At 61.7% G+C, this 57298-nt stretch carries 49 protein-coding genes (1 of these 49 cut by a window edge); 27 read left to right on the top strand and 22 right to left on the bottom strand.

Going from position 1 to position 57298, the window contains the following annotated elements; genetic code table 11:
• Positions 1-52, top strand: partial view of a DUF1476 domain-containing protein gene (locus PQU94_RS16765; RefSeq protein WP_013480523.1) — the 3' portion only. It extends 272 nt beyond the left edge of the window; only the last 52 of its 324 coding nucleotides appear in the window; its start codon lies off the left edge, out of view; the stop codon is at positions 50-52.
• 61 nt (positions 53-113) lie between these two features.
• On the top strand, positions 114-617 hold the full coding sequence (locus PQU94_RS16760; protein ID WP_272742582.1) for a hypothetical protein: 504 nt from the start codon (positions 114-116) through the stop codon (positions 615-617).
• Here the strand turns inward: PQU94_RS16760 and PQU94_RS16755 are convergent.
• Together PQU94_RS16755 and purB are read right to left on the bottom strand one after the other, a co-directional pair.
• Positions 614-1318: a 2OG-Fe(II) oxygenase family protein gene (locus PQU94_RS16755; protein WP_272742581.1), complete on the bottom strand. Its 705-nt coding sequence runs from the start codon at positions 1316-1318 to the stop codon at positions 614-616. The genes PQU94_RS16760 and PQU94_RS16755 overlap by 4 nt on opposite strands.
• 103 nt (positions 1319-1421) lie before the next feature.
• Positions 1422-2726 (bottom strand): adenylosuccinate lyase, encoded by a 1305-nt coding sequence (gene purB / locus PQU94_RS16750; RefSeq protein ID WP_272742580.1) that lies wholly within the window; start codon positions 2724-2726, stop codon positions 1422-1424.
• Positions 2727-2936: 210 nt separating this feature from the next.
• Between purB and PQU94_RS16745 the strand changes: the two genes are divergently transcribed.
• The 4 genes from PQU94_RS16745 to msrQ all read left to right on the top strand — a co-directional run bounded on the left by PQU94_RS16745 (position 2937) and on the right by msrQ (position 7784).
• Positions 2937-4709, top strand: coding sequence for a glycoside hydrolase family 9 protein (locus PQU94_RS16745; RefSeq protein WP_272742579.1), 1773 nt, complete (start codon positions 2937-2939; stop codon positions 4707-4709).
• Positions 4710-4817: 108 nt separating this feature from the next.
• A complete protein-coding gene (locus tag PQU94_RS16740; RefSeq protein ID WP_272742578.1) occupies positions 4818-6077 on the top strand; it encodes a peptidoglycan-binding domain-containing protein in 1260 nt (419 codons plus the stop codon).
• A gap of 181 nt (positions 6078-6258) precedes the next feature.
• Entirely contained in the window at positions 6259-7188 is a 930-nt protein-coding gene (msrP, locus tag PQU94_RS16735) for a protein-methionine-sulfoxide reductase catalytic subunit MsrP (RefSeq protein ID WP_272742577.1), read from the top strand.
• Entirely contained in the window at positions 7188-7784 is a 597-nt protein-coding gene (gene msrQ / locus PQU94_RS16730) for a protein-methionine-sulfoxide reductase heme-binding subunit MsrQ (protein WP_272742576.1), read from the top strand. Before msrP ends, msrQ begins: the two co-directional genes overlap by 1 nt.
• 170 nt (positions 7785-7954) lie before the next feature.
• On the opposite strand, the gene radC is transcribed toward msrQ, so the two are convergent.
• Entirely contained in the window at positions 7955-8704 is a 750-nt protein-coding gene (gene radC / locus PQU94_RS16725) for a RadC family protein (RefSeq protein WP_272742575.1), read from the bottom strand.
• A 10-nt stretch (positions 8705-8714) separates the two neighbouring features.
• Entirely contained in the window at positions 8715-9527 is an 813-nt protein-coding gene (gene map, locus PQU94_RS16720) for a type I methionyl aminopeptidase (protein WP_272742574.1), read from the bottom strand.
• Between the two features lie 151 nt (positions 9528-9678).
• On the opposite strand from map, the gene PQU94_RS16715 reads away from it, so the two are divergent.
• Positions 9679-10560: a division plane positioning ATPase MipZ gene (locus PQU94_RS16715; protein ID WP_272742573.1), complete on the top strand. Its 882-nt coding sequence runs from the start codon at positions 9679-9681 to the stop codon at positions 10558-10560.
• Between the two features lie 27 nt (positions 10561-10587).
• Entirely contained in the window at positions 10588-11028 is a 441-nt protein-coding gene (locus PQU94_RS16710) for a J domain-containing protein (protein WP_272742572.1), read from the top strand.
• A gap of 20 nt (positions 11029-11048) precedes the next feature.
• Here the strand turns inward: PQU94_RS16710 and PQU94_RS16705 are convergent, their stop codons facing one another.
• Entirely contained in the window at positions 11049-12431 is a 1383-nt protein-coding gene (locus PQU94_RS16705) for a D-alanyl-D-alanine carboxypeptidase (protein ID WP_272742571.1), read from the bottom strand.
• Between the two features lie 391 nt (positions 12432-12822).
• On the opposite strand from PQU94_RS16705, the gene PQU94_RS16700 reads away from it, so the two are divergent.
• Positions 12823-13257 (top strand): phasin family protein, encoded by a 435-nt coding sequence (locus tag PQU94_RS16700; protein ID WP_126423973.1) that lies wholly within the window; start codon positions 12823-12825, stop codon positions 13255-13257.
• 59 nt (positions 13258-13316) lie between these two features.
• On the opposite strand, the gene PQU94_RS16695 is transcribed toward PQU94_RS16700, so the two are convergent.
• Both PQU94_RS16695 and PQU94_RS16690 read right to left on the bottom strand, forming a co-directional pair.
• Positions 13317-13862: a GNAT family N-acetyltransferase gene (locus PQU94_RS16695; RefSeq protein ID WP_272742570.1), complete on the bottom strand. Its 546-nt coding sequence runs from the start codon at positions 13860-13862 to the stop codon at positions 13317-13319.
• A 240-nt stretch (positions 13863-14102) separates the two neighbouring features.
• Positions 14103-16361, bottom strand: a complete 2259-nt coding sequence (locus tag PQU94_RS16690; RefSeq protein WP_438263749.1) for a S9 family peptidase — start codon at positions 16359-16361, stop codon at positions 14103-14105.
• Between the two features lie 151 nt (positions 16362-16512).
• Between PQU94_RS16690 and PQU94_RS16685 the strand changes: the two genes are divergently transcribed.
• Positions 16513-17385: a trypsin-like serine peptidase gene (locus tag PQU94_RS16685; RefSeq protein ID WP_272742568.1), complete on the top strand. Its 873-nt coding sequence runs from the start codon at positions 16513-16515 to the stop codon at positions 17383-17385.
• A 7-nt stretch (positions 17386-17392) separates the two neighbouring features.
• Here PQU94_RS16685 and PQU94_RS16680 read toward each other — a convergent pair whose 3' ends face one another.
• Positions 17393-19147 (bottom strand): acyl-CoA dehydrogenase family protein, encoded by a 1755-nt coding sequence (locus PQU94_RS16680; protein ID WP_272742567.1) that lies wholly within the window; start codon positions 19145-19147, stop codon positions 17393-17395.
• A 217-nt stretch (positions 19148-19364) separates the two neighbouring features.
• Here PQU94_RS16680 and PQU94_RS16675 point away from each other — a divergent pair, with 217 nt between their 5' ends.
• Positions 19365-20633, top strand: coding sequence for a YceI family protein (locus PQU94_RS16675; protein WP_272742566.1), 1269 nt, complete (start codon positions 19365-19367; stop codon positions 20631-20633).
• A gap of 228 nt (positions 20634-20861) precedes the next feature.
• A complete protein-coding gene (locus PQU94_RS16670; protein WP_272742565.1) occupies positions 20862-21794 on the top strand; it encodes an L-threonylcarbamoyladenylate synthase in 933 nt (310 codons plus the stop codon).
• On the opposite strand, the gene yaaA is transcribed toward PQU94_RS16670, so the two are convergent.
• Positions 21791-22558, bottom strand: coding sequence for a peroxide stress protein YaaA (gene yaaA, locus PQU94_RS16665; protein WP_272742564.1), 768 nt, complete (start codon positions 22556-22558; stop codon positions 21791-21793). The genes PQU94_RS16670 and yaaA overlap by 4 nt on opposite strands.
• A 296-nt stretch (positions 22559-22854) precedes the next feature.
• Here yaaA and PQU94_RS16660 point away from each other — a divergent pair, with 296 nt between their 5' ends.
• Positions 22855-23604: a hypothetical protein gene (locus PQU94_RS16660; protein ID WP_272742563.1), complete on the top strand. Its 750-nt coding sequence runs from the start codon at positions 22855-22857 to the stop codon at positions 23602-23604.
• Between the two features lie 2 nt (positions 23605-23606).
• Here the strand turns inward: PQU94_RS16660 and PQU94_RS16655 are convergent, their stop codons facing one another.
• A complete protein-coding gene (locus PQU94_RS16655; RefSeq protein WP_272742562.1) occupies positions 23607-25040 on the bottom strand; it encodes an FAD-binding oxidoreductase in 1434 nt (477 codons plus the stop codon).
• Between the two features lie 63 nt (positions 25041-25103).
• Here PQU94_RS16655 and PQU94_RS16650 point away from each other — a divergent pair, with 63 nt between their 5' ends.
• The 5 genes from PQU94_RS16650 (at position 25104) to PQU94_RS16630 (ending at position 28844) form a co-directional block, all read left to right on the top strand.
• Complete coding sequence (locus PQU94_RS16650; RefSeq protein WP_272742561.1) at positions 25104-25532, top strand: NUDIX hydrolase; 429 nt, start codon at positions 25104-25106, stop codon at positions 25530-25532.
• A 106-nt stretch (positions 25533-25638) separates the two neighbouring features.
• A complete protein-coding gene (locus PQU94_RS16645) occupies positions 25639-26568 on the top strand; it encodes an SPFH domain-containing protein (protein WP_272742560.1) in 930 nt (309 codons plus the stop codon).
• Positions 26569-26580: 12 nt separating this feature from the next.
• Positions 26581-27063, top strand: coding sequence for an NfeD family protein (locus PQU94_RS16640; protein WP_272742559.1), 483 nt, complete (start codon positions 26581-26583; stop codon positions 27061-27063).
• A 163-nt stretch (positions 27064-27226) separates the two neighbouring features.
• A complete protein-coding gene (locus tag PQU94_RS16635; RefSeq protein WP_272742558.1) occupies positions 27227-28030 on the top strand; it encodes a class II aldolase/adducin family protein in 804 nt (267 codons plus the stop codon).
• A 70-nt stretch (positions 28031-28100) separates the two neighbouring features.
• Positions 28101-28844, top strand: coding sequence for a hypothetical protein (locus PQU94_RS16630; RefSeq protein WP_272742557.1), 744 nt, complete (start codon positions 28101-28103; stop codon positions 28842-28844).
• Between the two features lie 96 nt (positions 28845-28940).
• On the opposite strand, the gene rsmA is transcribed toward PQU94_RS16630, so the two are convergent.
• From rsmA to lptF, 6 genes are all read right to left on the bottom strand, one after another.
• Positions 28941-29774, bottom strand: coding sequence for a 16S rRNA (adenine(1518)-N(6)/adenine(1519)-N(6))-dimethyltransferase RsmA (gene rsmA / locus PQU94_RS16625; protein ID WP_272742556.1), 834 nt, complete (start codon positions 29772-29774; stop codon positions 28941-28943).
• Positions 29771-30799: a 4-hydroxythreonine-4-phosphate dehydrogenase PdxA gene (gene pdxA / locus PQU94_RS16620; RefSeq protein WP_272742555.1), complete on the bottom strand. Its 1029-nt coding sequence runs from the start codon at positions 30797-30799 to the stop codon at positions 29771-29773. Before pdxA ends, rsmA begins: the two co-directional genes overlap by 4 nt.
• Before the next feature lie 6 nt (positions 30800-30805).
• Positions 30806-32083, bottom strand: a complete 1278-nt coding sequence (locus tag PQU94_RS16615) for a peptidylprolyl isomerase (RefSeq protein WP_272742554.1) — start codon at positions 32081-32083, stop codon at positions 30806-30808.
• Positions 32084-32153: 70 nt separating this feature from the next.
• Entirely contained in the window at positions 32154-35057 is a 2904-nt protein-coding gene (locus tag PQU94_RS16610) for an LPS-assembly protein LptD (RefSeq protein ID WP_272742553.1), read from the bottom strand.
• 58 nt (positions 35058-35115) lie between these two features.
• Positions 35116-36255 carry an LptF/LptG family permease gene (locus PQU94_RS16605; protein ID WP_272742552.1) on the bottom strand — a complete coding sequence of 380 codons (1140 nt, stop codon included), beginning with the start codon at positions 36253-36255 and terminating at the stop codon, positions 35116-35118.
• Complete coding sequence (gene lptF / locus PQU94_RS16600; protein ID WP_272742551.1) at positions 36252-37406, bottom strand: LPS export ABC transporter permease LptF; 1155 nt, start codon at positions 37404-37406, stop codon at positions 36252-36254. Before lptF ends, PQU94_RS16605 begins: the two co-directional genes overlap by 4 nt.
• A 286-nt stretch (positions 37407-37692) precedes the next feature.
• Here lptF and PQU94_RS16595 point away from each other — a divergent pair, with 286 nt between their 5' ends.
• The 3 genes from PQU94_RS16595 to PQU94_RS16585 are packed head-to-tail and all read left to right on the top strand — an operon-like array spanning position 37693 to position 39974.
• Positions 37693-39162 carry a leucyl aminopeptidase gene (locus PQU94_RS16595; protein WP_272742550.1) on the top strand — a complete coding sequence of 490 codons (1470 nt, stop codon included), beginning with the start codon at positions 37693-37695 and terminating at the stop codon, positions 39160-39162.
• Positions 39163-39192: 30 nt separating this feature from the next.
• Positions 39193-39642, top strand: a complete 450-nt coding sequence (locus tag PQU94_RS16590) for a DNA polymerase III subunit chi (RefSeq protein ID WP_272742549.1) — start codon at positions 39193-39195, stop codon at positions 39640-39642.
• On the top strand, positions 39639-39974 hold the full coding sequence (locus PQU94_RS16585) for a proteinase inhibitor i78 (protein WP_272742548.1): 336 nt from the start codon (positions 39639-39641) through the stop codon (positions 39972-39974). Before PQU94_RS16590 ends, PQU94_RS16585 begins: the two co-directional genes overlap by 4 nt.
• A 347-nt stretch (positions 39975-40321) precedes the next feature.
• Here PQU94_RS16585 and PQU94_RS16580 read toward each other — a convergent pair whose 3' ends face one another.
• Positions 40322-42223, bottom strand: coding sequence for an ABC-F family ATP-binding cassette domain-containing protein (locus PQU94_RS16580; RefSeq protein ID WP_272742547.1), 1902 nt, complete (start codon positions 42221-42223; stop codon positions 40322-40324).
• A gap of 96 nt (positions 42224-42319) precedes the next feature.
• Here PQU94_RS16580 and ndk point away from each other — a divergent pair, with 96 nt between their 5' ends.
• Positions 42320-42736, top strand: a complete 417-nt coding sequence (gene ndk / locus PQU94_RS16575) for a nucleoside-diphosphate kinase (RefSeq protein ID WP_013480483.1) — start codon at positions 42320-42322, stop codon at positions 42734-42736.
• Between the two features lie 264 nt (positions 42737-43000).
• Here ndk and rnd read toward each other — a convergent pair whose 3' ends face one another.
• The gene (gene rnd, locus PQU94_RS16570; RefSeq protein ID WP_272742546.1) at positions 43001-44149 is read right to left on the bottom strand and encodes a ribonuclease D; all 1149 of its coding nucleotides are present in this window, start codon (positions 44147-44149) and stop codon (positions 43001-43003) included.
• A gap of 215 nt (positions 44150-44364) precedes the next feature.
• On the opposite strand from rnd, the gene purM reads away from it, so the two are divergent.
• From purM to PQU94_RS16555, 3 genes are all read left to right on the top strand, one after another.
• Positions 44365-45393 (top strand): phosphoribosylformylglycinamidine cyclo-ligase, encoded by a 1029-nt coding sequence (gene purM / locus PQU94_RS16565; RefSeq protein WP_272742545.1) that lies wholly within the window; start codon positions 44365-44367, stop codon positions 45391-45393.
• A gap of 221 nt (positions 45394-45614) precedes the next feature.
• Positions 45615-46196 (top strand): phosphoribosylglycinamide formyltransferase, encoded by a 582-nt coding sequence (purN, locus tag PQU94_RS16560; RefSeq protein WP_272742544.1) that lies wholly within the window; start codon positions 45615-45617, stop codon positions 46194-46196.
• Between the two features lie 86 nt (positions 46197-46282).
• On the top strand, positions 46283-48358 hold the full coding sequence (locus PQU94_RS16555) for a S46 family peptidase (RefSeq protein ID WP_272742543.1): 2076 nt from the start codon (positions 46283-46285) through the stop codon (positions 48356-48358).
• Between the two features lie 217 nt (positions 48359-48575).
• On the opposite strand, the gene PQU94_RS16550 is transcribed toward PQU94_RS16555, so the two are convergent.
• Genes PQU94_RS16550 through PQU94_RS16540 form a run of 3 tightly spaced genes read right to left on the bottom strand, consistent with a single transcriptional unit; the run spans position 48576 to position 53016 of the window.
• Positions 48576-50102, bottom strand: coding sequence for a Ppx/GppA family phosphatase (locus PQU94_RS16550; RefSeq protein WP_272742542.1), 1527 nt, complete (start codon positions 50100-50102; stop codon positions 48576-48578).
• On the bottom strand, positions 50083-52311 hold the full coding sequence (locus tag PQU94_RS16545; protein WP_272742541.1) for an RNA degradosome polyphosphate kinase: 2229 nt from the start codon (positions 52309-52311) through the stop codon (positions 50083-50085). The genes PQU94_RS16550 and PQU94_RS16545 overlap by 20 nt, the downstream gene beginning before the upstream one ends.
• A gap of 39 nt (positions 52312-52350) precedes the next feature.
• Positions 52351-53016 (bottom strand): P-loop NTPase family protein, encoded by a 666-nt coding sequence (locus tag PQU94_RS16540; RefSeq protein ID WP_272742540.1) that lies wholly within the window; start codon positions 53014-53016, stop codon positions 52351-52353.
• Positions 53017-53350: 334 nt separating this feature from the next.
• On the opposite strand from PQU94_RS16540, the gene aspS reads away from it, so the two are divergent.
• Positions 53351-55132 carry an aspartate--tRNA ligase gene (gene aspS / locus PQU94_RS16535; RefSeq protein WP_272742539.1) on the top strand — a complete coding sequence of 594 codons (1782 nt, stop codon included), beginning with the start codon at positions 53351-53353 and terminating at the stop codon, positions 55130-55132.
• Positions 55133-55262: 130 nt separating this feature from the next.
• Here the strand turns inward: aspS and PQU94_RS16530 are convergent, their stop codons facing one another.
• On the bottom strand, positions 55263-55748 hold the full coding sequence (locus tag PQU94_RS16530) for a pentapeptide repeat-containing protein (protein WP_272742538.1): 486 nt from the start codon (positions 55746-55748) through the stop codon (positions 55263-55265).
• A 312-nt stretch (positions 55749-56060) separates the two neighbouring features.
• Between PQU94_RS16530 and PQU94_RS16525 the strand changes: the two genes are divergently transcribed.
• Positions 56061-57116, top strand: a complete 1056-nt coding sequence (locus PQU94_RS16525) for an aspartate-semialdehyde dehydrogenase (protein WP_272742537.1) — start codon at positions 56061-56063, stop codon at positions 57114-57116.
• The last annotated feature ends 182 nt before the right edge of the window (positions 57117-57298 follow it).

The following is a 57298-nucleotide window of genomic DNA, read 5'->3' as shown; positions in this document are numbered from 1 at the left end:
GGTGGTCGAGTTTCTGGCTCAGGCGCGCGAAGCTCTCAAAAACGAACAGTAAAAAACGACCAGTAAGATACGAACCCGGCTCACAAGGCCGGGTTTTTTAGTGCGGGGGAAAGATGAGACGGCTTATCGGATTTATCCTTTTGTCAGGCTTGGTGGTTTCGCCTGCCTTTGCGCTTCAGGTAGAAGGGCCTTTGTCTCCGGTTACAGCCGCCGATGTCAAACAGCATTCCGACTTCGCGCTTCGCAAGAAACATCCGAACGCCTACCTCTCGGACACAGGCGATTTTGATGGCGATGGTCGGGCTGATGAGGTTGGTTTCTACAAGAATGCCAAAGGCCAAGTCGTTGTCCTTATAAAACTTGGAAATGGCCTTATAGCTGGATTGCCCTCACAGTTATTGTCCTTGAGAAACGATATGCCTCGTGCGGGTGTCAAGACGGTCAAACCGGGCACCTATAAGACTGTATGCGGTAAAACATCAGGTCCAGATAATCAGTCCTGTCAGCCAGAAGTAACGACCAAGACCGATGCCTTCGAGGTGTTTACCTTCGAAGCCGGATCGGCCCTCTATATCTGGACAGGCGAAGAGTTTCGACCTTATGTGCTTAGCGATTAAACAAATCGCCCGGTGACCGCAAACCGTGGCGCGCCGGCATAGGCCGCCAGAGAGGCGACCGAGCGCGGCTGATCCCCGGCATAGAGGGCCAGATCGTTGAGGCGTGGCATGATACCGCCTTCAATATCGCCCGACGGCGAATGGAACAGGATCTGCCCGCCCCAGTCCGAGCGCCAGTCGTGCGTGAAGTTCCATTCAAAGGTCAGGGCGGCTTGTGCGTCCGTATGCATGGTGAAAAAGTCGCCGGGGCGGTAGCCAGTGGCGATCAGGCTTTGCAGTTTCAGCCCCGACAGGCCGGTCAGGTTTTCGCAGAAGGCCGCAAAGTCTGCTGACCACACAAGTTGCGCCAGCGCGAACAGTGGATGGTCTTCGCCCAGATTCATCAGCGCCTCTTTTGAGGTCAGGTCATAGCCGAGGTGCAGGAAACTTAAGCCCGTCTGGGCGCGTTCGGCGGCGGCGGCGAGGCGGTCCTGAATCTCCGACGGATTGAGCGTCTCAAGTTCGGTGCGCGAGATGATGTCCGGCTGGCCTTCGCTATCGACCAGATGCAGTTCCCACAGGGTCTGCTGCTCCAGCGCGTGATGAACGGCGTGGGCGTCCTCGTGCGACAGGGCCCCTTCGAGCCGGATGCGGCCCTTGCGCGTAAAACGGTCGCGGTAGCCGGCAAAGTCGAAAGCGTCGGTCAGAAGGGAAAGGGACATGGGGAACCTTTGGAAGGCCAGTCACAGGTAAGGACCCACCACCGCATCTCACTTGCGGTTCGTGCGGTCCCCCTCCTCAGCAAGCTGGGGAGGTATGATTTAACTACACCCCGAACACGCGGGCGAAGATCGTATCGACATGCTTGGTGTGGTAGCCGAGGTCGAAGAAGGGCTCAAGCTCTTCGCGGGTAAAGAATTTCGACACGTCCTCGTCGGCGCTGAGGAAGTCGAGGAAATTGCCTTCGCCGCGCCAGACGCGCATGGCGTTGCGCTGAACCGCCGAATAGCTGTCTTCGCGTGACATGCCCTTTTGCGTCAGGGCCAGCAGCACGCGCTGCGAGTGGACGAGGCCGCCCAGACGGTCGAGGTTCTTCTGCATGTTTTCCGGATAAACCATCAGGTTTTCCATAACGCCCGCCAGACGGCGCAGGGCAAAGTCCAGATGCACACAGGCGTCCGGTGCGATGCCGCGTTCGACCGAGGAGTGCGAAATATCGCGCTCGTGCCACAGGGCGACGTTTTCCATAGCCGGGACGACGGCCGAGCGCACCAGACGGGCCAGGCCGGTCAGGTTTTCGGTCAGGACGGGGTTGCGCTTGTGCGGCATGGCCGACGAACCCTTCTGCCCCTTGGAGAAAAATTCTTCGGCTTCCAGCACTTCGGTGCGTTGCAGGTGACGGATTTCCACGGCCAGACGCTCGATGGAGGAGGCCACGACGCCCAGCGCCGCGAAGAAGGCGGCGTGACGGTCGCGCGGGATGACCTGGGTCGAGACTGGCTCGACGCTCAGACCCATTTTTTCGGCTACATAGGCTTCGACTTCGGGAGAGACATTGGCGAAGGTCCCGACGGCACCGGAAATGGCGCAGGTCGAGATTTCCTCACGCGCGACCTCAAGACGCTTACGGGCGCGCACGAATTCGGCGTAGTAACCGGCCAGCTTCAGGCCAAACGTCACCGGTTCGGCATGGATGCCGTGCGAACGGCCGACCGTCGGGGTGAACTTGTGCTCAAGGGCGCGTTTTTTCAGCGCCGCCAGCACCAGATCGACGCCTTCGATCAGCAGATCAGCCGAGCGCTGAAGCTGAACCGCGAAACAGGTGTCGAGCACGTCCGAAGAGGTCATCCCCTGATGCAGGAAGCGCGCTTCCGGCCCGACGATTTCCGAGACGTGGGTCAGGAAGGCGATGACGTCGTGCTTCACCGTGCGCTCGATCTCGTCAATACGGTCCGCGTCGAATGACGCGTCCTTGCCTTTGGCCCACAGGGTTTCGGCGGCCTCGTTCGGGATGACCCCCAATTCCGCCATCTTGGTGGCGGCGTGGGCCTCGATTTCGAACCAGATCTTGTACTTGGTCGAAGGGTCCCAGATGGCGGCGGCGTCCTGACGGGAATAACGGGGGATCATGGCAAGGCCTTCGGTTGAGCAGACTCAGAAAATGCCCCCGCGTGATACGGGGCAGGCTTTCAATGTCAAGCTAAAACGGGCTGGACAGAGGTTGTGCCTGTGTTACCTCTTGGGAAAAGACAGCGCTGTCGTAAAATATTGAGAGGGAAAACTATGCGTATGGATGGCTTGAAGGCGGGTATATGGACCAGTTGTCTGCTCGCAGGTCTAATGACTAAGGCCATCGCGCAAACCTCTCCGATTTTGGTCGATGTCCGAGCTATTTCGGTTAATCAGACTGGCTTCCAGACAAATGGCGCGAAGACGGCTATCCTCGTGACGCCGGAAACGGACTGGATGAAATGGGAGCTACGTGATGCCACAGGTAAGGTGGTGGCGACGGGGCCAACCATTGAATTCGGGTCGGACCTTAGTTCGGGCCAGTCCGTTCACCGCATCGAATTTACGGGCTTCACTCAGCCGGGAAAAGGGTATGTACTCAACGTCGCAGGTCTAAAAAGCACGCCTTTCGACATTCGCGCCGATGTTTATCAATCATTGAAATACGACGCTCTGGCCTTCTTCTATCATCAGCGCGCCAGTGTGCCGATCGAGGCGAAATATGTCGGTGAGCGCTTCGCCCGGCCCGTAGCCCACGAAAAGGAGATCGTTACCTGCTGGGGCCCGAAGGATTATCGCGGCAATGACTGGGGCGGCTGTCCCTATACGCTCGATGTCTCGAAGGGCTGGTACGATGCGGGTGATCAGGGCAAGTATGTGGTCAATGGCGGTATCGCCGTCTGGACGCTGATGAACGCCTATGAGGTAGCGCAGGCGCGGGGCGACCGCAGCTTTGACGATGGCCGCGTCAAGATCCCCGAAGCGGGCAACGGCAGGAATGACCTGCTCGACGAAGTGCGCTTTGAGATGGACTTCCTGCTGGCCATGCAGGTGCCGGACGGCCAGACCCTGACCCTGCCCTTAGGAGATCAGCGCAAGTCTCTGGATAAACTCAAATTTACCCGCGTCGATGCATCGGGCATGGCCCATCACAAGATGCACGACGAACACTGGACCGCGGTGCCGACCCCGCCGCATCTCGATAAGGAAAAGCGTGGCCTCAGCTATCCTTCCACGGCGGCGACGCTCAATCTGGCGGCGACGGCGGCGCAGTGTGCGCGGGTCTTCAAGGGCGTGGACGATGCCTATGCCGACCGCTGTCTGAACGCGGCCAGAAAGGCCTATGCGGCGGCGAAGCGCGTGCCCGACGCCTACGCCATCGACGTCCTGCCGGGCGGCGGCGGGGGCTATGGTGACGGGCAACTGAGCGACGAATTCTATTGGGCGGCGGCGGAGCTTTATGCCACCACGGGCGAAGCGGCCTATGCCGACGCGGTGAAGGCCTCGCCACACTATCTGACCGCCACGGATTTCAGTTGGGGCAAGGTCGATACGCTGGGCACGCTCACATTGGCGACGGTGGATACGCCCCTGCGCCCGGCGGCGCGTCAGGCGGTGGTGGGCCGCGCAGCGGCAATGCGTGGTGAAACCGCCGGGCAGGGCTATCACATCGCTTTCCACAAGCCCTATGTCTGGGGCTCTACGGCGGATTTCATGAACCGCGCCCTGCTCTTCGCCCGCGCCGCCGACTTTAGCGGCGAGTTGGCCTATCGCACCGAAGCGGTCAATCTGATGGATTATGTTCTGGGTCGTAACCCGCTGAATTTCAGCTATGTTTCGGGATATGGCGAGCGCGCTATGCAGCACCCGCATCATCGTTTCTGGGCCAATGACGGCCAGTTGCCGCCGCCGCCGCCGGGCGTCATCGCCGGCGGGCCGAATCAAAACCCTTCCGACGCGGAGGCGGTGGCGCATCTCAAGGGCTGCGCACCACAGACCTGCTATGTGGACCGTATCGGCAGCTATTCGACCAATGAGGTGGCGGTCAACTGGAACGCGCCGCTCTTCTGGGTGGCGGCGTGGCTGGACGGCACGCGCAAGTAACAGGCTGTGATTGCGTTTAATTTTACCCGAAAGGCGCGAGTTGGGTTGGCGTGAGGGTTAATAAGGCGTTAAGGTTCCGGCGACTGATTTGTCTGTGAGGTGGCTGAGATGAGGAACTGGACGCTGAACACCGGTGCGTCGTTGCTGGCGCTGGCGGTTGTGGCGTGCGCCGCAGGGGCCGTGGCGGGCGAAGCCGCGACCCGGCCCGTGGTGAAACCGGTTTCGGGTTCGGTCCTGAAGGACACCCCGTCCGCTTATGGGGCTTCGGGGGCGCAGGGCGTCTATATGGGGGAAGCCAAGGCGCCGGTCGTCAGTCCGTCAGCCCGCCCGGGCGATTGCCCGGCCGGGGCGGTGGCGGGCGATCATCCGGACCTGCCGGCTTCGGTGGTTAAAGAGGCGCGGCCCAATCAGTGCTACACGCGCCTGATGAAGGCTCCGGTTCTGGAAGCCTATACCGAGCGGGAGATCGTCAAGCCCGAACGCTTTGAAACCTATACGGTGGAAGAAAAGTGGCGCTGGGCCGAACGTCAGGTGGTGGATAAGCCTGCATACGTCCGGCGTGAGGTGATCAAACCGGTCACGCGCACCGTGGTCGAAGACCGTGTGGTTCAGGAAGGGTACTGGTCCGAGGAGCCGGTGCCGCCCGTTTATGAAAAGCGCGTCGAAAGCGTCATGGTGCGCCCGGCGCGTCAGGAATGGGTGCGCTCGGAAGGCATTGCCACGGGGGCGGCTCTGGTGACGCCCGGCGATCATCAGCCGGTGCGTTATCGCGCCGACGGTATGCTGACCTGGCCCGGCAAGGACCCGGTGGTGATTCAGGGCGGGCCGGAGACGACGGAATATCTGCAAAAAGGCTCGGCCCAGACCGTGTGGTGCCTGAAAGAGGTGCCGGCGGAATACAGGCGCGTAGAGCGCCTTGTCGAGGTGGCACCTGCGACGGTGCGACGGGTCTGGGTCAAGCCGAAGATCGAAAAGGTCGAACGCGTCATCATCGAGCGCGAAGGAAAGGTGATCGAGGAGCCGGTCGCGGCCACGTATCGCACCGAAAAATATAAAGAAATTCTGTCTCCTGCCCGTACCGAGACGCGCCGGATCGAACCCGAATACCGCAATGTCGAAAAGACGCGCGTCGTCAAGGCGCCCGAACCCGTGTGGCGCGAGGTTCTGTGCGAACGCAACACCACGCCGGACAAGGTCAAGGCCATACAGATGGCGCTGAAACAGCGCGGCTATGATCCCGGTCCGGTCGATGGCACGCTGGGGACGAAGACCGTGGCGGCCATGCAGAAGTTTCAGGCCGATCAGGGCCTGCCGCAAGGCCAGATTTCGGTCGAGGCGGCTGAGGCCCTCGGTGTGAAGATACATTAGGTTGGGGAGGGCCGGTGCAGGGGGCACCGGCCTTTTTTGCATTTAGCGTGTCACCAAATGGCCGGTTTCTGCGTATAGTCCTGAGTAATGCCAGCAGCCCAAGATGCGGATCGCATCCGGCCGCGAACAGCATACCGAGTGCTATTTTCAATGACCTTGGTAGAACTCACGGAGACTGCCCATGTTGATCCGCCACACCCCCGACCTGACCGACAACGACGTCACCCCCAAGGAGGTCTATATACGGCGGCGCGAGATCATGGCGGCGGGGATCGGCTTCGGCCTGGGGCTGGCCGGGGCGGGGGCGCAAGCCGCGCAGGTGACGGGCAAGCTGAATGCCAAACGTACCTTCTGGACCAATGAGACGCCGACCGACCTCGAAGCCGTGACGGGCTACAACAACTTCTATGAGTTCGGCACCGATAAGCTGGAGCCGGTTAAATACGCCTCGGCCCTGACCACGCGGCCGTGGACGGTCAAGCTCGATGGCGACTGCGCCAAACCCCAGACGGTCGATATCGAAACCCTGCTGAAGGGCGCGCTGGAGGAGCGCATATATCGTCTGCGTTGCGTCGAAGGCTGGTCGATGGTCATTCCGTGGATCGGCATTCCGCTGGCCGAGGTTATCAAGCGGGCCGAGCCCTTGTCGAAGGCTAAATATGTGGCCTTTGAGACGGCGCTGCGGCCCAAGGAAATGCGCGGTGTGTCCGATCGAATCCTGCAATGGCCCTATGTCGAGGGGCTGCGCATGGATGAGGCGATGAATCCGCTGGCCCTGCTGGCCGTCGGTCTTTATGGCGACCTCCTTCCCAATCAGAACGGCGCGCCGATCCGGCTGGTTGTGCCGTGGAAGTACGGGTTTAAATCCATCAAATCCATCGTGCGGATTTCCTTCACCACGCGCGAGCCGCCGACCTCGTGGAACCGGTATGCGCCGAACGAGTACGGCTTTTATTCCAATGTGAACCCGCAGGTGGATCATCCGCGCTGGTCGCAGGCCACGGAGCGCCGCATTGGGGAATTCAAGCGCCGCCCGACCCTGATGTTCAACGGCTATGCCGAAAATGTCGCGCACCTCTATGCCGGCATGGACCTGAAAAAGTACTACTGATGAAAGCGAAGCGCGGGTTTACGCTGGATATCGCCCTGATCTGCGCCCTGTGCCTGTTGCCGGTGCTGTGGCTGCTGTGGCGGTTTTTCCATAATGATCTGGGGGTTAATCCGGTTGAAACGGTGGTGCGGCAACTGGGGGTATGGGGGTTGCGGCTTCTGGTGTTGGGTCTGGCCCTGACGCCATTAGCGCGCCTGTTTCGGCAGGGACGGCTGATCCGCTGGCGGCGGCCCATCGGCCTGTTTGCCTTTGGCTATGTGACGCTGCACCTGCTGAGCTATGTGGTGATTGATCAGTATTTCGACTGGGCGCAGATCTGGTCAGATATCCTCAAGCGACCCTATATCACCTTTGGCATGGCGGCCTTTGTGCTGCTGATCCCGCTGGCGCTGACCTCGTTCAATGCGGCCATCCGGCGGCTGGGCGGGGTGGTGTGGCGGAATCTCCACCGGCTGATCTATGTGACCGTGCCGCTGGGGGCCTTGCACTATTTCCTGCTGGTCAAGGCCGACAAGTCGATGCCGCTGGTCTATGCGGCGATCATCGCGGTCCTGCTGGGCTGGCGCGTCTGGGAGTGGGCGAGGAAGAAGGTTTAGCCACCAAAAACAGGAAAAGCACGAACGGAGCGCTGAAAATAGCCGTGCTCGAAAAGCCTTCTCAAGGCTTGTTGCAGGTATTGCAACAAGCGCTTCGCGCAAGGCTCAAGCCATCAATGGGGTGCTTTGTCTGCGCCGAACTTCGTTTCGTGTTTTTCGTGGCTAAAAGATCAAATGGCGCCGACCTGTTTCATGCTCAGTACGCCTTCGCGGCCGACGATCAGGTGGTCGTGGATGGCGATTTTCAGCGGTTTCCCGGCGGCGATAATGGCCTTGGTCATGTCGATATCGCCCTGCGACGGCATGGGGTCACCGGAAGGGTGGTTGTGGACCAAAATCACCGATGAGGCCGACAGCTCCAGCGCTCGGCGCATGATTTCGCGCGGATAGGCCGGAGCGTGATCGACCGTGCCGTAGTTCATGATCTCATCGGCAATGAGTTGGTTCTTCTTGTCTAGGAACAGCAGGCGGAACTGCTCGCGCGGCTCGTGGGCGAGCGTCACGCGCAGATAGGACAGCAGCGCCTGCCAGCTTGAAATAACCGTTGAGCGTTTCAGCGGCTCGGCCATCAGGCGGCGTGTCGCTTCGAACATCAGTTGCAGATCGAGCGCGATGTCCGGCGTCATCTTCAACGCCCGGCCCTTGTTGTCGAGCGCCGACACCTGAAGCATGTCCTCAAGCGGGGCCGACAGCACGGCGGACAGGCTGCCGAAGCGACTCAACAGCGCCTTGGCCAGCGGTTTAACGTCACGCTGGGGAATGGAGCGAAACAAAAACAGCTCCAGCACCTCGTAATCGGGCAGGACCGACGTCCCGCCGCGCCGCGCCCGATCGCGCAGCCGCTGTCTGTGGCCGCCATGCTCAGGCAAGGCGGGGTCGGGCAGGATGGTTTCGCTTGTCGGTGGCTCCCCCTCAGCCATGTCCGCTATCTCAGGTCACCGGCTGCGGGCGGAACTTGTCCGAGGCAGTGAAGATTTCCAGCCCGTCCTTGGTCACGCCGATGCTGTGCTCGCACTGCGCCGTCAGCGACTTGTCGCGCGTCACGGCGGTCCAGCCGTCATTGAGCACCTTCACTTCCGGGCGGCCGAGATTGATCATCGGCTCGACCGTGAAGAACATACCTTCTTCCAGCACCGGGCCGGTACCCGCGCGGCCAAAGTGCAGGACATTGGGGTTGTCGTGGAAGACCTGCCCCAGACCGTGGCCGCAGAAATCGCGCACCACGCTGCACCGCTGGGCTTCGGCGTATGTCTGAATGGCGTGGGCGATGTCGCCGAAGGTGTTGCCGGGCTTGATCTGCGCCAGACCCAGATGCAGGGACTCATAGGTCACATCGACCAGACGCCGGGCCTTGGCATTGACGTTGCCGACCTCATACATGCGCGAGGTATCGCCATGCCAACCGTCGATAATGGCGGTCACGTCAATATTGACGATATCGCCGTCCTTCAGCGTCTTGGCTTCGGACGGGATGCCGTGACAGACGACGTGGTTGGGCGAAATACACACGGTGTGCATGTAGCCGCGATAGAAGACGCAGGCCGGCAGCGCGCCGTGATCGAAGATAAATTCCCGTGCCAGATCATCCAGATAGGAGGTCTTCACGCCCGGCACCACGTAAGGGATCAGCATGTCGAGGCAGTCGGCGGCCACCTTGCCGGCGCGGCGCATACCTTCGAAGCCTTCGAGCCCGTGGATTTTGATACGGTCGGTGCGGGTGATGTAATCGCTATCTGTGGTCATGACGGCAATATAGTCCCTGTGTCCGCAAATGGCTAGGCTCTGCGGACGGTTCTGTCCCCGTTAAATCGTTAACCGATTATTGACGTCTGATGCGAGTGGCCCAAGATAAGGAGTCCGGATCGGGTGCTGATTCGGGCTGTGGAGTAGGGTCATGTCGAACGCGCGTATTCTGGTTTTTGGCAACGAAAAGGGCGGGGCGGGGAAGTCCACCGTCGCCATGCACGTCGCGGCGGCCTTGCTGCATCAGGGCAAGCGCGTCGCCATCATCGACCTTGACCTGCGGCAGCGCTCGCTGGCGCACTTTTTCGAGAACCGTAAAAAGTGGGCGGCGGCCAATGAAAAAATCCTGCCACACGCCGTCGAGCCCTTCCTGCACAAAAACCCGGCCGAGCTGGTCAAGGTGCCGGATTCCGAGGCCAAGGCCGCCTTTGACCGCGCGCTCGGCGAAGCGATCGACGTGGCCGACTATGTGATCATCGACACGCCGGGCGGCGACAGCTTTTTGTCCCGCCGTGCCCACGCGGTGGCGCACGTCATCATCACGCCGATGAACGACAGCTTTATCGACTTTGATCTGCTGGGGCAGGTCGATCCGGTGACGCTCGACGTCAAACGCCCGTCCATTTATGCCGAAACCGTGTGGAATTCGCGCAAGGTGCGCGCCACCTGGGACGGCAAGACCATCGACTGGATCGTGCTGCGTAACCGTCTGGCCACCAATCAGGCGCGTAATGCCAAGCGTATCGACGACCGGCTTCAGGCGCTGGGCAAGCGGATCGGCTTTCGCGTCGCGGCGGGCCTGCGCGACCGCGTGCTGTACCGTGAACTGTTCCCATTTGGGTTAACGGTGCTCGACCTCAGCGAGGAGATCAAGCCGGTGGCCGTGTCCATGGCCCACGTGTCGGCGCGCGCCGAAATCCGTGCCGTCATGCTGGCGCTCGATCTCGAAAACGAGGCGGCGGTGTCGGAACAGTTGACGGAACTGGGGCCTCAGCTAGAAACGGACGAGGACGATTTCGAAGCGGCGGAGTAATTTCGCCTCCGTCCGGAAAGCGCGCCCGTGTATCTGATTATTGCCGCTGCTGCTGCCTTTGCCCTGCTCGTTTGGGTCGGCCGCCAGTCGCGCCTGGGGAAGCTCAAACCCGGCCCGTGGATTCGCCAAAGACGCGCCCTGACCGCCGTATCGGCCGTGGCCGTGGCCATGGCGGGCGTCATCTGCGTGGCGCGAGGACAATACATTCTGGCCAGTGTGCTGGTGTCTGTCGCTCTGGCCATGGCCGGTGGTGCGCGCTATCGGCCTGAGCCCAAACCGGCGAGTGCCTGGACCAGCGCCGAGATCGAGGCCTATCGCACGCTGGGGCTGGAGGTCGGGGCGGATCGCCGCGCCATCGTCAAGGCGTGGAAACAGCGCATGAAGGCGGCACACCCGGATCAGGGCGGCTCAGATGCGCTGGCGGCGAAGCTCAACGCCGCGCGGGATACGTTATTGAAGCGAAAATAGCTTCAGCACAGCGGTCAACCTTACGACTTCACCACCATGCAATCGAGACGCTTGGCCTCGATGGCCTTGCAGGCCTTTTGCGCCTCGGCCTTGGTCATGTCGATAAAGCGCGTGCGATAGCGACCGGCGTCGTTTTCCGACACGTCGGTTTCAAACCCTTTGAGCGTCGGGAAGCGCTTCTTGATTTCCTTGGCCCAGTCGGCGGCCAGCGACTTCTGCTTGAAGGCCCCGACCTGCACCGCCCAGATGGCGTCCGGGTCTTTTTTCTTTTTCTTCGCGGCGGCGGTGCTCGATGTCTTTTTGGCCGCAGCCTTGTCCTCGGCGGCCTTTTCGGCCTTACTGAGCGCGGCGACCACGGCAGGGGCCTTGGCGGTGCCAGACAGGCGCTGCACCGTGGTGCCGTCCTCGTCATCCTGCGCATCCAGGGCGGCCATCAAGGCGGTGGAATCACCCACCACCTGATATTTCGGGGCGATGGCGCTGCGGAATTCGTTCTGGGCCACGACGATCTGTTCGCCCTTGTCGCGGCGGGCAAAGACATCGAAGCCGGTATTCATCAGCGTGGTGACGTGTTCGCGGCGCTGCGCCTTGTCCGAGCCGCCCAGCATGACGGCGATCAGGCGATGATTGCCCTTGCGTTGCGAGGCGACGAGGTTGTAGCCGGCGGCATTGATAAAGCCGGTCTTCATGCCATCGACGCCCGGATAGGCCAGAAGCGGATTGTGGTTCGAATAGGTGCGGCCGTTAAACTGCACCGACCGCACGTGGAAATACTCGTAATATTGCGGGAAGTCGCGCATGACGGCGCGCGCCAGAACCGCAAAGTCACGCGCCGAGGAGACCTGACGCGAATCGGGCAGGCCCGAGGCGTTGACGAAGTTGGAACGCGTCATGCCCAGTTCCTGCGCCTTGACGGTCATCAGGGCGGCGAAGCGCTGCTCCGAGCCGCCGATATGCTCACCCAGAGCGGCGGCCAGATCGTTGGCGGAATAGGCGGCGATCAGGCGCATGGCCATATCGACCGTGATGGTGTCACCGGCTTTCAGGCCCGACTTGGTGGGCGGCATGGACGCGGCGTGAGCGGAGAGGGTGATGACGTCATCGGGCTTGAGACGACCCTGCGCCATTTCCTCGAACGCCATGTACAGCGTCATGATCTTGGTCAGGGAGGCAGGGTAGCGCGGCGAATCGGCGCGCATGGCGTAAAAGACTTCGCCCGATTGCGCATCAACGACGATAGCGGCATAGCGGTCGCTGGCGGCCGGGTCCTGCGCGCGGGCGGGCGTTACGCTCAGTACGCCGATCAGCGCCAGAGCGGCGGCGGTCGTCGCCAGCATGGCCCTGAGTTTGATCTCTTTCGCCGCGACCCTGGCCGTGTGTCGTGTCTGGGTCGTGTGAGACATCTGTTGACGCATTCGTATGATCCCGCTTTTACGCTGCTACTGACTGAACGGCGACAAAACGCCGCAAGAGGCCGCCTGACCGGAAAGAGGTATAAGACCATGAAAGGGCAGGTCTGTCAGCCTCAATTCATTCATCCTTAATCAGAGCGCCCGATTTCCTTACCAGCTTCTTACACAAGCGGTCATTTTTGGCCAAAATGCGCCCGGATTCGTCTGAGGGGTGAGGAAAGCCTATCACAATCGCGTTAGGTTTTGTGCGCTGCACAATAATTATTGACGCCATGCTGCGCTTGCGTTATACACAGGCTTATCACGGGCGACGCTTTCACACCAGCGGACGTGTTCAGCCCGGTTTGCGGACACCCCGCCTAACCTGAGTGGAGATAATGCCATGGTGGATACCGAAACCTACAAGGCGACCGTCGAAAAAGTGACCGCCGCTTCCAACCAAGCGTTCAAGGACGGCGTCGAAAAGACGCTCGGTGCCCTGAACGAAGTCAACACCCTGTCGAAGGCCAATGTTGAGGCCGTCGTCGAAAGCCTGACCGCCGCCACCAAGGGCGCGGAAACGGTCGGCGCGCAAGCCGCGGCCTACACCAAGAAGAGCTGGGAAGAGGCCGTTACGGCTGCCAAGACCCTGTCTTCGGCCAAGTCGGTGCAGGAAGTGATCGAGCTTCAGTCGTCTTACGCCAAGTCGGCGCTCGAAGCCTATGTGTCGGAAATGAACGCCCTGACCGAGACCCTGTCGGCCTCGTTCAAGGACACCTTCAAGCCGCTGAACGCGCGCATGACGGCGACCGTCGAAAAGTTCCAGTCCTACCGTTAATCGACGGTACGGTCTGAAAAAGATCAATCCCCGCAGGCAACTGCGGGGATTTTTTGTTGCTAAACCTCGTTGGCCGCCCAGCCCATGCCCTGCGCCGGGCCATCGGTCGGGCGCAGAGGCTTGCTCATGAAAATCACATCCAGCCAGCGGTCGAACTTATAGCCAGCCTTCGGCAATTTGCCCGTGTGTTCGAAGCCTGCCTGTTCATGCAGGCGGATCGAGCCCGTGTTTTCGGCGTCACCGATTACGGCGTACATGGCGTAGAAACCGGCCTCGGTGGAGGCCGCCATCAGGGCGCTGAGCAGGGCCTTGCCCACGCCCTTGCCCTTGTGCGCCGGGTGGACATAGATGCTGTCCTCCACACCGTAGCGATAGGCGATGCGTGCCCGAAACGGCGAGGCATAGGCATAGCCGATGACGCGGTCGTCTTCGGTGGCCACCAGATAGGGTAGGTTCATGTCCCGCAATTCCTGCCAGCGCGCCCGCATGGCGTCTTCGCCCGGCGGTACGATGTCGAAGGTGCCGGTGCCGTTCAGCACCCCGTCCTTATAGATTTCGGCTATGGCGGCGAAGTCGGTGACCTGAACCTTACGGATTTCGGGCATGGGAAGCTCTAACAGAACAGTCGGTTTCTCCTCCCTGTGCCGAAGGCATGGGGAGGTGTCAGGACGCGAAGCGGATTGACGGAGGGCGATGACTCAGGCCTTTCCTCAAACGCGATATCTGACGAGATATCTGGTTCAGGGACTGAGTCTGCAACGCCTTCGGAGGTATCCCCCTCCGTCATTTTCGCTATCGCTCAAATGCCACCTCCCCACAGCAAAGCCGCAGGGAGGAGAGCAAATTTACGCAGGTTTGGTCCAGCCCTTGTCCAGCGCCCAGATGGCGAAGGCGTAGTTGAGCGCGGTTTCCTTCAGGCGATCAAAACGCCCCGACGCCCCGCCGTGCCCGGCCTCCATATTGATCTTGAGCAGGATCGGCGACCCCGATGTGGTGTATTCGCGCAGCTTGGAGGCCCACTTCATCGGCTCCCAGTAGGTGACGCGCGGATCGGACAGGCCGCCTGTGGCCAGAACCGGCGGATAGGCCTTGGCCGTCACATTGTCATAGGGGGAATAGGAGGCGATATATTCATAAGCCGCCTTGTCTTCCAGCGGGTTACCCCATTCCGGCCATTCGGGCGGCGTGAGCGGCAGGGAGGTGTCGCTCATGGTGTTGAGCACATCGACGAACGGCACCTGACCGATCACGCCGCCCCACAGGTCCGGACGCAGATTGGTAATGGCCCCCATCAGCATACCGCCGGCCGAGCCGCCCTGCGCCACGATGCGGCCCTTGGTGCCATAGCCCTTGGCGATCAGATGCTCCGCCGCGGCAATAAAATCGGTAAAGGTGTTCTTTTTCTTGAACTTTCGGCCATCGAGGAACCAGTTGTAGCCCTTTTCCGTGCCACCGCGAATGTGCGCAATGGCGTAGATAAAGCCGCGATTGACGAGGCTGAGGGTTGAAACCGAGAAGGTCGGTTCCATCGAAATGCCGTAGGAGCCGTAGCCGTAGAGCAGCAGGGGCGCTGAGCCGTCCAGCTTGGTATCCTTTTTCATCAGCACCGTCACCGGCACCTCTGCCCCGTCCGACGCCTTGGCGTATAGACGCTTGGCAACATAGTCGGCGGGGTTGTGGCCCGACGGCACGACTTGCGTCTTGCGCAGCACCCGTTCCTTGGTCGTCATATCGTAGTCGTAGGTCTGTGCCGGCGTGGTGGGGGAGGTATAGGTGTAGCGCATCACCGTCGTGTCGTATTCCAGCGATCCGCCCAGCCCCAGCGCATAGGCCTCTTCCTTCACCGCGATCTCATGCTCGCTGAGGTCGGCCTTTCTGGTGATGACGATGCGCGAATTGGCGTTTTCGCGCTCGGTACGCACCATGTGACCTTTGAACAGGCCAAAACCGGTGACGTAGATGCCCGGACGGTGCGCGATCCACGGCTTCCATGTTGAGCGCGCCGGGACCGCCGCGCTTGAAGTCATAATCTGGAAATCGACCGCACCGTCGGCATTGGTCAGGATAACGAAGCGATCGTCCCAGTGATCGACGCTGTATTGCACGCCGGTGTGACGCGCCTCGACCACCACAGGGGCGGCGGTCGGCGTTTTGGCCGGGATCAGGCGTGCCTCCGAGGTTTCGTGATCATTGATGCTGATCAGGATGAATTGCTCATCCGAGGTCAGGCCAACGCCCATGAAGAAGCCGGGATCGGTTTCCTCATAGACCAGCACGTCCTCACCGCCCCTGGCCGGGCGGCGGTAGAGTTTGGACGGGCGACCATTGTCGTCGCGGAAGGTCCAGAAGATATGTTGCGAGTCCGGCGTGAAGACGAAATCACCCGTGGCGCTTTCGACCGGTTTGCCCAGCACTTGCCCCGTGGCAAGGTCTTTGACGTAGATCTTATAGACCTCAGAGCCCTGCGTGTCCTCGGCCCAGGCGTAGAGCGTGTGATCGGGGCTGTGGGTCGTGGTGGCCGTTGCATAATATTCGTGGCCCTTGGCGGCGGCGTCTTCGTCCAGCAGGATCTGCTCATCGGCCGGGATATTGGCGAAGGGCACGGTTTCGCGGCTGATCTTGTCCTGGCTGCGCGGTTTGCGGGCATTGATCGGATGCTGACCGCCGATATTGTAGCGGACGTAATATTCCCACACGCCGTCCGGGGCGGGTACCGACGAATCGTCTTCCTTGATGCGGCCCTTGATCTCTTCGAAAATGGTCGTCTGAAGCGCCTCGGTCGGCTTGAGGAGGGCTTTGGTATAGGCGTTTTCCTCGATCAGTTGGGCCTTGACATCGGCCTTGATGGCGGAGGGATCGCGCAGCACCGCCTGCCAGTTGTCATCCTTCATCCAGAAATAGTCGTCGGTGCGCCTGAAGCCCAGTTGCTCGATCGTATGCGGCTGCTTCAGGGGCTTGGGGGCGGGGGTTTTGGACATCAGACTCTCTGCGGCAAGGACGGAGGAAGGGGCAGCCACCAGACCGGCGTGGAGCGCCACGGTGGCCCCCGCGCTATAATTCAGGAAATTTCGGCGATTAAGGCCACGAACCGGGTGGTTTTTCATGGAGGCACCTTTGACAAATTGCGTCCGGGACGCAAGGATGAACAGGTAAGAGCTTGATACGATCCACCAACGGACGTCAACTTACGGCTTGTTTATTCGTGACTGTGTTTTGGGCATGGTTTTGGCCCATTTGGGGGGTAAGACATAGGATATGGATGCTGACCTGACCCTCAACCTGATCGAAGCCACCGTTCAGATCGACCAGCCGGTCAATGATCAGAAGCGTATGGTCGGCACGGGCTTTCTCGTCTCTGTGCCGCGCGAAGGGGCCGCCCCCGAAGTGGTGCTTGTGACCGCCGCCCACGTCTTCGAGCGGATGCCGCAGAACGAAGTGCGTATCGGCTGGCGCGTCAAGGCCGCCAATGGCACCTGGCAATATAGCCCGACCCGCATCCCCATCCGCAACGATTCCGGGCCGATGTGGACGCAAAATCCCAAGCAGGACATCGCCGTCATCCCCGTTCAGGTGCCGCCGTCCTACAAGGACAAGGCCATCCCGATGAGCTGGCTGGCCGACGAGCGCTCCTTCGATCAGTTGCACGTCTCACCGGGCGACGAGATGATGACGCTCGGCTATCCGCATGGCTATTCGGCCAATACGATCGGCTTTCCCATCCTGCGGGCCGGGCGGCTGGCCTCTTATCCGGTCGGGCCGGTATCCAGCTTCCCGACCTTCCTGATCGACCTGACGGCCATTCCGGGTAATTCCGGCGGGCCGGTCTTCATGACCGAACATACCGAGCGCGCACCGGGTACCGAGATGCCGAAGGTGACGCTGGTGTCCGGTATCCTGACCAAGCAGGTCGAGGTCAATGCCCAGCGCCTTGAGCTGGGCCTTGTCACCCACGCGGTGTTTGTGCGCCAGACCATCGAGCAGTTGTTTGCGGCCCGCGGTCAGGCCCCGGGCGTCAAGGCCGGCGTCACCTCATCGGCATCGCCGCCGCCCGTGGTCATCCTGCCGAAAAAAGGCGCACCGAAAGTGTCCGGTGCCTCGGCCGCCGGACAGGGCAAGAGCAAGCCTTGATTCGGGCTTAGAGGCCCTCCGATAAAGCCTCCAGCGGTCCGGCTCCGGCCGTGATGGCGGTTTGCAGCGCCTGCGCATGTGACAGGATATGCGCCGCATAGAGCTCCCACAGCTCGACCTTGGCCCTCAGCCATGCCGGATCGCCCTCATTCGCCTCAAGGCGCGCTGTGGCTGCGACCGCGCCGCGCAGCAGGACGTAGCCGCCCACCACATCCCCCGTCAGTTTCAGATAGGCCGTCGCCCCGGCCTGTACGTCCGCTGGTCGGGCCTTTTTCTGCGCCACCAGCCACAGACTGGCGGCTTCAAAGGCCGTCAGGGCCGCCTCCAGCGCTTCAACCGATTTCTTAAAATTATCGTTTAAACTATTATTTTGGATGTAGGATTGTATGTCCTCTTTAAGCTCTATAGCAGAAGCGGCGTCGTCCCCCAGTTTGCGACCCACAAGGTCGCCAGCCTGAATGCCATTGGTCCCTTCGTAGATCGGGGCGATGCGCGCGTCGCGGTAATGCTGGGCCGCGCCGGTCTCTTCGATAAAGCCCATGCCGCCATGCACCTGCACCCCGGTCGAGGCCACTTCAACACCGATATCGGTGGCCCAGGCCTTGGCGACCGGGACCAGAAAATCCTCACGGCGTTTCACGCGAGCGTCCGCATTCAGGCGGTAGTCGTCAGCGGCCATGGCTGTCAGCAGGCAGAGGCCGCGCGCCGCTTCGATCTTCGCTCTGGACAGGGCCAGCATCAGGCGCACATCGGGGTGGTCGAAGATCGGGGCCTTCTTTTCGCCGGTGAGGATTGAATTGCCCTGACGACGGTCGCGCGCATAGGCCAGCGCCTGCTGATAGGCGCGTTCGGCAATGCCCACGCCCTGCACCCCGACGGCGAGGCGCGCCGCGTTCATCATGGTGAACATGGCCATCAACCCTTGATGCGGCTGCCCGACCAGTTCGGCCTTCGCCCCCTCAAAGGCCATGACACAGGTGGGCGAGGCATGGATGCCGAGTTTATGCTCCAACCCGACGGCGCGCAGGGCATTGCGTTCGCCTAGAGAGCCGTCGTCGTTGACGAGGTATTTCGGGCATAAAAACAGCGATATACCCCGTGTCCCTTCAGGTGCGCCGGGAAGTCGCGCCAGCACCAGATGCAGGATATTATCGCGCGTTTCGTGATCGCCCCAGGTGATATAGATTTTCTGCCCGGTCAGGCGGTAGGCGTCGCCGTCCGGCACGGCCTGACTGGTCAGAAGCGCCAGATCGGAGCCGGCCTGCGGCTCGGTCAGGTTCATGGTGCCCGACCATTCCCCGCCGGTCAGATGCGGCAGATAGAGTGCCTTCTGACGCTCGGTGCCGTGGTGGTGCAGGGCCTCGATGGCCGCCTGCGACAGGGTGGGATAAAGCGCAAAGGCCATATTGGCGGCGTGGAACATCTCATAGGCGGCCATTTCCAGCGCCTTGGGCATGGCCTGACCGCCGTGTTCCACCGGGGCCCCCAAGCCGGCCCAACCGCCTTCGGCAAAGGCCGACACCGCCTCGGCAAAGCCGGGGGCCACGATGACCTTATCGTTTTCGAGCTTCGCGCCGTGCGTATCGCCGACGCGGTTGAGCGGGGCCAGCACCTCTTCGGACAATTGCCCGGCGGCGTCGAGAATCGCGTCAAGCAGATCGCCGTCGAAATCGGGATAGGCGGAACTCTGGTACAGGCGCTCAATGCCCGTTACCGCCGTCAGGCTGAACTTGAGATCCGCGAGCGGGGCACGGTAGGTCATGGGATTTCCTCAGCTTTTATTCTACTGATGTTCTGATGACGCATGACGTGGCGGCAGGGAAATTCACAGTTCCGTGAACTTCCCTTACGGCATAAGAGAAAAAGTGCAGGAAAACAGAGCCGGGCTTGATATGTAATTTTACTAGTTACATATAGCCGTTGATTTTGGACACCGCATCGGCATAGTGTTCACCAACGCACATTTGAGGAGTCGCCCCATGACGCCCGCCACCTATCACCGCGCCTCGCGCTACCTGCACTGGGCCATGGCCGCCCTGATCTTCTACATGGTCTTTCTGGGCTGGACGCTGGAGGACAAGGACGGTGGCCTGTTCTCGCGCTATCAGATGCACAAGTCGGTGGGTTTTCTGATCCTCTTGCTGACCTTTGTGCGCATCGGCCTGCGTGTGGCCTATAAGGCCCCGCCGGAGATCGAGGGCCCCAAGTGGCAGATGGCGGCGGCGCGCGCCGTGCATATCGGCTTCTATGTGCTGATGATCGGCCTGCCGCTGACCGGCTGGGCACTGGTGTCAACGGCGAAGGTGCCGGTGCCGACCCTGTGGTTCGGTGTCGTGCCGATCCCCCACCTGCCGCTGGGCCACGACACGCATGAGGTTTTTGAGGCGTTGCATGGCCTGTTTGCTAAGCTGATCTTCTACGTCCTGATCCCGCTGCACGTCGGCGCGGCGCTTATGCACCATTTTGTCCACAAGGACGATACGGTGACGCGCATCCTGCCGGGGCTGGAACCCAAACCGACGATCCTGCAAAGCGCGCTGAACGTCCGCTGGTTGGTGCCGGCGGTGGCGGTGGCGGGGGCGTTTGTGCTGGCCACCTTTATGATGCGCGGGGCCAAGGCGCCGGAGCCAGCCCCCGTCGCCGCGCCCGAACGGGTGGAAACGGTGGCCTCGGCTGAGCCCGAAACCGTGACCAGCGAAGCGGCCTCATCCACAGGGTCGGCGTCGTCTTCCACAGCCTCATCCACAGCCGTGCCCGTCTGGACGGTCAGCAAGGCGGCCTCCTATATCCACTTTGCCACCACCTTTAACGGTGAGGCCATCAAGGGCGGTTTCGGCAGCTACACGGCGGACATCACCTTCGACCCGCAACGCCTCGATCAGTCGAAGGCGACGGTGGTGATTGATCTGGCCTCGGTCAACAGCGGCGACCAGACCCGCGACGACACGCTGAAAAGCGACAGCTTCTTCAACACGGCCGCCACCCCGAAAGCCACTTTCAAGGCGACGACCTTCACCCAGACGGGGCCGGATAAGTATCTCGCTAGGGGCCGCCTGACCCTGCACGGCCAGACCAAACCGTTCGACCTGCCGTTTACGCTGAAAATCAACGGTAAACAGGCGGTGATGACCGCCACCGCCAGGCTCAATCGACTGGACTACGGGGTGGGTTCGGGCGAGTGGACGGCCACGGATGCCGTGCCGAATGCTGTGTCGCTCGATCTCAAGGTCACGGCCACGACGAAATAGGGCTTACGCGCGCGCCGTGGTGTGATATGGCGCGCCATCCTTTTCTCCTCCCTGTCGCGTAGCGATGGAGAGGGGGACCCTCAAGCGCAGCGTAGAGGGTGGAGGAGGATAGCCCTTCTGTTTCAAGGGCTTCGGACCCTGTTCGGGATCGAGTCACCCCCCTCCGTCGGCCGCGCTTCGCTCGCCGCCACCTCCCCATGCCTGCGCACAGGGAGGAGAGATTTTGTGATGACCGCCACCGTAAACGATGCCATTGCCGCGCTGGGACGCGGCGAACTGATCCACCTGCCGACCGAGACGGTCTATGGGCTGGGGGCGCGTGCCGATGATACGGCAGCGGTGGCGAAGGTGTTCGAAGCCAAGGGCCGGCCGCGCTTCAATCCGCTGATCGTGCACGTGGCGTCGCTGGAGGCCGCCGAAGCCATCGGCGTGTTTGACGATCGTGCGCGAGCCCTGGCTCAGGCCTTCTGGCCCGGCCCGCTGACGCTGGTGGTGCCGGTGCGCGATACGCAAAAGGTCTGTGATCTGGCGCGCGCCGGGCTCGACAGCGTGGCGATCCGCGTGCCGTCGCATCCACTGGCGCGCGCTATTCTCGAAGGTTTTGCGGGCGGTGTGGTGGCCCCTTCGGCCAACCGATCAGGTCGCCCCAGCCCGACGCGCTTTGCCGATGCCCTCAGCGAAACCGGGGCCTTTGTCGGGGCGTCGGTCGATGGTGGTGAGTGTCAGGTGGGGCTGGAATCCTCGGTCGTCAGCCTGCTGGGGGAGGTGCGTTACCTGCGCCCCGGGGCCGTGACGCGGTCAGAGGTCGAGGCGGTGGTCGGACCGCTGGCCGATGACGCCGCCGAAGGGCACCGCTCACCGGGCCGCCTCAGCCTGCATTACGCGCCCGATGCGCCTGTGCATATTCATGTGGAAAACCCGCCCGCCGACTGTGTGTACCTGGCTTTCGGACCGGTGGATACGGCTGTGGATTTTGCGGGGACACTCCTCAATCTCAGCCCGACGGGCAAGCTGTCGGAGGCGGCGGCCAACCTGTTCGCCTATCTGCGCGAAGCCGATGCCTACAAGCCCGCCCGTATCTGCGTCGCGCCTATCCCGTCGGACGGTCTGGGGGAGGCGATCAATGACCGCCTCAAACGCGCGGCAGGGTTCGTGGGTTAAACGTCGGCGTGCTTACGCGAAAAGGTCCACACCGTCTCTGACGATTGTTCCGGCACAAAGCGATAGCCTTCGGAGTCGAACCCCTTGGCCGCTTGCGGATCGGTGATGCGGTGGTCGATGACGTAGCGCGCCATCAGGCCGCGCGCCTTCTTGGCGAAGAAGGAAATCATCGAGGTCTTGTCGCCCTTGATCTCCAGGAATTTCACCTCAATGACTTTCAGCTTCAACGCCTTGGTCAGGGCGGCGCGGGCATATTCCTGACTGGCCAGATTGAGCACCGTGTCGCTGCCGGTGGCTTTCGCATCCGCCACGATCTCTTTGGCGATGCGGTCGCCCCAGAAGGCGTAGAGGGTATTGCCCTTGCTGGTTTCCAGACCGGTGCCCATTTCCAGCCGATAGGGCCGGATCAGGTCGAGCGGGCGCAGCAGTCCATAAAGCCCCGACAGGATGCGCACATGGTCCTGCGCGAAGGCCAGCCCCTCAGCATCGAGGTCGCGCGCCTTCAGACCCGTATAGACATCGCCATCGAACATCAGGGCAGCGGGTAGGGCCGGCTGATCGGTAAAGGCTTTGTAGCGCTGATGGTTCAGTTCCCCCAGCTTGGCCGAAATATCCATCAGCCGCTGAAGGTCTGCCGGTTTTTTGCCCTTCATCACCCTGAGCAGGCTTTGTGTCTCACGCGTAAAGCGCGGTTCGGTGGCGGGAACGGGCGGCGAAACCGGCGTTTCGTCGAGCGATTTGGCAGGGGAAAGCAGCAGGATCATGAGGTGTGTTTAACGGCGAATCCCTGCACTGCAAAGGGGTTTGAGACCAATGGTGTGTTCAATCCTGCGGCATCGTATCTGTAGAGCCCGCGCAAGATCGGCGCCATGCACGTGCTGGCGTTGGCCGAGGTGACGAAGCCACCGCCCGGCGAGGGATAAAGCAAAAATCTAGATCATTATGTTTCTAACAAAAAGCATAATGATTTAGTCATAAAGTCTTCTCAGGAGCTGTCGCTTGCCTTTGATAAGGTAAGGGGGCATGTTCCGGGCGAAAACGCTCAACGTGGGGGCGCTGAATGAAAGATCATGCGGCCACGGTCGCTGCCTTGGGCGTGCTGGCCATGTGTCTGGTTACGGTCAGCCATGAAGTTGTGGGGCATGGCGTTGCCTGTGCACTGGCAGGCGGGCAGATTACCCACGTCTCGACGACCTTGTTCGCCTGCTCGGTGCCCATGTTCTGGGTGGCAGTGGGAGGACCGATCGGCAATCTGGTCGCCGCTCTGGTGGCCGGGACCCTTGCGGCAAGGCTCCCGGCATCACACGCGACCCTGCGGCTGTTCCTGATTACGGTCGTGGCGCTCAGCCTGTTCTGGGAGGCGGGCTATCTGATCAAGGCCATGCTGTTCAGAGACGGTGACCTATACTTTTTTGCCTATGGCCTGCTCGGCCCCTACGGCGTGTGGCCGTTTGTGGGCGCAACCCTCGGGGCGGTTCTCTATTTGTGGGTTATAGCGATGATTTCGCGTTTGTTTGCGTCTGTCCTGGGCGACCCGCGCAGGGCCAGGCGGGCCGCCTTGATCCTGTGGTTGGCGGCGACGGCGGGCGCTGTAATCGCCGCCCTTCCTTTTAAGGGGGACAGGCTTCCCACAATACGTGATGCGCTGCTTGGGATTGGGCTCGCCTCCATTCCCCTGCTGTTGTTTCGTTGGCGTGGCCAACCCTGCGACGTGCCGATCATTGCGCGACAGAGGGGACTTATCATCACGGCAGGCTTCGCCCTGATCCTTATGACGGCCACCCTCGGCCGTGGTATCGGCGCCTTCTAACCTCAGAACAGGACGTGCGGGTTCATAATCCGTTTCGGATCCAGAGCAAGTCGAATGGCGCGCATGGCTTCGACGGCGGCCGGGTCTTTGTATTGCAGGGCCTCCTGCGTTTTCATGCGCCCCAGGCCGTGTTCGGCCGAGATCGAGCCTTCGTACTGATGCACCAGATCGTGCACCACCTTGGCGCCCTGATCGCGCAGGGCGTTGAATTCGGCGGCGTCCATACCTTCCGGGACGATGACATTGAAGTGCACATTGCCGTCGCCGACATGGCCAAAGGTGACCAGACGGGCGCCGGGCAGGAAGGCTTCGACCGCCGCCGCGCCCTTTTCGATATAGTCGGCCATCTGCGACAGGGGCACGGAGATGTCGTGCTTCCACGCCGCGCCCTCGACCTTTTCGGCGGCGGAGTGCTCTTCGCGCAGACGCCAGAAGGCCGCGGCCTGCGTTTCGTTCTGGGCGATGGCCGCATCGACAACCAGCTCTTCTTCAAACGCCGCCGTCAGCAGGCGCTCCATTGAGCCTTCGGCACCGTCCGGATCGCCGGACGCCACCTCGATCAGGGCGTACCAGGGATACTCCCCTTCCAGAGGCTCGCGCGTGTCGGGGATGTTTTTCAGGACCAGCGACAGGCCATAGCGCCCCATCAGCTCAAAGGCTTCGACCTGACCGCCAGTTTCCTGCTTGGCGCGACCCAAAAGGTCGATGGCCTTCTGCGCTGTCTCAAAACCCACAATGGCTACGCAACGCGAATTCATCACCGGGAACAGCTTGAGCGAAGCGGCGGTGATGATGCCCAGCGTGCCTTCGGCCCCAATGAACATCTGCTTAAGGTCGTAGCCCGTATTGTCCTTGCGCAGGCGCTTGAGGCCATTGAAAATCTCCCCATTGGGCAGGACGACCTCAAGGCCGGAGACCAGATCGCGCGTCACGCCGTACCGGAGCACCGCCGTACCGCCGGCATTGGTGCTGATCACGCCGCCGACCGTCGCTGTGCCCTCAGCCGCCAGCGACAGGGGGAAGAAGCGGTTGGCCTTTTCGGCAATCTCCTGCGCCTCAAGGAGGGTGATTCCGGCCTCCAGCACCATGGTGTCATCGGTCGGGGCAACGTCGCGGATAGCGCGCATACGCTCCAGCGACACGAGGATTTCGCCAAACGGAATCTGACCGCCGACCAGTCCCGTATTGCCGCCCTGAGGGGTGATGGCCACGCCGTGCGCGTTGCAGATTTTGACGACCTGCGACAGTTCTTCGGTGGTCTTGGGCAGGACCAGCAGCGGCGTGTGGCCTTTCCACTTGCCGCGCCATTCGGTCAGCTTGGCCGTCACGCGCAGTTCGTCATCGGACCAGCCGGCGTCACCGACCACGGCCTTGATCTGCGCAATCACTTCGGGCGCGACGGGCGGGCATTGGGCGAAATCGGCGGTGGCGGTCATGCGGCGTATCCCTGCAAACAGGTGTGCGATATATGAAACGGGGTTTAAACGGAGAATCGTCAAGTGCAAGCCAAAATCGAGCGTCCGGTCCCGGCGGTGGGCGTTGTTTGCTGGCGCGACGATGAAGTTCTGCTAATTCGTCGCGGACGCGAGCCGCGCAAAGGCCAGTGGTCGATCCCCGGCGGCAAGGTTGAGCGCTTTGAGTCCCTCAAAGACACGGCCTTGCGTGAACTGCGCGAAGAGACGGGCGTTGAGGCGCGACTGGGGCCGCTGATCGCAGTCTATGAGATCATCGAACCGGGCAGCGAGGCCCATCCGGACGGCTTTCATCTAGTGCTGATCGACTATGTGGCCGAATGGACGGTGGGCGAGCCGGTCGCGGCGGACGATGCCGATGAAGCGCGGTTCGTCAAATATGACGAAGCGCTGAATTTGCTGATCGAGGACGATCTGAAGGACGTGGTGACGCGCTCGCGGGGTTTGCGCGGGTAAAATCCGGGCACCGCCTTATAACAATTCAGTGACCTAACCTCCGGTTTTCGTAGCTATTCCTCCCGGTTGCGCTACACTGTGCGCATAACCACGGAGGGGCGTTTCCATGTTCAGTATCTTTGCCGGCGTTCTGATCGTCGTGACCTTTTTCATCCTGTTTTCGGTCATCAAGATCGTACCGCAGGGCCGCGAATTTACGGTCGAACGCTTTGGCCGTTACACGCGCATCCTTAAACCCGGCATCTCCTTCCTGACGCCCTTCATCGAAACGGTGGGCAAGCGCGTCAATATGATGGAGCAGGTGTTCGACGTGCCGCAGCAGGACGTGATCACCAAGGACAATGCCATCGTCAAGGTGGACGGTATCGTCTTCATTCAGGTGATGGACGCTGCGGCCGCCGCCTATCGCGTCGATAATCTCAACAATGCCATCACGCAACTGGCTATGACCAATCTGCGGACGGTGGTGGGGTCCATGGAACTGGATGAGGTGCTGTCGCAGCGCGACGCCATTAATACGCGCCTCCTGACCGTTATCGACCACGCCACCTCGCCCTGGGGCATCAAGGTGACGCGCATCGAAATCAAGGACCTGCGCCCGCCGCACGACATCACCGATGCCATGGCGCGTCAGATGAAGGCCGAGCGCGAGCGCCGCGCCCTGATCATCGAAGCCGACGGTGAGCGTCAGGCCGCCATTGCCCGCGCCGAAGGGGCCAAGCAGGCCGCCGTTCTGGAGGCTGAAGGGCGCAAGGAAGCCGCCTTCCGAGACGCCGAAGCGCGCGAGCGCTCTGCCGAGGCCGAAGCCAAGGCCACCCAGGTGGTGTCGGACGCCATCGCCTCGGGCGATACCAAGGCCATCAACTATTTCGTGGCGCAGAAATATGTCGAAGCCTTTGGCGGCTTTGCCAATTCACCGAATACCAAGACCCTGATTCTGCCGGCCGATCTGGCCTCGCTGTCGGGGTCCGTCGCCGGGGTAGCGGAATTGCTGAAGGCCGTCACGGATCAGGCCCCGGGCACACGGAGCAAGTAGGGGGAGGGCATTATGCTGGAATATTTGCTGGCGCAACCGCAGGGGCAGCAGCTCTTCTGGGCGTGGATGATCATCGGCGGGTCGCTTCTGGCGCTGGAAATGGTCATCGGCACCCAGTGGCTGCTGTGGCCCGCGGCCGCCGCTGTGATCGTGGCCGTCATCACCCTGACCGGGGCCCCGGCCAATCTGCTGGTGCAGATCGTCATCTTCTGCGTTCTGACGCTGATCATGACGCTTCTGTCGCGACGTTTTCTCAAACCGCCGGTAAGCGAAGGGGCCGACATCAATGACCCCCATCACCGCCTGATCGGGCAAGAAGCTACGGTGATTGGTGCCTTTGATGATCTCGACGGTCAGTGTATCAACGGCCGCGTCATCTTCGATGGGGTGGAGTGGCCGGCCCAGAGCGAACGGACCGATACGCCAATCGGCTTAAGCGAAAAGGTGCGTATATTAGCTGTCACAGAAGGCAAGCTGATTGTCGCAAGAGTTTGACAGGGAATTGGAAAATCTGAGTAGCTTTCGGATTTAAATTACCGGCTTTCCGGAAATATTCTGCTCTCTTGGGTGGGGAGGGCGGCCCGGCCCAGCTAAGGTGGTTGACTTACGGTACGTCAATCCCGTGTCATCAACGCCAAAGACACAGGGAGACGACCTTATGACCACTGACACCCCGGCGGCCCATCCGCTGATCAGCCCCGCCGAATGGGCCATCCGCAAGGATCTGGCAGCGCTCTATCGCCTTGTTGCCCTGTTCGGCTGGGACGACACCATCTTCACCCATATTTCGGCGCGCGTCCCGGCAAAGGACTCGCGTGTCGCCGGGCCGGACGGGCCGGTGGTGTCCGACGTCGATCATTTTCTGATCAATCCTTACGGCACCTTCTTTGAGGAGATGACGGCCTCCGCGCTGGTCAAGGTCGATCTGGACGGGCAGGTCGTCGGCGCGGCAGACGCCTTCATCAATCCGGCGGGCTTTACGATCCATAGCGCCCTGCACGCCGCGTGCCCCGATGCGCATGTGGTTATTCATCTGCATACGGACGCCATGACCGGCGTATCGGCGCAAGCCGAGGGTCTTCTGCCCCTGACCCAAAATGCCCTGCTTCTGAGGCCACATATGGCCTACCATGCTTATGAGGGCGTGGCTCTGGACCACGATGAGCGGCAGCGCATCGTCGCCGATCTGGGGCAAAAGAAGATCATGCTGTTGCGTAATCATGGGGCTCTGGCCTATGGTGCCTCCGCTGCCGAGGCCTTTACCCTGATTTATTTTCTGGAACAGGCCTGTCGCCAGCAGATCGCCGCCTTGTCGGCCGGACGAAACGGGGTGCTGGAAGCGCCTCAGGACGTTCAGGACAAGGTCGCTCCGCTCGGTGCGGGGGTTGGCTTTGTCTCTGGACTGTTGTGGCCGGGACTGATGCGGCGGCTTGAGCGTCATTATCCCGGTTGGGAAAGCTAGAAAGGCTTATGAAGTGGCTATGTGCGGGCGGTGGTTATTCGGGGGCGTACTGACGTGCGTAGCCGTTGCAGTGCTGCCGGTATCGGCCTGGGCGTCGGCCTGGGGACCGGACCCCAAGGCCAGCGAGGTGATCGTCAAGACCGAGGTGGTTACGGCCAGCAAGGGTTTTGACGCCTCCGGCAGTCAGGCGGTTGATCTCCCGGAGTGGAAAGAGAAGCGTATCACCGTCTTCACCGAACGTGGCCTCAACGAGATGCTGAGTGTGTTTGCCAAGGCAAATATTCAGGATATTCAGATCTCTTCGGAGACTTTCTCAGGTGTTGGTTCCGTTGAAATCGGCCTTAAGACGCCGCTCTACCGCTCCGAACGCAGCGCCGTGAGCGCCAGCGTCTCGGTCGAGGGGTTCGGCAAGGGACGGCGCGACGAATTTTCCGCCCCGCGCAAGACCGACCCGGACGTCGAGGTGCGCCTTTATGCCGGGCACAGCGCCGAAGTCGGCAAGCTGCCGGTCTTTGTGGATGCGCAGGTCGCCCGCCGCGCCCGCAGCGGGCCCAATGCGAACCAATGGCGCATCGATCTGACCGTCGGGGCGCGCCCGTCGCCCAAGTGGATCGTGATGGCACAGGTCTTTGCAGGCAAGACGGATCGCCTGAACGGGTTTGAAGCCAGGTGGACACACGTGGAAACGAGCGCCGTGCGCTTTTTTGACGCCAAACAGACCCTGGGCGTGCAGTTCGGCATGCGTCAGACCGTCAGTGGCGAGAATGTACCGAAATCGAGCGCGGTGACGCTGGGGCTCTGGAAAAGGTTTTGAAGGACCACAGGCCCTTCACCCGTCACCGGGAGCAAAAGGCACTGTCGGAGTGGGCGCGGACCGTTATGGGGCTTGGGGCCAACTGGCCCCAAAACCTTAAAGCGCTTCTGCCAAGCGCAAAAACTCCGCCGGGGTGATGTTTTCGGCGCGCAGAGTAGGCTCGATGCCGACCTTGGCCAGAAGGGCCTCACCGCCCAGACCCTTGAGTGAGGCGCGCAACATTTTACGCCGCTGACCGAAGGCCGCGGCCGTAATCATTTCCAGATTTCTGATAATATTCGGTGCCGGACGCTGCGTTTTGGGGATCAGGCGGACCACGGCGCTATCGACCTTGGGCGGCGGGGTGAAGGCGCGTGCCGGCAGGTCCATCAGCTTCTCACAATCGCACAGAACCTGAGAAATGACCCCCAGACGCCCGTAATCGTCATCACCCACCGGGGCCACGACGCGCAGGGCGACCTCAAGCTGAAACATCAGGGTCAGGGATTTGGGCTGCCACGGCCCGGTCAGCCACTTGATCAGCAGCGGTGTGCCGACATTGTAGGGCAGGTTGGACACCAGATGCGCCTGCGGCGGCAAGCCGCGTTCCGCCAGCAGGGCAGGCTCATCGACCTTCAGCGCATCGGCCTCGACGACGCCGAAACGGTCCGGATAGGCGGTATCCAGCTCGCTCAATAATTCTATAAATCGTGAATCTTTTTCGACCGCCAGCACATAAGCGGCTTCGCTTTCCAGCGCCGCGCGCGTCAGACCGCCGGGGCCGGGGCCAACCTCGATAACCACCTGACCGTCAAAGCTGTTGCCGTCGTCCTGCCCCAGACGCACGATCTTGCGCGTCACATTGAGGTCGAGCAGGAAGTGCTGACCGAAGCTCTTTTTGGCCATCAGGCCGTGGGCTTCGAGGCTTTCGCGGAGGGAGGGCAGGGTCATTCAGGTGTGGCGTGTGTTCGGTTCAGGCTGAGGTCGTGGGCGGCGCGGATGGCGTTGATCAGGCTGTCGGGACGGGCCACGCCCTTGCCGGCTATGCCAAACCCGGTGCCGTGATCCGGAGACGTCCGCACAATGGGCAGGCCGAGGGTTATATTGACGCCGCCCCAGAAGTCCAGCGTCTTGAGCGGGATCAGCCCCTGATCGTGATAGAGGCAGAGCACGGCATCATAGGTGCGTCGGGCCTCCGCATGAAACAGGGTGTCGGCCGGCAGGGGGCCGGAAATGTTCAGCCCTTCATCGCGCAGAGCTTCCACCAGCGGCCTCAGTAGATCGACCTCTTCGCGCCCGATGGTGCCGTCTTCCCCCGCATGGGGGTTCAGTCCCGCCAGCATCAGACGGGGTGCCGTGACGCCAAAATCGCGGATCAGGGCTTCGTGGGTGGCGTGGGCGAGGGCGCGGAGGCTGTCGGCCGACAGGTGCGCCTTCACCTCTGACAGCGGGACGTGAATGGTCGCCAGCACGACGCGCAGGGCGCTGTCATTGGCGGCATCAGGCGCGGTCAGCATCATGACCGGACCGCGCGTACCGGCATAGGGCGTGCCGGCGGTCAGATCCCCCAGATATTCGGTATGACCGGGAAAGGCGAAGCCGGTGGCATAGAGGACCGACTTGGCTATGGGGGCCGTCACAAGGCCGCGCGCCGCACCGGACAGGCAAAGCTCTGCGCCTTCGCGTATCCAGCCGATAATGTGCGGGGCGTGAACGGGATCGGGGTGACCTGGCCGGGCGGGGGCGCTCAGCGGGCGGTCGAGGACGGGCAGGGCCCTGGCGAAGGTGCCGACGGCCTCGGAAGGGGCGTTGATCCGCTGGATGGCACCCAGCGACGCCAGCAGATCGGCATCGCCCACAACCGCAAACGCCAGTTCGGGATCGCCATGCAGGGTGGCCCACGCCTTATGCACCAGTTCAGGCCCGGTGCCGCACGGATCGCCCAGACTGAGGACCAGAGGGGCCAAAGGGCGCAACGGCCCTTACCGGCTTTCGATGGTGGCGCCGTCGCGGATATCACGCAGGTAGCGGCGGCCCAGCATGGCGACCTTTTGTTGCGTCAGGCGCTGCTCGATCTGCTCGCGCGAGGGCACGTCGTCACCGGCGGCGGTCTTGTCGCAGACATAGACCACGTTGATATTCATGGCGTTTTGCATCGGCTCGGTGCTCTGACCGACTTTAAGCGGTTGCAGGGCCGCCGCATATTCCGGCTTCAGGTCGCTCAGGGTCGTGAAGCCGAGATCGGCGACGCTGACCTGACCATTGCCCTTTTCATTATTGAGCGAATCGCAGGTCGGATATTTGGCGCGGAAGCTGGCGAGGGCACGCATGGCCGAATCGCCGCCGGTCAAGGGCACGGCCGCCTGTTTCAGGCGGACCTTGGCGTCGGTCTTGCCTTCCTTCTTTTCGCGCAGGTAATAGATATAGACGCCTTCGTCGGTGACGATGGGGCGCGTCATCTGACCCGGCTTCATGCCCTGAAGCACGTTTTCGACCTTGGGGTCGATGGTACCGGACACCAGCCACCCGGCATCGCCGCCATTGGCCGCCGAAGGGGCGTTGGAGAACTGACGCGCGACAGACTGGAACGGGGCCACGCCCTGCACGATCTGGTCGAACAATTGCTGCGCCCCGGCTTCGGCTTCTTTCTGACCCCCGGCGATTTCCGGGTCGATCAGGATTTCAGCGACCAGATATTGCGGCTTCTGGCTGTCTTCGGTCAGCTTGGTCATATAGGCATCGACCTGATCCTTGCCGACGCGTGCCTTGGGGCGGAAACGACCATTGACCAGCTGCCCCCAGGCGATTTCCGCCTTGATCTGATCGCGCAGGGTCTGCGCTTCGATACCGGCGCGCTTCAATTCGGCCAGAAGCTGGTCCTTCGACAGGCCCGACTGCTGCGCCATATTGGCGACTTCCTCGTCGATTTCGTCGTCGGAAATGGTCAGCTTGAAATGGTCGGCCTCGGCCAGTTGCAGATGCTCGTCGATCAGGGCGCGCAGGGCCTGCTGCTGGAAGGCGGCATAGTTTTGCTGCGTGACCTGCACCCCGGACGTGATGATCAGCAACAGCATCCGCTGCTTGAGATCGTAGGAGGAGATCAGCTTGTCATTGACCAGCGCCACCACCCCTTCACCCAGCGGGCGCGCCTGAGGGGCGGTGGGCTGAGTCGCAGGGGACTGGGCTGCGGCGGGCAGGCCGGCCAGGGTGAGACAGGTGCAAAGCAGCAGCGCGGAACGGCGGAAGGCAACGGAGGTCATGTCGTTCGTTTTAATCTTTTCAGCAAGGCGGCGCTGCGGCCGGGTCGGACATCTATAAACCATACGGCTCTTAGCGTACATTGACAAAATCATCGTCCGATGGCGCCAATGTGGCAAGACTTATCCGAACGGAAATAGACTCGCTGGCCTTACCCGGAATGGTTTGCAACAGGGCGGTTTCGTCGCGTTGATAGACCAGTTCGAAGCGGGCGCAATCGTCCTTGTAGATGATGGACGCTTCCGAGCGCAGCCAGCGCTCGCGCAGCATGTCGCGGCTGATCTGACCCGAAACGCCCCAGTTGGACGTGAAGAAGTGCTGCCCGAACAGTTGCAGATCGTGATAGCCCTCGGTCGGCACCAGTTCACCATTGATAACGGTGAAGTTATAGTCGTTTTTCATGCCGCGCAGCGCCGTCTTGTCGTACTGATGGCGAATAGTCAGTTGTGTCGAGGCGCTGAAATAGCTGGCCCCGCTTTCGCCGCGTCGGATAGAGCCGTCATCGTCGATGCGCTGACGCGTATAGAGGCGCAGGCCCTTGCCCGTATCGACCTCGGCCTGCACCACCCAGTCGGATTTGGTATTGGCCAGGCTGGAGGCATCGTACCTGTAGGTCGTATTACCGATCTTATATGTCCGGAAGAAGTTTTCTTCCGGGTTTTCCCGAAAAGCCCGCCCGATCAGCGACGAGAAGCGGAAACCCGAGTCGTTGCTCAGTTGCGTCTTGAGGCCGATATTCAGGCGCTTGCCCCCTTCATAGAGGTCGAAACCGGGGGAGCGGTTGGCCTTGAACAGGGTCGTGTCGTCAAATTCGAAGGCATTGGAGTCTTCGTTGGTCAGGAAGGGCTCGATCTGCGAATCGGGCGACAGCGCCAGTTGCGCGATCGGCTCGACCACCATGGTCAGGCCGCTGAACTTGCGCAAAAGCGGGTAAGAGACGTCCAGACCCACTGTCCCGAGGCTGCGCGACACGCGACGGCTGTTCTTCTGGCCGGTCGGGATGGGGTAGTTGGCGGCGTAGTAGTCGCGTAGTAAATACTCGTCTTGTCGCGCTTCGAGGAAGGGCGCGATCTTGACCCCGCCGGGGGTGATCATGTCGCGCCGCCACGAGAGGCCGATATTGGCGCGCGCCGTATCGACGGGGCCGCGATTGTCAGGATTGGCGATATCGGGGGCGGGGAAGATATCTTCTGATGGCGTGGCCTTGCGAATGATCGACACGGCATTGGCCGACAGGGTCAGACGTCCGCCTAAGATCTCCTGATCCGGCGACCAGTAGGCGTCGATCATCGGAGCGACGGCGGGCTGGAAGCGATCACGCTGTGCCAGATAGAGCACCGGGCTTGTCGCCAGATCGGGGCTGAGACGATACTGCTCGGCGATACTCAGGCTCTGGAAGCTGATGAGTGAGGCGCTGAAGAAGGCCGTATCGGTCTGGCGTACCAGATTGATCTGGCTGATCAGGCGACGGGAATTGCTCGAAAAATCCCCGGCATAGGGGAAGCCTTCGTGGATCTTGTACCGCTCATAGAAATTGGAGATCGGCTGATCGACGGCGATGGCCTGCGAGGTCGGTGCCGCATCCGGTCCTGACCACGACAAAAGGCCGGGGCCGGTCTTGTCCCACACGCGCTGTGCGGTGAAGTTCCAGCGCCAGTCCTCATTGATGTCGAACTTGCCGTCCAGCAGCATATAGCCACGGTTGTCGCTTTCGCCCCATTTGCGCCCCTTATTGTCGAAAAAGCGCTCATTGGTGACGCCGAACCGCGTATGCAGGTCGCCGGAATAGAATCTGCGATGGACCTCAAGGTTCAGCAGCGGATTGAGATTGCTCGAAAATTCCGGGCTGATGATGATGTCCGTATAGGGCGACACCGCCCACAGATACGGCACTTCCAGCGTTGCTCCACGCCGCTGCGAATAGCCGGGCTTGGGCATCAGGAAGCCCGAGCTGCGTTTAGCCGTGACGTCGGCGTGCCACAGTATGGGCATATAAAAGACGGGTATGCCCTTGGCCTTGATAATGGCGTTGCGATAGATGACGACGCGGCGCTTCTTGTCCTGTGTAATCGACCCGGCCTGAATATGCCAGGTCGGTTCCTGCGTGACATTGTTCTTCACGCAGAGTTCGCAGGGCGTGAAGATGACTTCGGACAGGCGGTTGGTCTGTTCGTCGATCCGTTCGACCTTGTTGGCAAACAGCTTGGTGTTTTCCGTGTCGATATAGGCGATACGTTCGCCCGTACCGGCGGCGTGTTCGTTATCGACCTCAAGCCGGTCGGCATACTGCACCGAGCCGTCGGGATTGATTGTCTGCACATGGCCGCTGGCGACGGTCTTGCCCGTCGATTGATCGTAGCGCACCTCATCGGCGCGGATCAGGCGGCCTTCCCAGCGCATCTCGACCTTGCCGCGCGCCAGCATGATGTTTTCTTCGGGGGAGGTGACTTCATCCGCCGTGATGAAGGCCCCGTCTTCGCCCAGCCCGTCATCGGGCAGAGGCGGTTCGGACGTCTGCGGGCTGGCCGGGTTGTCCTTGCCGTTCAGGCGGTCGCGCTCGGCCTGAAGCGCCTGCGCTTCGGTCAGGCGCGCGGTCATCACCATGGGGGCGACCTGCGCGGACCCCGGGGCCTGCGCCGGGGGTGACGCCGGCTCGACAGCGGGGTGTGCCGCACTTTCCACCGCCGGGCTTGTCGCGGCTGCGGCGGTGACGACAGGGGTGGCAGCCGTCGCCACGTCGGGAAGCGGGGCGCTGGGGGTCGCCACCGGTTTCGGGGCCACGACCGCAGCGGGGGGCGCGGCCGCCTCGGCCACAGGCGTCGTCGTGTCGCTGTCGTCGGCAAAAAAGCGCACCCCTCTCAGGCGCAGTTCGCCGTCCGCCTCGGTCTCCGGACGCGCCGAAGCCTGCCCGCTGACGACGCCGGCCGCTACGAGGGTCAGGACTCCTACGCTCAGCTTGAGCGACGCTTTTCTCATATTGGGTGAACCTGATGCAGAGGGAACGCGAAACGCGGGTGGTCGGTGTCGCCCAAATCTAGCCGTCTTCGGTATAGACGAGCAAGGTCATGGCCGTCAAAAAGGCCACAAAAGGCGTCGCCCATCCGGCCAGAAACACCGGAATGACCTCCGCCTTGCCCAGAGAGCCGCAAAGCTGGTTGAGGAAAAACACCATAAAGCCCAGCACAATACCCGACAGGGTCAGCCGCGCCAGCCCGCCGATCCGCATCAGCCGCAGGCTGAAGGCGGCCCCCAGCGCGGTCATGGCGGCAAACATCAGCGGCGTCGCCAGCAACTGATGCAGACGCAGCACATAGCCCGCTGCCGAAAAGCCCGAGGCTTCGATTTCCGCGATGGTGCCGGGAAGCTGCCAGAAATTGGTCGATTGCGGCGCGGCGAAACGGCTGAAGGCCCGGTCGGGGCTCAGGTTCGAGCCGATAGACAGGGTATTGTAGTAGAGCGTGCTTTCGCCCGGCTTGCTGACTCGCGCGTTTTTAAGCTGCCAGGTGCCGGGGCGCAGGACCGCCTCAGAGGCGTCTATGCGCGTCAGAAAGCGCGGAATTTCCTTTTCGTCGAGCGCAAAGGTCCAGAAGCTGGCGTCCATCAGGCGACCGTCGGCGCTCTGCGTGCGGGCGCGGATGACGGTTTGCTGCTTGCCGTCCCCCTGACGCAGATACACTTCGTCCGTTTTGACGCGCGTGTCCGACTGCGTTTGCTGGGCGGCGAAGCGGTCATATTCGTCGGCCAGCAGGGTGGCGACCGGATTGAGCACCGTCACCGTCAGAGCACCCAGGATCGCCGCCATACCGGTCGCCGGCAGCACGAAGCGCCACGCCGACATGCCGGCGGCGCGCATGGCGATCAGTTCGGAGCGCCGGTTCAGCCCCACAAAGGCCGACAGTGTGCCGAACAGGAATGCGAAGGGCAGCAGGACGAGGATGATATTCGGCGATTTGAGCAGCAGAAGCCCGACGATCTGAAAGCTGGTCAGGTCGCCGCGTTGCCCCAGCGATTTCGATACCTCGACATAGTCGATCAGGAAGATGATACTGGACACCACCACTAGCGCCGTGCCGATGGCCATCAGGCAGCGCAGGATGATGTAGGTAGTCAGACGTTCGCCGCGCCACGGATTGACGTAGGCCAGCAGGTTCAAAAAGGCGGTGATCGGGTTCATGCCTGACCTCCGATCGGTGTCAGCTCGGTCAGGCCATGCACGCCTTTCGCCTTGCCGCGCACGCAGGTGCGGTCATTGCGCGCAATAATTGACAGACAGCCCCAGATCAGCGCGATGGGCACCACATATTGCAGGACATTGGCCACGGGCGTATTGGCGCAGCCCGCTTCGACGGCGAAACCGACAATACGGATACCGGCGGCGATAAAGGACACGGCGGCAATGCGCCGGGTATAGCCCTGACGGCTGAAACTGCCGCCCAGAACGCCCACGACCGCCAGAAGACAGAAGCCGAGATTATAGAGGGGGCCGGAAATGCGCGCGTGCCCCTCGGCCAGCAGTTTTTTCCAGTTGCCGTTCTCCCATTCCATGCCGCGGTTGGGAAAGAAGAGTTCGTGGATGTAGCGGTCGGAATCCTTGAAATGCAGATAGTCCTCGGAGACGACATATTGCGAAATATCGAAGGAGTATTCGGCGAAGGTCAGGTGGTTCAGCACGCCTTCGGGCGACAATTGCTGGGTCGATCCGTCGCGCAGCACCAGAACCTGCCCGCCCTTGGCCGGGGTGATGACGCGCCCTTCGCGCGCCGAATAGGTGCGGTCATTGCCGTTGGCCCCCGGTGTGCGGATGAAGATCTGCCGCAACAGCCCGCTCTGGTCGATGCGTTGCACATAGATGGTCATGCCGGAGCGGGTGGTCGAAAAGTCGCCTTCGCGCACGGCGGCGGCGATGACGTCGGTCTTGATCTTGAACAGTTCCTCACGCATGGCGCGCGAAGCGGCGGGCTGGATGAACAGGGTCATCAGCAGGCCCGTCAGGGTAATATATACCCCGAAGCGCACCACCGGGGAGGCGATGCGCCATAAGGACATGCCATTGGCATAGCCCGCTATGATTTCATGATCGTTGTGCAGGCGATTGAGCGCCACCAGCGTGCCGACAAAAATCGCTACTGGAAAGATCAGGCCCGACAATTGCGGCAGGGCAAGGAAGGTCACCTTGAGGAAGGTGCTCAGGCTCTGACCGCGCTCGACGATCACGTCGAACTGCGTCAGGGATTGCGACAAAATGGCAATGGCCGTCAGCGCGGCGATCGCGCCCAGAATCGGCGTGCGCATCTGGCGCGAGATATAACATTCGATCGTACGCAATGGACGGCCTGAAAGGGGGCGAAAATAAGGTCACGGCTTTAGGCGGCCGCTTTGTCCAAATCATGACATCCGGCGGCGGCAACGGCCTGTTTTGACCGCATCCGCTGGCAATAGCAAGCTATCAGCCCCGACGCAGGTGAAAAATCGGTTGGGCGTTTCGCCTGAGACGACTGTGACCGCCTTGCCACGGCCGGAGAAATGGTGCTTAAACGGGCGCAGATTACGGGTGCCCTTTGTCGCCAAGGTTTCTGAGGGCGGCCCGCCGCTTGTATCAGATGGAGTTTCCATGCACATCGAACTGTCTTCCGTCCGTCCCGCCGATGCCGCTCTGGCTGTTGTGGTGGGTGAAGGCCTGACCCTCAGCCCCGCCGCCGAGGCGCTTGAGGCCGCCACGGGCGGTTACTTCACCGGCGCGCTGAAAAAGACCGGCTTTACCGGCGCCAAAGGCAAGGTGCAGACCGTATCGGCTACTGCGGATCAGTCCTACACGGCTCTGGTGGCGCTGGGGGCCGGGCCTTTGGGTGAGCTTAAGGGGCAGGTGCTGGAATCGGTCGCGGGCAGCCTGTGGCATGGCCTGAAGGCGTCGGGCCTGACGGCGGTCGCGCTCGACCTGTCTGGCTTCACGGCGCAAGAGGTGGCGACGGTGCGCTTCGCCCTGACGCTGGCCGCCTATCGCTTCGACAAATATTTCGGTCAGGCCAAGCTGGATAAGCTCCCGGCGCTGAAGACGATCACGCTGGTGACGGCGGACGCGACGGCGGCCGAAGCGGCTTATCAACCGTTGAAAGCCGTAGCCGAGGGCATCATTCTGGCGCGCAATCTGGTGTCGGAGCCGCCGAACGTCCTCTATCCCGAATCCTATGCCGAAATCATCAGGGGTTATGAGACTCTGGGCCTCAAGGTTGAAGTGCTGGGCGAGGCCGAAATGAAGGCCTTGGGCATGAACGCGCTTCTGGGCGTGGGGCAGGGCTCGCGCAAGGAATCGAAGCTGGTCGTCATGCAATGGAACGGCGCGGGCGATGCGCAGCCCGTGGCCTTTGTGGGCAAGGGCGTGACCTTTGACACCGGCGGTATTTCCATCAAGCCCGCTGAGGGCATGGAAGACATGAAGTGGGATATGGGCGGTTCGGCCGCCGTGGTCGGGGCCATGGTGGCGCTGGCCGGGCGTAAGGCTAAGGTCAATGCCGTGGGTATCGTCGGTCTTGTCGAAAACATGCCGGATGGCAATGCCCAGCGTCCCGGCGACGTGGTGAAGGCCATGTCGGGCACCACGATCGAGGTTATCAATACCGACGCCGAAGGCCGCCTCGTTCTGGCCGACGCCCTGTGGTACTGTCAGGAACGCTTCAAGCCGCAGTTCATGATTGATCTGGCCACCCTGACCGGGGCCATGATCATTTCTCTGGGCATGGACTATGCCGGCGTCTTCTCCAACAATGACGATCTGGCCGACAAGCTGGCGAACGCATCGAAGTCGGTGTCGGAAAACACCTGGCGTATGCCGCTGCCGCCGCAGTACGAAAAGCAGATCGACTCCAAAATCGCCGACATCCGCAATATTGGCGGGCGTCCGGCGGGTTCGATCACGGCGGCCCTGTTCCTTCAGCGTTTCGTCAATGAGGTGCCGTGGGCGCATATCGACATCGCCCCGACCGCCTGGACCAATGAGCAGCGCCTGACCACCGTGCCGGAAGGCGGCACCGGCTTTGGCGTGCGCACGCTCAATGCGCTGGTTGAGGCCTATTACGAGCAGTAAGGCACGCCCCCTCTGACAAGAAGGGATACCATGACTCAGGTCTGGTTCTATCATCTCGAACGCACGCCGCTGAAGGCCGCCTTGCCGGACCTGTTGGAAAAGACCCTGCAGAAAGGCTGGAAGGCCTATGTGCTCGGGGCGGCGGGCGAGACGCTGGAGGGGCTGGATCAGCATCTGTGGGCCTATCGTGAGGAGGCCTTCCTGCCGCATGGGCTGGAAGGCGAGCCGCAGGCCGCGCGTCAGCCGGTCCTTCTGGGGGACAGCGGGGGCAATGCTAACGGGGCTGAGGTGCTGTTCTCGGTGTCGGCCATGAATTTGCCCGAACTGTCGCCCTATCAGAGATGTCTGATCCTGTTCGAGGGGCACGACGACACGCATCTGAACTGGGCGCGCGCCCAGTGGAAGACGCTGAAGGCCCAAAATCTCGATCTGGCCTACTGGAAACAAAACGACGAAGGTCGTTGGGAGAAGGTCCAATGATGAAAAAGATCGCGGCCGGTTCGGCCCTGTTGCTGTTGGCGGCCTGTTCGACGCCGGCCCCGCCACCGCCTTCACCGCCGCCGCCGCCGGTATCGCGCCCCACACCGCAAAAGCCGCCGGAAATGAAGCCGGTCGATACGGATCGTTGCGGGGCCACCGACCTGCAATATCTGATCGGCAAGCCGCGCACCCAGATCCCGGTGCCGCTGGAGCCTTCGAAGCGCCGTGTTCTGTGCTCGACCTGCGCGGCGACGATGGACTTCCGCTCGGACCGTCAGACGATTATTTTCGATACGGAGACGGGGATCATCAAGTCGGTCACCTGCGGCTAGAGCGCAATCCGATAAAGTGGATACCACTTTTCGGAAAAATTGCGCGACCACACAAAAACTTAGAGCCATTCGGCGGCTCAACTTAGCCGACGAATGCTCTAGGCAAATCGCGGTCTTTGGGCGCCTAGTTCGTCGCAAATCACGCAATTTGCGGACTTCTCTCCTCCCTGCGCGAAGCGCGGGGAGGGGGACCACGAAGTGGTGGAGGGGGGCGACTCTGCCAGATGAGCCAGCGAAGAGGCTACGGACTACAAACGTCGTGTCCGTGGGTGAAACCGAGTGATCCCCCTCCGCCTCGACGCGCTTCGCTTGCTCGGCACCTCCCCACGCTTCGCCCAGGGAGGAGATTAAAGCCCCGCCTCGGTTTTGGCCGTCTCATAGACTTCGGCGGCGTCCATCCAGTCGCCTTCCATCTTCACCAGATCGTCTTCCAGCTTGGCCTTTTCCTTGCCGAGCCTGACAGCCTCGGCCGGGGCCTTCACATAGATGTCCGGGTCCGAAAGTTTCAGGTCGATCATCTTGATCTTGTTGCCCAAGGTCTCAATCTGACGCTCAAGATCATCGGCCTTTTTCTTCAGCGGCGCGATGGCGTTACGGGCGGCGGCGGCGGCCTTGCGCGCCTCCTTGGTATTGACGCTGGCCGGCTTGTCCTTGGCGGCGGCCTGCGCTTCCTCGCGCGTCGCCGTCTTGGCGCGTTCGACCACCAGCTTGGCATAGTCGTCCATCGTGCCGGTATAGGTCTTCACCGTCCCGTCATTGACCAGCCACAGCTTGTCCGCCACCAGTTCGACCAGCGAGCGGTCGTGGGTGATGATCAGTACCGCGCCTTCATAATCGTTCAGCGCATCGAGCAGGGCGCGGCGCGAGTCGATATCAAGGTGGTTGGTCGGCTCATCGAGGATCAGCAGGTGCGGGCCGTCCATGGCCACCATGTTGAGCAGGAGGCGCGCGCGCTCACCGCCTGACAGGTCCTTCACCTTGGTTTCGACCTTTTCGACCGTCATGCCGAAGCTGCCCAGACGCCCGCGGCGCTTGGATTCGGTCTCATCCGGACGGGCGCGGCGCATCATCTCCAGAGGCGTGTCCTCCGGGTCCATGGCCTCGATCTGATGCTGATGGAACCAGGCGACGGTCATACGGCGGTCGCGCCACTGCGTGCCGTGCATTTCGGTCAGGGCTCCGGCCAGCAGCTTGGCAAAGGTCGATTTACCGGCCCCGTTGACCCCCAGAACCCCAATCCGATCATCGGGATCGAGCCGGATGTTGATGTTCCGAAGGATGACCGTATCCCCATAACCGACGCTGGCGTCGTCCAGACGCAGGATCGGCGGGGCCAGTTCCTTTTCAGGCGAGGGCAGGCGGAAGGGCGCGACGCGGTCCTGAATATTGGCGGCAATCGGCGGCAGCTTTTCCAGCTTCTTCATGCGCGACTGGGCCTGCGAGGCCTTCGATGCCTTGGCCCTGAACCGATCGACAAAGGCTTGAAGGTGGGCGCGTTCGGCCTCCTGCTTGGCGGCATTGGCGGCGTTGAGTCGAGCCTTTTCGGCGCGCATCCGCTCGAAAGTGTCGTAATTGCCGCTGTAATAGTCGAGCCTTTGCCCGACCACGTGCACGATGGCATCGACCGACTCGTTGAGCAGGTCGCGGTCGTGCGAGATCATCAGGGCGGCATTGGGGTAGCGTTTCAGCTTGGCTTCCAGCCACAGGGCCCCTTCGAGGTCGAGATAGTTGGTCGGCTCATCGAGCAGCAGCAGATCGGGCTCGGCAAGCAACGCCCCGGCCAAAGCTGCCCGCATCCGCCAGCCACCGGAAAAATCCGAGATGGGCCGCGTCAGGTCGGCATTGGAAAAACCCAGACCACTGAGGATTTCCGCAGCGCGCGACGGCGCACGGTCCGCGCCGATGGCGTAGAGGTCGTGGTGGATTTCCGCCTGCTGCATCGGATCGGCGGTTTCCAGCGCCTTCAGAAGACTGGCGCGGCGCGTGTCGATGGCCAGAACCGCGTCGATCAGGTGCTGCGGTGAGGCGGCGATTTCCTGATCGACACTGGCCACGCGCCAGCCCTTGGGCGTGGTGATTTCGCCGCCGCCGGGCTGCGACTTACCCAATATCAGCCCGAACAGGGTGGATTTGCCGACGCCATTCAGCCCCACCAGACCGGCCTTGGTTCCCGGCGTCAGGGTCAGGCTGGCGCCATCAAAGAAGCGACGGCCATAGGCGTCGTAGGTCAGGTTGGTGATCTGAAGCATGAGACTGTAAAAAACGTCGTAAAAAAGCGGTTGGCGTAAGCCGTCGGCCTCGCTATAAGCCGCCCCAACCTAAACGCAAGACAAAACGGATTTCCCATGTCCCGTACCTTCTCCATCCTGAAGCCCGACGCTACCCGCCGCAACATCACCGGCGCCGTCAACGCCGTGATCGAGGCCGCCGGCCTGCGCATCGTCGCTCAAAAGCGCGTTCACTTCACCAAGGCTCAGGCCGAGCGCTTTTACGGCGTCCACAAGGAGCGCCCCTTCTTCGGCGAACTGGTTGAGCAAATGACGGCCGCGCCGGTCGTCGTTCAGGTTCTGGAAGGCGAAAACGCCGTCGCCAAGTACCGTGAAGTGCTGGGCGCCACCAACCCGGAACAGGCCGCCGAAGGCACCGTCCGCAAGCTGTTCGCCCTGTCGATCGGTGAAAACACCGCGCACGGTTCGGACTCCGACGAAAACGCTGCCATCGAAATCGCGCAGTTCTTCTCGGAAGCCGAAATCGTCGGTTAATCTGAGGCCTATTGCCGAAACTTAAAAACCCCGCAGGTACGCCCGGCGGGGTTTTTTATTAGAGCGATGTGCGGAAAAGTGTGAGCGGTTTTCCGTAAGAACATCGCGACAAAACAAAAATTTAGAGCGAAATGGCGTTTCCACCTAAGTCATTTCGCTCTAGCCACGAAAAACACGAAAAGCATAAAAAGGCTGCGCGCCCAAGGTTGACCGCGTTGTTCGTGATTTTCGTGTTTTTCGTGGCTAAATCCTTTGGCCGCGACCCTAATCCAGTTCAACCACCTCGACGCGGGTGCCGTTGAGCACCAGCGCCAGTTCGCCCTTTTTCAGCTTGATGGCGTCGTCGCCGAACACCTTGCGCCGCCAGCCTTCGAGCGCCGGGACATTGGCCTTGTCATCCAGTGCGATCTTTTCCAGATCGGCCACGGAGGCGATCAGTTTCGGGGCCACACCTTCGTCTTCGCAGCGCACGCGCAGCAGCACCTTCAGAAGTTCCACCACGCTGGCCGGGACCTGCACCGGCGGCGGGGCCTTATCGACCTTAGGCGCGTACTTTTCCGGCTCGGCCAGAGCCGTCTGGATCACCTCGCACAGTTCGATGCCGAATTTGGACGCCCCGAAGCCCTTGGGGGTCGAACGCAGGCGGTCAAAGGCCGCCGCATCGGTGGGCAGTTGGGTGGCGATTTCGTCCACGCCCTCGTCCTTGAGGATGCGGCCGCGCGGCTGATCGCGCTCCTGCGCCACGCGCTCGCGCCACGCCGCGACCTCCTTGAACACCGCCATGTATTTGAGCGAGGGCTTGCGCGGACGCAGGCGCTTCCAGGCGTCGTCCGGCGAGGTGTTATAAAGCTTCGGATCGGTCAGATCGGCCATTTCGGCGGCGACCCATTCGTAGCGGTTCTGGGCTTTCAGCTTTTCGACCAGCTTCGGATAGAGCTTGGCCAGATGCGTCACATCGCCCAGCGCGTACTGCAATTGCTGCTCGGACAGGGGGCGGCGCGACCAGTCGGTGAAGCGCGAGCCCTTGTCGATATCGACCTTGATCACCTGACGGACCAGCGAATCGTAGGCCACCTGATCGCCGAAGCCCGCCGCCATGGCCGCGACCTGCGTGTCGAAGACCGGGGCGGGCATGGCCCCCAGATTGTTGAAGATTTCCACGTCCTGACGGCAGGCGTGGAAAACCTTGAGGATGGCCGGATCGGTCAGCAGGTCCAGAAACGGCTGAAGATCGAGGTCAGGGGACAGGGGGTCGATAATGCCCGCGTGGTCTTCCGAAGCCGCCTGTATCAGGCACAGCTTGGGCCAGTAGGTGGTTTCGCGCATGAACTCCGTATCGACGGTGATGAACGGGGCACTGGCGATTTTGGCGCAGAAGTCGGTGAGGGCGGCGGTCGTGGTGATGGTGGGCATAAAGACGACTTTGTGCGTGAAGTGCGACGGGGATGCCCGTCTTTTTCCACGGCGATGAAGAGGGAAGACCGCACGGCGGCAATCCGGCGCACGATTTGACGATTTTGCGAATAGCTATAGCAAGTTTTTGCGGGACGAAAAGCGTCAAGCCGGTTATAGAGCGCGCAAATCACCCTCAAATCGCTTTCCGGCGCGCACACTTAAGGTTAGCTTTTATGACCGAGCCCCAATCCAACGGCCTTACCTATGCCCAGTCCGGCGTCGATATCGACGCGGGCGAAGCGCTTGTGGACGCCATCAAACCGCTGGCCAAGGCCACGCGCCGCCCCGGTGCCGAGGCCAGCCTGGGCGGGTTCGGTGCCCTGTTCGATCTGAAGGCCGCGGGCTATGACGACCCGCTGATCGTCACGACGACGGACGGCGTGGGCACCAAGCTGCGTATCGCCATCGACACCAACCGCCACGACACGGTGGGTATCGACCTGGTGGCCATGTGCGTCAACGATCTGCTGGCGCAAGGGGCGGAGCCCCTGATGTTCCTCGACTATTACGCGACGTCGAAGCTGGACGTCGATACGGCGCGCCGCGTCGTGGCCGGCATTGCCGAAGGCTGCAAGCGCGCGGGCTGCGCGCTGGTGGGCGGCGAAACCGCCGAAATGCCCGGCATGTACGAGGGCGAAGACTACGATCTGGCCGGGTTCAGCGTCGGCGCGGTCAACCGCGACAAGGTGCTGCCGAAGCTGGAGGCACAGGCGGCGGGCGATCTGATCATCGCTCTGGGCTCGTCGGGGCCGCACTCCAACGGCTATTCGCTGATCCGCAAGGTGGTGGAGCGCTCGGGCCTGAGCTGGGCCGACGATGCGCCGTTTGCCACCGAAAAATCGCTGGCTCAGGCCCTGCTGGAGCCGACGCGCATCTATATTTCGTCGGTTCTGCCGCTGATGAAGGCGGGTCTGGTTACCGGCGGGGCGCATATCACGGGCGGCGGCCTGATCGAAAACCCCGGCCGCGCCATTGCCGAGGGTCTGAAGGCCGAGTTCGATTTCGACGGCTGGACCTTCCCGCCGGTCTTCCAGTGGCTGATGCAGACGGGCAATATCGACACACACGAAATGCTACGCACCTTTAACTGTGGTGTTGGCTTCGTGCTCTATGTGAAGCCGCACAATGCCGACGCGGTGCTGGCGGCGCTGCTCAATGCGGGCGAAGACGCCTTTATTTGCGGCCAGTTGGTCGCGGAATAGGCATACACCTCCCCAGCTTGCTGGGGTATAGCGCCAGCGAAAGTATAGCTTTCGTCAGCGTTGGGACCGCACGATGCCGCATGTATGCGGCGAGATGCGGTGGTGGGGGGCAGCGCAAGCTGCGAAAGCACTGCGTTGTTGGTGCTTATCCGAGCCCCCCTCCGTCATCCGCTCCGCGGATGCCACCTCCCCCAAACAGGTTGGGGGAGTAGGAGGACTGCATGACGCACAAAACCAGAATCGCCATTTTCATCTCCGGACGGGGGTCCAATATGATGGCCCTTGTCGAAGCTGCCAAAGCCCCGGACTTTCCGGCCGAATGTGTCGTGGTGGTGTCCAACGATCCTGCCGCCGCCGGGCTTGAGTGGGCCGCGTCGCAAGGCATCGAGGCGCTGGCCGTTGATCACAAGCCCTTCGGCAAGGACCGCGAGGCGCATGAGCGCGCCATCGACGCTGAGTTGCGGGCACGTGGCGTCGAATTCATCTGTCTGGCCGGCTATATGCGTATCCTGACGCCGTGGCTGGTGACGCAGTGGGAGGGACGGATGATCAATATTCACCCGTCATTGCTGCCGAAATACAAGGGCCTGCACACCCACGAACGCGCCATAGACGCCGGGGATGCCGAGGCCGGGTGCAGCATCCACTGGGTGTCCGCCGGGGTGGACGAGGGGGCCTTGATCGCTCAGGCCCGCGTGCCGATCCTTGAGGGCGATACGCCCGATACGCTGGCGGCGCGGGTGCTGACAGAGGAACACCGGCTCTATCCCGCCGCCGTGCGCGATATTCTAACAAAAATGTAATCCGGCCGCTGTTAAGGTTTCTTGCGCAACAAAGGCGCTCATGTAAAGTCCGCAGCCTGTTATAAATTTACACAGGATGCGCTCGCATGTCGCTGAAATCCGTCCTTACCTACGGGGCCGCCTTTGCGCTGGCCGCCGTCATGGCTCCTGCCGCGCCGGGTACGGCTCTGGCCGACGAAGGCATGTGGACCTTCGACAACTTCCCCTCCGCCAAGGTCAAGGAGACATACGGTGTGACGCTCGATAAGGCGTGGATGGACAAGGTGCAGGCCGCGGCGGTGCGCCTGTCGGGCTGCTCGGCCTCAGTGGTGTCGCCGGACGGTCTGGTGCTGACCAATGCCCACTGCGTGATTGCCTGTGCGCAGGACCTGTCTACGCCGCAGACGGATTACGTCAGTGACGGCTTCGTGACCAAGGCGCGAACCGAGGAAAAGACCTGCCCCGGTCAGACGGCGGAAATCCTTTTGTCGATCACCGACGTGACCAAGGACATCAATGCCGCCACCAAGGGCCTGACCGGCGGCGATTTCGTCAAGGCGCAGAACGTCAAGTCGGCTGAGCTGGAAAAGGCCGGGTGCGGCGACGACAAGACGATCCGTTGTCAGGTGATCAGCTTCTATCAGGGCGGCGAGTACAAGCTCTATAAGTACCGTCGCTACACCGATGTGCGTCTGGTCTTCTATCCGGAATATAAGGCCGCCTTCTTTGGCGGTGACCCCGACAATTTCAACTTCCCGCGCTACAACCTCGATTCCGGCTTCCTGCGCCTGTACGAGAATGGTCAGCCGGTGAAGACGCCGCAGCACCTCAAATTCGCCACGACGGCGCCCAAGGAAAACGAGCTGGTGCTGGTGGCGGGTAACCCCGGTTCGACCAGCCGTCTGTTGACCGTCTCTCAGCTTGAAACCCTGCGCGATGTGACCATTCCGACCCAGCAACTGATGCGCTCGGAACTGCGCGGCCGCCTGATCCAGTTTGGCGCCGAATCTGAGGCCAACAAGAAGATCACCGTCGATACCCTGACCAGCCTCGAAAACGGCTTCAAGGTCTTCTATGGTCAGCAACTGGCGCTTCAGGACCCCAAGGTCATGGAGGCCAAGCGCGCCGAGGAAGTCGCCCTGAAGGCGGGTATGAGCGCGGAGGACAAGGCGCTCTATGGCGATCCGTGGGCCGATCTGTCGGCGGTTCAGGTGGCGGCCAAGGACCTCTATCTGCCCTACTATTTCCTCGACTCGTCGCTCAATTCGTCGAGCCTCTTCTCCTATGCCCGCACCCTGGTGCGTGCCGCCAGGGAGCGCGCCAAGCCGTCGGCCGAGCGCCTGCCGGAATTTGCCGATACGCGCCTGCCGCTGGTGGAAAAGCGCCTTCTGGATAAGGCGAACATCATCCCGGCGCATGAGCGCATCTTCCTCGAATTCCGCCTGCTCAAGGCGCGCGAATATCTGACCACCGATAACGCCATCACCCAGTTGATGCTGGGCAAGGAATCGCCCGAAGGCCTGTCGAAGCGCCTGATCGAAGGCACGAAGCTGGGTGATCCGGCGGTGCGCAAGGCCCTGTGGGAGGGTGGTCTGGCGGCCATTCAGGCCTCTGATGACCCGATGATTCAGTATGCGCTGAAAATCGACGATCAGGCTCTGGCGCTACGCAAGGAATACGAAGCCAGGGTTTCGGGCCCGACGCGCATCGCCGCCGAAAAGGTCGCCAAGATCCGCTTCAAGGCCTACGGCAACTCGACCTATCCGGACGCGACCTTCTCGCTGCGCCTGTCCTATGGCAAGGTGACGGGCTGGACCTATCGCGGTCAGACCGTGCCGGCCTTTACGCAGTTCGCGGGCCTTTATGACCGTGCCACGGGCAACGACCCCTATGAGCTGTCGCCGAAGTTTGCCGCCGCCAAGGGCAAGATCGACCCGAAGATCGTCTATAACTTCTCCTCGACCAACGACATCATCGGCGGCAATTCCGGCTCGCCGGTGATCAATGCCAAGGCCGAAGTCGTGGGCGCGGCCTTTGACGGCAATATCCATTCTCTGGGTGGTGCGTACTACTACGACGGTACGATCAACCGCACCGTCACCGTGGCCTCGACCGCCATCCTTGAAGCGCTGGACAAGGTCTATGACCAGAAGGCGCTGGTGAAAGAACTGACCGGTAAGTAAGTCAAAATCGCCTCCCTGTGCCGAAGGCATGGGGAGGTGGCAGGCTGCGAAGCAGACTGACGGAGGGGGATTGCGCCTTCGTCGGTTACGCGCGCGGCCCCTTGAAATCAGATAAGGCCGGGAATCGCGTCCCCGGCCTTTTTCCGTGTCATCCCCCTCCGCCTCGCAAGCTCGGCACCTCCCCATTGCTGCGCAACAGGGAGGAGAGGGGCAGACCTCAATAACTTCCCATTTTCAGGTTGAGTTTCAGCGCATTGGCCAGCGCCTTGGCGCGTTTGCGGGTCTGTTCGCCCAGGAGCAGGTCTTCCCAGCCGCTCTTGGCCTCCAGCACCAGATCGCGGCCCTGCTGCGTCAGGTGGGCGTGGCTGAGCAGGGCGCCCGACTTGGCCGAAAGGTCGCAGCCCAGCCGCAGGGCCAGACCCAGCCGTGTGGCCCGCTCAAGCCCGTCATCGCCTAGAATACGGCTGATCAGCACCGGCTCCTTGGTATAGGCGTCGCCGGAATAGCGGGTGAACAGGGTCGAGGCGAGGAAGACGCGCTCGGCGTGGTTCTGCCCCGGAATGGGGGCACGCAGCACCTGATCGCAGACGAGGTCGGCGCGGTGGTCGGGGTGCAGCAGCGCGCCCATGTCGGCCAACTTGGAGGCCGCGCGGATCAGACGCACATCCGGTATGTCGATGCCGGAGGTGGTATCGTAGAAATCGCATACCCACTGGGCCAGAGCCGGCCCCATATCGTTGCTGATGCCCTGACGCGCCCCCAGAGCAGCGCAGCCTTCGATCAGCGGGTCGCGCTTTTGTACGGCCTTCGGCAGTTGTTCAAACAGGACGCCTTCGCGCAGACCGTTGGCCGAGAAGTTGATGGTGTCGAAGCCGAAGGTTTCGATCAGGGCCTGAAGCACCAGAGCCGCATAGGCCAGATGCTCCATGCGCCGCTTGGTGACGCCGCGGATGCGTTCCAGCGAGGCGGGCGACTGGGTAGCGATCAGGCGGCAGATATTGAGGGCTTCGCGCGCGGGCAGCTCAAATTGCTGAACGATCTGAAGCGGATAGTTGGCCTTCTGCATCCAGATGATGGCGAGGTTGCGCCACGCACCGCCGACTGCATGAAAGGTTGCAAACTGAAAGCGATCCTTGTGCGGCGTCAGAACCTCACGGATGCGCGTCAGGGTCTTGTCGATATCGACCGCCGCTGGAGCCCCCAGCGCAAACGGCCCCAGGGGCAGGGTAATGCCTTTGAAGGCGTTTTCACCTTGCAGATCAATCAGTTCAAGGCTCGAGCCGCCGAGGTCGCCCACCACGCCGACCGCATCATCATGGCCGCACAGCACGCCCAGCGCCGAGTAATAGGCCTCTTCGGCCCCGCTGAGGACGCGCACCTTGAAGCCCGTTTCGGCCTCAATAGTTTGCACCATGTCCGGGCCGTCTTCGGCCTCACGGATGGCAGCGGTCGCCACGGCGTGCACCTGCGACAGGGGGTAGGAATCAACGATAAAGCGAAAGCGTTTCAGCGCGATCAGCGTGTCACGGCAGCCCGACGGGCTCAGGCGGCCGCTGCTCATCAGTTCACGCCCCAGCCCGGCCAGCACCTTCTCATTGTGCACCGGCCAGATCGAGCGACCCTCGACGCGATAGATGACCAGACGCACCGAGTTGGACCCGATGTCGATGACGGCCGTGTAGTAGGCGGCGGGCAGGGCCGTCGCGGCGGGAAGGGGGGCAAAGCTACTTTCGGGCACCGACATGATCAAACGCTTGGGGGAGATCCTTGACGCCGCGACCTCTACCGGACAGCGACGGGTTTGTCATGAAGTATTCGTGGGCGGAGAAGGGCGCATCGAGGCCGGTCGTATCAAAGCGCGTATAGGTGCCGTCTGACGACAGGTTCCACGACTGCGCCTCGTCATTGAGGTTGGCGACCATGATCTGATCTAGCACCTGACGGTGGACGGTGGGATTGTCCACCGGGATCAGGGTCTCGACACGGCGGTCCAGATTGCGGCTCATCCAGTCGGCGGAGGAGATGAAGACGCGGGCCTGATCCGACGGCAGGGCGTGGCCGTTGGCAAAGCAGACGATGCGCGTGTGCTCCAAGAAGCGCCCGACGATCGACTTGACGCGGATATTGTCCGAATAGCCCGCCACGCCCGGACGCAGGCAGCAGATGCCGCGGATGACGAGGTCGATCTGCACCCCGGCCTGCGAGGCCTGATAGAGCTTGCGGATGATCACCGGATCGACCAGCGAATTCATCTTGGCCCAGATTTGCGCGGGCTTGCCGGCGCGGGCATTGGCGATTTCCTGTTCGATCAGATAGATCAGCCCCTGCTTCAGCGTCACGGGCGAAAAGTAGAGCTTTTCCATCACGTCCGGGCGGGCATAGCCGGTGATGAAGTTGAAGACGCGCATGGCGTCGCGCCCCAGCGCCGGGTCGGCGGTAAACAGGCTCAGGTCCGTATAGACCTTGGCCGTCACCGGGTGATAGTTGCCGGTGCCGAAGTGGCAATAGGTGCGCAGGGCCTCGCCTTCGCGGCGCGCCACGACGCTCAGCTTGGCGTGGGTCTTGTACTCCACAAAGCCATAGACGACGTGCACGCCCGCGCGTTCCATGGCGCGGGCCCAGCGCAGATTGGCCTCTTCGTCAAAGCGCGCCTTGATTTCGACCAGCGCCGTGACGTTCTTGCCCTGCTCGGCGGCTTCGATGAGGGCCGCGACGATGGGCGAGTCCTTTGAGGTGCGGTAAAGCGTCTGTTTGATGGCGATGACGTTGGGGTCGCGCGCCGCCTGCCGCAGGAACTGCACCACAGCGTCGAAACTTTCAAACGGGTGGTGGACCAGAATGTCCTTTTCGCGGATGGCCGAGAAGATGTCCCCGGCATTGTCGCGGATGCGTTCCGGGAAGCGCGGCGTGTAGGGCTTGAATTTCAGGTCGTTACGGTCGGGCGGGATAAGCTGCGACAGCTCGGACATGCCCAGAATGCCATCGACAATGGTCACGTCCTGCGGCTGGGCGTGCAACTGCTCGATGATGAATTCGCGCAGGTCTTCGGGCATGGAGGCGCCGAACTTGACGCGCACCACCGAACCGAGGCGGCGCTGCTTCAGCAGGGCCTCGAACTCACGCACCAGGTCTTCGGCCTCTTCCTCGATTTCGATGTCCGAGTCGCGGATGATGCGGAAGACGCCTTTGCCCAGAATATCGAAGCCGGGGAAGATCTGCTGGGCGAACATGACCACCATGCCCTCCAGCGTGACGAATTTGCGCCGCGTGTTCTGACCGCGCGAATTGCCGCCAATCTCCCAGAAGCGACGCACGCCCGTGGGGATGGGCACCAGCGCGTAGAGCACCTTGGCATCGGCCCGGCGTTGCAGTTTCAGCGCGATACAGAAGCCAAGATTGGGTATGAAGGGGAAGGGGTGCGCCGGGTCGATGGCGAGCGGCGTCAGCACGGGGAAAAGCTGCTCATGGAAGCGCTTTTCCAGCCACGCCGTGTCGGTCTTGGTGACCTCCTTGTGATCCAGCAGGATCAGGCCATTGGCCGAAAGCTCGGCCTTCAGCTTGGACCAGATGGTCTGCTGCTTGTTCATCAGGGCCTGAGCGACCTTGTTGACGGCCTCAAGCTGTTCGGCCGGGGTGTGGCCGTCTTCGGACAGGATACGCACGCCTTCGCGCACCTGACCCTGAAGACCGGCGACGCGCACCATGTAGAATTCATCGAGATTGTTGGCCGAAATCGACAGGAAGCGCAGCCGCTCCAGCAACGGGTGGCGCGGATTTTCGGCCTCTTCGATCACCCGCTTGTTGAAAGCCAGCCACGACAGTTCGCGGTTGATATAGAGCGCATCGCCCAGCGCCTCGTCCGAGGTCAGGTCAATTTGAGACTCTGGCTGAGGCTCAGCCGCCGCCGGCGCGTTCGTGCGGATGATGTCATTGACGGTTTCGGAGGCGGGCATAGCGGTTCAGAATCCTTTTTATTATGCGCTTTGGCCCAACTAAATCTCATCCCAATCGTCGAACCAAGTCATATTTTCACTCGTCTCGATAAATTGACGGGCCAGAGACCGGGTAAAGGCGCGGCCATTGGCATATGCCTCAAGACCCGTGACAATTTTTTGGGCGTGTGCCACGGAGCGCTCCATGCGGCGGCTGAGATATTCCAGCACGTCGTCGGATGGCGTGATGACGCGCGCTTCAAACAGCTTCTTCAGCACGCTTTTCAGCAGGCTATCGTCCGGTTCCGGCATATCGACGACGCGCATGGCCTTCAGCCGCGACTCGAAATCGGGCACACGGATGGTCCATTGCGCCGGGTGCAGCCGTGACAGCAGCAACAGGCGGCCGTTCGCCGCCGTGCGGTTATAAAGGTGGAACAGGACCTCCTGATCGAAATTTTCGGCCTCATCAACCACGAACCGGGTGGCGGTGTCGGGTACGGGCACGCCGGGGCTCAGCCAGTGCGCCCCGTGCGTTTCAGCAAACACATGGCCGGCGTGGGTCTTGCCGGTGCCGGCTGGTCCGGTCAGCACCAGATGCGGGTTCAGCCATTCGGCGGGCGGCCTCAGAAGGTCGAACAGGGCGCGATTGGCGTCGGAGACGACAAAGTTCGCCGCCGCATAGGGGGCAGGCAGGGACAGGTCGAGCGGGTACTGATGCGCCATGCGCTTAACTTAGGAAGATGGGGCGCAGAAGGCAATCGGCAGGCGCATTATGGCTTTGGGTCGTTTCGGGGACTAATCTGGGGAAAAGCTACTACGGATAGACACGGAAGGCCCGAGCAGATCAAGGCGTGTGGGTCTGACTATCCGTGCAATCGCCGCAGGCGATCATCCGTGTGCATCCGAGGTTAAAATCCAAAAAAACATCTCACTTGCAAAATAAAATGAAATTCGGGGGCGGCTTTTTGCCGGGAGTCCGGACACAAGTCTTGACAATCCGCCCCTGTCATGTGCCCTAGCCCCCAACCGTTTTTTGAGCCGGATTCAGAGACTCACAATGCATAGTTACCGTACCCATACCTGCGGCGCGCTGCGCGCCACCGACGCCGGCGCCGAGGTGCGCGTGTCGGGCTGGATTCACCGCAAGCGCGACCACGGCGGCCTGTTGTTCATCGATCTGCGCGACCATTACGGCCTGACGCAACTGGTGTTCAATCCGGACAGCGCGGGCTTTGCCAAGGTTGAACGCTTGCGCGCTGAAAGCGTTATCCGCGTCGATGGCAAGGTGGTGGCGCGGGATGAGGCGACTGTCAATCCCAACCTGCCGACCGGGGCTATCGAAGTCGTGGTGTCGGATATCGAAGTGCTGTCCGAAGCCGCCGAGCTGCCGCTGCCGGTGTTCGGGGAGCCCGAATATCCCGAAGAAATCCGACTGAAAAACCGCTTCCTCGACCTGCGTCGCGAAACCCTGCACAAGAACATCGTGCTGCGCTCGCGCGTCATTCAGTCGATCCGTAACCGTATGGTGGCGCAGGGTTTTCTGGAATACCAGACCCCCATCCTGACGGCCTCGTCACCCGAAGGGGCGCGCGACTTCCTGGTGCCGTCGCGTCTGCATGCGGGCAAGTTCTACGCCCTGCCGCAAGCGCCGCAGCAGTTCAAGCAGTTGCTGATGGTGTCGGGTTTCGACCGCTATTTCCAGATCGCCCCGTGCTTCCGTGACGAAGACCTGCGCGCCGACCGTTCGCTGGAATTCTATCAGCTCGATATCGAGATGAGCTTTGTGACGCAGGAAGACGTGTTCGCGGCCATCGAGCCGGTGATGCACGGCCTGTTTACCGAGTTCGGTGAAGGCAAGCGCGTGTCCAGCTATCCGTTCCAGCGCATCCCCTACAAAGAGTCCATCGCCAAGTACGGCTCGGACAAGCCCGACCTGCGCAACCCGATCGAGATGCAGGACGTGTCGGAGCATTTCCGCGGCGGCGGCTTTGGCCTCTTCGCGCGTATCCTCGAAAACAGCGCCAATGCCGTGTGGGCCATTCCGGCCCCCAAGGGCGGCTCGCGCGCCTTCTGCGACCGCATGAATTCGTGGGCGCAGGGCGAGGGCCAGCCGGGCCTCGGCTACATCTTCTGGTCCGAGGATCAGGGCGCGTGGGGCGGCCCCATCGCCAAGAACCTCGGCAACGACGCCACCACGGCGCTGATGACGGCTCTGGGTCTGGGGCAGGGCGACGCGGCCTTCTTCGTGGCTGGCGACCCCAAGGTCTTCTACAAGTTCGCCGGTCTGGCGCGCACCAAGGTCGGCACCGATCTCAACCTGGTGGACGAGGATCAGTTCCGCTTCTGCTGGATCGTCGATTTCCCGATGTTCGAGTACAATGAGGACGAGAAGAAGGTCGATTTCTCGCACAACCCCTTCTCCATGCCGCAGGGCGAGATGGAGGCGCTCCTCACCAAGGACCCGCTCGACATTCTGGCCTATCAGTACGACATCGTCTGCAACGGCTATGAGCTGTGCTCCGGCGCGATCCGGAACCACAAGCAGGAGATCATGCTTAAGGCCTTTGAGATCGCGGGCTATGGGGCCGATGTGGTCGAAAGCCAGTTTGGCGGGATGCTCAACGCCTTCAAGTACGGCGCGCCGCCGCACGGTGGTCTGGCCCCCGGTATCGACCGCATTGTGATGTTACTGGCCGGTCAGACGGCGATCCGCGAGGTCATCGCCTTCCCGCTGAACCAGCAGGGGCAGGACGTGATGATGAGCGCGCCGTCGGAGGTGACGGAGAAGCAGTTGAAGGAACTGCATATCCGGACGCAACTGCCGATCAAGGTGAGCTGATGTGAATGGGGTGTGGGGTCCGTGACCCCACAAACCTTTTTACTTTCAAAATAAAAGCCTGCCGGAAACCGGCAGGCTTTTATTTTGAATATATGAAGACTTGGGGCCGCAGGCCCCAAACCCCATAGGTTTAGCACACCGGAACGCGGATACCCTTCGGTGCCACGGTCGTCTTGTCGCCGCAGGCCTGATCCATCATGCGCTGGGTGATGCCGCGCGCCGACGCCATCTCGGCCCCGGAGAAGTTGACGCCGCTCAGATTGGCACCCGCAAAATTGGCCCCTTCGAGATAGGCCCCGACGAAATTGGCATTGGTCAGATTGGTGCGCGCGAAATTGGCATGGCCGAACAGCGAGCCAAACCCGTTAAGGTCACGCAGGTCACCGCCCGCAAAGGTCGTACCGTTATAGATGCCGCTCGACAGGTCCGCCTGACGCAGGCGCGCTCCCGCAAAGTTCTTGCCTTTCAGCGTCTTGCCGGAGAAATCGGCCTGAAACAGGTTGCAGCCGGGGCAGGATGCGCCCGAGCCTGCACGGTCGATCTGCACAGGGTTTTGCGCCGAAGCGGGAAGGGCAAACAGCGAAAGCGCGGCCACAGCCAGAGCGATGCGTTTCATGATGGGACACCTCTTATGGTTTCGCTTGTCTTAAGCAAGAACGGGGCCTGCGCCTATACCCCGCCCATAAACCGGGGGTATAAGAGCGGTTTACAAAACCCCTCATTCCCGGTAAAGCCGCTTTCATGTTTCAGATGACCGCCACCAAAGCCACTACCAAGCCGACCCGCTTCGCGGGGCCGGTCCGGTCGTGCTGACGGTGTAAGCCAAGGCATCTGGACGAAGCCCCGCGGAACGCGCGGGGCAGGTTTCACAGAAAACCCAACACCTCGCGCCTCCCGCCAAACCTTTTTGACGCAGGAGACGTGACCTATGAACGATCAATCCCATTATACGCAGTTTCCCAATGTGGGGATAGTTGGCGCCACCGGCCTGGTCGGCGGCATGATGCTGTCCATTCTGGCTGAACGCCGCTTTCCGCTGAACAAGCTGCGCCTGTTTGCCTCGGCCCGCTCGGCCGGCAGTCGGGTGACCTTCGCAGACCGTGAAATCGTGGTGGAGGACGCTTCCGCCGCCGACTATAGCGGCCTCGATATCGTCTTCTTCTCGGCGGGCGGTTCGACCTCAAAGGCGCTGGCCGAAAAGGTGGCCGCCGCCGGGGCCATCGTCATCGACAATTCGTCGGCCTGGCGCAGCGATTCCGACGTGCCGCTGGTGGTGGCTGAGGTCAATCCGCACGCCCTGCGCAACGTCCCCAAGGGCATTATCGCCAATCCCAACTGCACGACCATGGCGGCCATGCCGGTCCTGAAGCCGCTGCACGAGGCGGCGGGGCTGAAGCGCCTGATCGCCAGCACCTATCAGGCCGTGTCCGGCGGCGGCATGGAAGGGGTCGAAATCCTGCGTGATCAGATCGTGGCGGGTGCCGACGCCTGCGCCGCTCTGGCGCAGGACGGGACGGCGGTCGATTTGGGAACGGTGCGCAAATGGGCCGTGCCGATCGCCTATAATGTCGTGCCGCTCAACTACGTGCTTGGCGAGGACGGTTATACGGAAGAGGAACTGAAGCTGCGCGACGAAAGCCGCAAGATCCTTGACATCCCTGAGTTGCAGGTAGCGGCGACCTGCGTGCGCGTGCCGGTCTTTACGGGCCATTCCCTGTCGATCAATGCCGAATTCGAGCGCCCGATGACGCCGGAGGCGGCGCTGGCCCTGCTGGCCGAAGCCCCCGGCGTCGAACTTGCCGACGTGCCCAATCCGCTGGCCGTCACCGGGCGCGATCCGGTGCAGGTGGGCCGCATCCGCCGCGATCCGACCGTGGCGCACGGCCTGACTTTGTTCGTCAGCGGCGACAACCTGCGCAAGGGCGCGGCGCTCAATGCCGTGCAGATTGCCGAAGAATGGCTGAAACAAAAGGCCTGGGCGTAAGACCCATATACCTCCCCAGCTTGCTGGGGAGGGGGACCGCGCCCGAAGGGCGGGGTGGTGGGGTAATGCGGTTCACTTAAGAATCATTCAGTAAAATATATGAGCCAGGATGGTGATTCGTTCATCATTCTGGCTTTACTTTCATGCGCGCTCGCATTGGGCATCATGTTGATTTAACGGCT

The organism is Asticcacaulis currens (assembly GCF_028550395.1).
Classification (GTDB): domain Bacteria; phylum Pseudomonadota; class Alphaproteobacteria; order Caulobacterales; family Caulobacteraceae; genus Asticcacaulis; species Asticcacaulis currens.
This window is presented reverse-complemented; position numbering and strand designations above follow the sequence as displayed.

Bases quoted from the DNA above. Each gene is read 5' to 3' on its own strand.
- PQU94_RS16760 (WP_272742582.1), top strand. From the start codon at position 114: ATGAGACGGCTTATCGGATTTATCCTTTTGTCAGGCTTGGTGGTTTCG.
- PQU94_RS16755 (WP_272742581.1), bottom strand. From the start codon at position 1,318: ATGTCCCTTTCCCTTCTGACCGACGCTTTCGACTTTGCCGGCTACCGC.
- purB (WP_272742580.1), bottom strand. From the start codon at position 2,726: ATGATCCCCCGTTATTCCCGTCAGGACGCCGCCGCCATCTGGGACCCT.
- PQU94_RS16745 (WP_272742579.1), top strand. From the start codon at position 2,937: ATGACTAAGGCCATCGCGCAAACCTCTCCGATTTTGGTCGATGTCCGA.
- PQU94_RS16740 (WP_272742578.1), top strand. From the start codon at position 4,818: ATGAGGAACTGGACGCTGAACACCGGTGCGTCGTTGCTGGCGCTGGCG.
- msrP (WP_272742577.1), top strand. From the start codon at position 6,259: ATGTTGATCCGCCACACCCCCGACCTGACCGACAACGACGTCACCCCC.
- msrQ (WP_272742576.1), top strand. From the start codon at position 7,188: ATGAAAGCGAAGCGCGGGTTTACGCTGGATATCGCCCTGATCTGCGCC.
- radC (WP_272742575.1), bottom strand. From the start codon at position 8,704: ATGGCTGAGGGGGAGCCACCGACAAGCGAAACCATCCTGCCCGACCCC.
- map (WP_272742574.1), bottom strand. From the start codon at position 9,527: ATGACCACAGATAGCGATTACATCACCCGCACCGACCGTATCAAAATC.
- PQU94_RS16715 (WP_272742573.1), top strand. From the start codon at position 9,679: ATGTCGAACGCGCGTATTCTGGTTTTTGGCAACGAAAAGGGCGGGGCG.
- PQU94_RS16705 (WP_272742571.1), bottom strand. From the start codon at position 12,431: ATGTCTCACACGACCCAGACACGACACACGGCCAGGGTCGCGGCGAAA.
- PQU94_RS16700 (WP_126423973.1), top strand. From the start codon at position 12,823: ATGGTGGATACCGAAACCTACAAGGCGACCGTCGAAAAAGTGACCGCC.
- PQU94_RS16695 (WP_272742570.1), bottom strand. From the start codon at position 13,862: ATGCCCGAAATCCGTAAGGTTCAGGTCACCGACTTCGCCGCCATAGCC.
- PQU94_RS16690 (WP_438263749.1), bottom strand. From the start codon at position 16,361: ATGAAAAACCACCCGGTTCGTGGCCTTAATCGCCGAAATTTCCTGAAT.
- PQU94_RS16685 (WP_272742568.1), top strand. From the start codon at position 16,513: ATGGATGCTGACCTGACCCTCAACCTGATCGAAGCCACCGTTCAGATC.
- PQU94_RS16680 (WP_272742567.1), bottom strand. From the start codon at position 19,147: ATGACCTACCGTGCCCCGCTCGCGGATCTCAAGTTCAGCCTGACGGCG.
- PQU94_RS16675 (WP_272742566.1), top strand. From the start codon at position 19,365: ATGACGCCCGCCACCTATCACCGCGCCTCGCGCTACCTGCACTGGGCC.
- PQU94_RS16670 (WP_272742565.1), top strand. From the start codon at position 20,862: ATGACCGCCACCGTAAACGATGCCATTGCCGCGCTGGGACGCGGCGAA.
- yaaA (WP_272742564.1), bottom strand. From the start codon at position 22,558: ATGATCCTGCTGCTTTCCCCTGCCAAATCGCTCGACGAAACGCCGGTT.
- PQU94_RS16660 (WP_272742563.1), top strand. From the start codon at position 22,855: ATGAAAGATCATGCGGCCACGGTCGCTGCCTTGGGCGTGCTGGCCATG.
- PQU94_RS16655 (WP_272742562.1), bottom strand. From the start codon at position 25,040: ATGACCGCCACCGCCGATTTCGCCCAATGCCCGCCCGTCGCGCCCGAA.
- PQU94_RS16645 (WP_272742560.1), top strand. From the start codon at position 25,639: ATGTTCAGTATCTTTGCCGGCGTTCTGATCGTCGTGACCTTTTTCATC.
- PQU94_RS16640 (WP_272742559.1), top strand. From the start codon at position 26,581: ATGCTGGAATATTTGCTGGCGCAACCGCAGGGGCAGCAGCTCTTCTGG.
- PQU94_RS16635 (WP_272742558.1), top strand. From the start codon at position 27,227: ATGACCACTGACACCCCGGCGGCCCATCCGCTGATCAGCCCCGCCGAA.
- rsmA (WP_272742556.1), bottom strand. From the start codon at position 29,774: ATGACCCTGCCCTCCCTCCGCGAAAGCCTCGAAGCCCACGGCCTGATG.
- PQU94_RS16615 (WP_272742554.1), bottom strand. From the start codon at position 32,083: ATGACCTCCGTTGCCTTCCGCCGTTCCGCGCTGCTGCTTTGCACCTGT.
- PQU94_RS16610 (WP_272742553.1), bottom strand. From the start codon at position 35,057: ATGAGAAAAGCGTCGCTCAAGCTGAGCGTAGGAGTCCTGACCCTCGTA.
- PQU94_RS16605 (WP_272742552.1), bottom strand. From the start codon at position 36,255: ATGAACCCGATCACCGCCTTTTTGAACCTGCTGGCCTACGTCAATCCG.
- PQU94_RS16595 (WP_272742550.1), top strand. From the start codon at position 37,693: ATGCACATCGAACTGTCTTCCGTCCGTCCCGCCGATGCCGCTCTGGCT.
- PQU94_RS16590 (WP_272742549.1), top strand. From the start codon at position 39,193: ATGACTCAGGTCTGGTTCTATCATCTCGAACGCACGCCGCTGAAGGCC.
- PQU94_RS16585 (WP_272742548.1), top strand. From the start codon at position 39,639: ATGATGAAAAAGATCGCGGCCGGTTCGGCCCTGTTGCTGTTGGCGGCC.
- PQU94_RS16580 (WP_272742547.1), bottom strand. From the start codon at position 42,223: ATGCTTCAGATCACCAACCTGACCTACGACGCCTATGGCCGTCGCTTC.
- ndk (WP_013480483.1), top strand. From the start codon at position 42,320: ATGTCCCGTACCTTCTCCATCCTGAAGCCCGACGCTACCCGCCGCAAC.
- rnd (WP_272742546.1), bottom strand. From the start codon at position 44,149: ATGCCCACCATCACCACGACCGCCGCCCTCACCGACTTCTGCGCCAAA.
- purM (WP_272742545.1), top strand. From the start codon at position 44,365: ATGACCGAGCCCCAATCCAACGGCCTTACCTATGCCCAGTCCGGCGTC.
- purN (WP_272742544.1), top strand. From the start codon at position 45,615: ATGACGCACAAAACCAGAATCGCCATTTTCATCTCCGGACGGGGGTCC.
- PQU94_RS16555 (WP_272742543.1), top strand. From the start codon at position 46,283: ATGTCGCTGAAATCCGTCCTTACCTACGGGGCCGCCTTTGCGCTGGCC.
- PQU94_RS16550 (WP_272742542.1), bottom strand. From the start codon at position 50,102: ATGTCGGTGCCCGAAAGTAGCTTTGCCCCCCTTCCCGCCGCGACGGCC.
- PQU94_RS16545 (WP_272742541.1), bottom strand. From the start codon at position 52,311: ATGCCCGCCTCCGAAACCGTCAATGACATCATCCGCACGAACGCGCCG.
- PQU94_RS16540 (WP_272742540.1), bottom strand. From the start codon at position 53,016: ATGGCGCATCAGTACCCGCTCGACCTGTCCCTGCCTGCCCCCTATGCG.
- aspS (WP_272742539.1), top strand. From the start codon at position 53,351: ATGCATAGTTACCGTACCCATACCTGCGGCGCGCTGCGCGCCACCGAC.
- PQU94_RS16530 (WP_272742538.1), bottom strand. From the start codon at position 55,748: ATGAAACGCATCGCTCTGGCTGTGGCCGCGCTTTCGCTGTTTGCCCTT.
- PQU94_RS16525 (WP_272742537.1), top strand. From the start codon at position 56,061: ATGAACGATCAATCCCATTATACGCAGTTTCCCAATGTGGGGATAGTT.